This is a genomic window from Mergibacter septicus (genome assembly GCF_003265225.1).
In the GTDB taxonomy this organism is placed as follows: domain Bacteria; phylum Pseudomonadota; class Gammaproteobacteria; order Enterobacterales; family Pasteurellaceae; genus Mergibacter; species Mergibacter septicus.
Map to the genome: position 1 here is coordinate 1,788,501 of NZ_CP022013.1, position 57,671 is coordinate 1,846,171.

The 57,671-nt window shown below is 35.5% G+C and carries 55 protein-coding genes and 5 tRNA genes (2 of these 60 cut by a window edge); 42 read left to right on the forward strand and 18 right to left on the reverse strand.

Features of this window, described 5'->3' with window-relative positions; translation table 11 throughout:
* Both CEP47_RS08385 and suhB read right to left on the reverse strand, forming a co-directional pair.
* Window positions 1-88 carry the beginning of an alpha/beta fold hydrolase gene (locus CEP47_RS08385; RefSeq protein WP_261920072.1) on the reverse strand. 863 nt of this gene lie to the left of the window's left edge, so the window shows 88 of its 951 coding nt (coding positions 1-88); the start codon lies at window positions 86-88; its stop codon lies beyond the left edge, outside the window.
* An 82-nt stretch (window positions 89-170) separates the two neighbouring features.
* Window positions 171-971, reverse strand: a complete 801-nt coding sequence (suhB, locus tag CEP47_RS08390; RefSeq protein ID WP_261920071.1) for an inositol-1-monophosphatase — start codon at window positions 969-971, stop codon at window positions 171-173.
* Between the two features lie 143 nt (window positions 972-1,114).
* On the opposite strand from suhB, the gene trmJ reads away from it, so the two are divergent.
* The 9 genes from trmJ to iscX all read left to right on the forward strand — a co-directional run bounded on the left by trmJ (window position 1,115) and on the right by iscX (window position 7,501).
* The gene (trmJ, locus tag CEP47_RS08395) at window positions 1,115-1,858 is read left to right on the forward strand and encodes a tRNA (cytosine(32)/uridine(32)-2'-O)-methyltransferase TrmJ (protein WP_261920070.1); all 744 of its coding nucleotides are present in this window, start codon (window positions 1,115-1,117) and stop codon (window positions 1,856-1,858) included.
* A gap of 132 nt (window positions 1,859-1,990) precedes the next feature.
* Window positions 1,991-2,449: a Fe-S cluster assembly transcriptional regulator IscR gene (iscR, locus tag CEP47_RS08400; RefSeq protein WP_261920069.1), complete on the forward strand. Its 459-nt coding sequence runs from the start codon at window positions 1,991-1,993 to the stop codon at window positions 2,447-2,449.
* A 28-nt stretch (window positions 2,450-2,477) separates the two neighbouring features.
* The gene (locus tag CEP47_RS08405; protein WP_261920068.1) at window positions 2,478-3,692 is read left to right on the forward strand and encodes an IscS subfamily cysteine desulfurase; all 1,215 of its coding nucleotides are present in this window, start codon (window positions 2,478-2,480) and stop codon (window positions 3,690-3,692) included.
* Between the two features lie 21 nt (window positions 3,693-3,713).
* The gene (iscU, locus tag CEP47_RS08410) at window positions 3,714-4,097 is read left to right on the forward strand and encodes a Fe-S cluster assembly scaffold IscU (RefSeq protein ID WP_261920067.1); all 384 of its coding nucleotides are present in this window, start codon (window positions 3,714-3,716) and stop codon (window positions 4,095-4,097) included.
* A gap of 58 nt (window positions 4,098-4,155) precedes the next feature.
* A complete protein-coding gene (gene iscA / locus CEP47_RS08415; protein ID WP_261920066.1) occupies window positions 4,156-4,479 on the forward strand; it encodes an iron-sulfur cluster assembly protein IscA in 324 nt (107 codons plus the stop codon).
* 48 nt (window positions 4,480-4,527) lie between these two features.
* Window positions 4,528-5,058 (forward strand): Fe-S protein assembly co-chaperone HscB, encoded by a 531-nt coding sequence (hscB, locus tag CEP47_RS08420; protein WP_261920065.1) that lies wholly within the window; start codon window positions 4,528-4,530, stop codon window positions 5,056-5,058.
* 16 nt (window positions 5,059-5,074) lie between these two features.
* Window positions 5,075-6,937, forward strand: a complete 1,863-nt coding sequence (hscA, locus tag CEP47_RS08425; RefSeq protein ID WP_261920064.1) for a Fe-S protein assembly chaperone HscA — start codon at window positions 5,075-5,077, stop codon at window positions 6,935-6,937.
* 15 nt (window positions 6,938-6,952) lie between these two features.
* The gene (gene fdx, locus CEP47_RS08430; protein ID WP_261920063.1) at window positions 6,953-7,291 is read left to right on the forward strand and encodes an ISC system 2Fe-2S type ferredoxin; all 339 of its coding nucleotides are present in this window, start codon (window positions 6,953-6,955) and stop codon (window positions 7,289-7,291) included.
* 12 nt (window positions 7,292-7,303) lie between these two features.
* Window positions 7,304-7,501 carry a Fe-S cluster assembly protein IscX gene (iscX, locus tag CEP47_RS08435; RefSeq protein ID WP_261920062.1) on the forward strand — a complete coding sequence of 66 codons (198 nt, stop codon included), beginning with the start codon at window positions 7,304-7,306 and terminating at the stop codon, window positions 7,499-7,501.
* 151 nt (window positions 7,502-7,652) lie between these two features.
* Here iscX and CEP47_RS08440 read toward each other — a convergent pair whose 3' ends face one another.
* The 5 genes from CEP47_RS08440 to rapA all read right to left on the reverse strand — a co-directional run bounded on the left by CEP47_RS08440 (window position 7,653) and on the right by rapA (window position 14,249).
* Entirely contained in the window at window positions 7,653-8,357 is a 705-nt protein-coding gene (locus CEP47_RS08440; protein ID WP_261920061.1) for a DUF305 domain-containing protein, read from the reverse strand.
* Window positions 8,358-8,542: 185 nt separating this feature from the next.
* Window positions 8,543-9,910, reverse strand: coding sequence for an adenylosuccinate lyase (gene purB, locus CEP47_RS08445; protein ID WP_261920060.1), 1,368 nt, complete (start codon window positions 9,908-9,910; stop codon window positions 8,543-8,545).
* 20 nt (window positions 9,911-9,930) lie between these two features.
* Complete coding sequence (gene hflD, locus CEP47_RS08450) at window positions 9,931-10,563, reverse strand: high frequency lysogenization protein HflD (protein WP_261920059.1); 633 nt, start codon at window positions 10,561-10,563, stop codon at window positions 9,931-9,933.
* Between the two features lie 108 nt (window positions 10,564-10,671).
* Window positions 10,672-11,331 (reverse strand): bifunctional tRNA pseudouridine(32) synthase/23S rRNA pseudouridine(746) synthase RluA, encoded by a 660-nt coding sequence (gene rluA, locus CEP47_RS08455; RefSeq protein WP_261920058.1) that lies wholly within the window; start codon window positions 11,329-11,331, stop codon window positions 10,672-10,674.
* 2 nt (window positions 11,332-11,333) lie between these two features.
* Entirely contained in the window at window positions 11,334-14,249 is a 2,916-nt protein-coding gene (gene rapA / locus CEP47_RS08460) for an RNA polymerase-associated protein RapA (RefSeq protein WP_261920057.1), read from the reverse strand.
* A gap of 278 nt (window positions 14,250-14,527) precedes the next feature.
* On the opposite strand from rapA, the gene pnuC reads away from it, so the two are divergent.
* Window positions 14,528-15,214, forward strand: a complete 687-nt coding sequence (gene pnuC / locus CEP47_RS08465) for a nicotinamide riboside transporter PnuC (protein ID WP_261920056.1) — start codon at window positions 14,528-14,530, stop codon at window positions 15,212-15,214.
* A 109-nt stretch (window positions 15,215-15,323) separates the two neighbouring features.
* Here the strand turns inward: pnuC and dprA are convergent, their stop codons facing one another.
* Entirely contained in the window at window positions 15,324-16,508 is a 1,185-nt protein-coding gene (gene dprA / locus CEP47_RS08470; RefSeq protein ID WP_261920055.1) for a DNA-processing protein DprA, read from the reverse strand.
* A 239-nt stretch (window positions 16,509-16,747) separates the two neighbouring features.
* On the opposite strand from dprA, the gene def reads away from it, so the two are divergent.
* From def to mscL, 6 genes are all read left to right on the forward strand, one after another.
* Entirely contained in the window at window positions 16,748-17,263 is a 516-nt protein-coding gene (gene def / locus CEP47_RS08475) for a peptide deformylase (RefSeq protein ID WP_261920054.1), read from the forward strand.
* 35 nt (window positions 17,264-17,298) lie between these two features.
* Window positions 17,299-18,255, forward strand: coding sequence for a methionyl-tRNA formyltransferase (fmt, locus tag CEP47_RS08480; RefSeq protein WP_261920053.1), 957 nt, complete (start codon window positions 17,299-17,301; stop codon window positions 18,253-18,255).
* 11 nt (window positions 18,256-18,266) lie between these two features.
* Window positions 18,267-19,679, forward strand: a complete 1,413-nt coding sequence (gene rsmB, locus CEP47_RS08485; protein ID WP_373463107.1) for a 16S rRNA (cytosine(967)-C(5))-methyltransferase RsmB — start codon at window positions 18,267-18,269, stop codon at window positions 19,677-19,679.
* A 21-nt stretch (window positions 19,680-19,700) separates the two neighbouring features.
* Entirely contained in the window at window positions 19,701-21,077 is a 1,377-nt protein-coding gene (trkA, locus tag CEP47_RS08490; protein WP_261920052.1) for a Trk system potassium transporter TrkA, read from the forward strand.
* A gap of 12 nt (window positions 21,078-21,089) precedes the next feature.
* Window positions 21,090-22,532 carry a TrkH family potassium uptake protein gene (locus tag CEP47_RS08495; RefSeq protein WP_261920051.1) on the forward strand — a complete coding sequence of 481 codons (1,443 nt, stop codon included), beginning with the start codon at window positions 21,090-21,092 and terminating at the stop codon, window positions 22,530-22,532.
* 75 nt (window positions 22,533-22,607) lie between these two features.
* Window positions 22,608-23,012 (forward strand): large-conductance mechanosensitive channel protein MscL, encoded by a 405-nt coding sequence (gene mscL, locus CEP47_RS08500; protein ID WP_261920050.1) that lies wholly within the window; start codon window positions 22,608-22,610, stop codon window positions 23,010-23,012.
* Between the two features lie 53 nt (window positions 23,013-23,065).
* Here the strand turns inward: mscL and CEP47_RS08505 are convergent, their stop codons facing one another.
* Entirely contained in the window at window positions 23,066-23,893 is an 828-nt protein-coding gene (locus tag CEP47_RS08505; protein WP_261920049.1) for a Cof-type HAD-IIB family hydrolase, read from the reverse strand.
* A gap of 212 nt (window positions 23,894-24,105) precedes the next feature.
* Here CEP47_RS08505 and CEP47_RS08510 point away from each other — a divergent pair, with 212 nt between their 5' ends.
* The 12 genes from CEP47_RS08510 to CEP47_RS08565 all read left to right on the forward strand — a co-directional run bounded on the left by CEP47_RS08510 (window position 24,106) and on the right by CEP47_RS08565 (window position 32,960).
* Window positions 24,106-24,792 (forward strand): phosphoribosyltransferase family protein, encoded by a 687-nt coding sequence (locus tag CEP47_RS08510; RefSeq protein WP_261920048.1) that lies wholly within the window; start codon window positions 24,106-24,108, stop codon window positions 24,790-24,792.
* 124 nt (window positions 24,793-24,916) lie between these two features.
* Window positions 24,917-25,501, forward strand: coding sequence for a Fe-S biogenesis protein NfuA (nfuA, locus tag CEP47_RS08515; protein WP_261920047.1), 585 nt, complete (start codon window positions 24,917-24,919; stop codon window positions 25,499-25,501).
* Window positions 25,502-25,626: 125 nt separating this feature from the next.
* Complete coding sequence (gene sodA / locus CEP47_RS08520) at window positions 25,627-26,277, forward strand: superoxide dismutase [Mn] (protein ID WP_261920046.1); 651 nt, start codon at window positions 25,627-25,629, stop codon at window positions 26,275-26,277.
* Between the two features lie 252 nt (window positions 26,278-26,529).
* Window positions 26,530-27,681, forward strand: a complete 1,152-nt coding sequence (locus CEP47_RS08525) for a bifunctional tRNA (adenosine(37)-C2)-methyltransferase TrmG/ribosomal RNA large subunit methyltransferase RlmN (protein WP_261921035.1) — start codon at window positions 26,530-26,532, stop codon at window positions 27,679-27,681.
* Between the two features lie 47 nt (window positions 27,682-27,728).
* A complete protein-coding gene (gene pilW, locus CEP47_RS08530; protein WP_261920045.1) occupies window positions 27,729-28,271 on the forward strand; it encodes a type IV pilus biogenesis/stability protein PilW in 543 nt (180 codons plus the stop codon).
* Window positions 28,272-28,424: 153 nt separating this feature from the next.
* The gene (locus tag CEP47_RS08535; protein ID WP_261920044.1) at window positions 28,425-29,462 is read left to right on the forward strand and encodes a RodZ domain-containing protein; all 1,038 of its coding nucleotides are present in this window, start codon (window positions 28,425-28,427) and stop codon (window positions 29,460-29,462) included.
* A gap of 12 nt (window positions 29,463-29,474) precedes the next feature.
* Complete coding sequence (gene ispG, locus CEP47_RS08540) at window positions 29,475-30,590, forward strand: flavodoxin-dependent (E)-4-hydroxy-3-methylbut-2-enyl-diphosphate synthase (RefSeq protein ID WP_261920043.1); 1,116 nt, start codon at window positions 29,475-29,477, stop codon at window positions 30,588-30,590.
* An 18-nt stretch (window positions 30,591-30,608) separates the two neighbouring features.
* Window positions 30,609-31,883, forward strand: coding sequence for a histidine--tRNA ligase (hisS, locus tag CEP47_RS08545; RefSeq protein WP_261920042.1), 1,275 nt, complete (start codon window positions 30,609-30,611; stop codon window positions 31,881-31,883).
* A 10-nt stretch (window positions 31,884-31,893) separates the two neighbouring features.
* Window positions 31,894-32,508 (forward strand): YfgM family protein, encoded by a 615-nt coding sequence (locus tag CEP47_RS08550; protein WP_261920041.1) that lies wholly within the window; start codon window positions 31,894-31,896, stop codon window positions 32,506-32,508.
* Window positions 32,509-32,665: 157 nt separating this feature from the next.
* Window positions 32,666-32,741, forward strand: a tRNA-Lys gene (locus CEP47_RS08555).
* A gap of 33 nt (window positions 32,742-32,774) precedes the next feature.
* Window positions 32,775-32,850 (forward strand) — tRNA-Lys (locus CEP47_RS08560).
* A gap of 34 nt (window positions 32,851-32,884) precedes the next feature.
* Window positions 32,885-32,960, forward strand: a tRNA-Lys gene (locus CEP47_RS08565).
* A 132-nt stretch (window positions 32,961-33,092) separates the two neighbouring features.
* On the opposite strand, the gene CEP47_RS08570 is transcribed toward CEP47_RS08565, so the two are convergent.
* Window positions 33,093-33,482, reverse strand: a complete 390-nt coding sequence (locus CEP47_RS08570) for a RidA family protein (protein ID WP_261920040.1) — start codon at window positions 33,480-33,482, stop codon at window positions 33,093-33,095.
* A gap of 60 nt (window positions 33,483-33,542) precedes the next feature.
* Window positions 33,543-34,547, reverse strand: coding sequence for an ornithine carbamoyltransferase (argF, locus tag CEP47_RS08575; RefSeq protein ID WP_261920039.1), 1,005 nt, complete (start codon window positions 34,545-34,547; stop codon window positions 33,543-33,545).
* Window positions 34,548-34,802: 255 nt separating this feature from the next.
* Between argF and uvrD the strand changes: the two genes are divergently transcribed.
* The 3 genes from uvrD to uraH all read left to right on the forward strand — a co-directional run bounded on the left by uvrD (window position 34,803) and on the right by uraH (window position 38,432).
* A complete protein-coding gene (uvrD, locus tag CEP47_RS08580; RefSeq protein WP_265482652.1) occupies window positions 34,803-36,977 on the forward strand; it encodes a DNA helicase II in 2,175 nt (724 codons plus the stop codon).
* A gap of 182 nt (window positions 36,978-37,159) precedes the next feature.
* Entirely contained in the window at window positions 37,160-38,005 is an 846-nt protein-coding gene (rpoH, locus tag CEP47_RS08585) for an RNA polymerase sigma factor RpoH (RefSeq protein WP_261920038.1), read from the forward strand.
* 58 nt (window positions 38,006-38,063) lie between these two features.
* Window positions 38,064-38,432: a hydroxyisourate hydrolase gene (gene uraH / locus CEP47_RS08590; RefSeq protein ID WP_261920037.1), complete on the forward strand. Its 369-nt coding sequence runs from the start codon at window positions 38,064-38,066 to the stop codon at window positions 38,430-38,432.
* A 154-nt stretch (window positions 38,433-38,586) separates the two neighbouring features.
* Here the strand turns inward: uraH and CEP47_RS08595 are convergent, their stop codons facing one another.
* Both CEP47_RS08595 and trmB read right to left on the reverse strand, forming a co-directional pair.
* Window positions 38,587-38,931: a YggL family protein gene (locus tag CEP47_RS08595; RefSeq protein ID WP_261920036.1), complete on the reverse strand. Its 345-nt coding sequence runs from the start codon at window positions 38,929-38,931 to the stop codon at window positions 38,587-38,589.
* A 26-nt stretch (window positions 38,932-38,957) separates the two neighbouring features.
* Entirely contained in the window at window positions 38,958-39,710 is a 753-nt protein-coding gene (gene trmB / locus CEP47_RS08600; protein ID WP_261920035.1) for a tRNA (guanosine(46)-N7)-methyltransferase TrmB, read from the reverse strand.
* A 135-nt stretch (window positions 39,711-39,845) separates the two neighbouring features.
* Between trmB and mutY the strand changes: the two genes are divergently transcribed.
* The 5 genes from mutY (at window position 39,846) to CEP47_RS08625 (ending at window position 42,643) form a co-directional block, all read left to right on the forward strand.
* Complete coding sequence (gene mutY / locus CEP47_RS08605; protein ID WP_261920034.1) at window positions 39,846-40,964, forward strand: A/G-specific adenine glycosylase; 1,119 nt, start codon at window positions 39,846-39,848, stop codon at window positions 40,962-40,964.
* 30 nt (window positions 40,965-40,994) lie between these two features.
* Window positions 40,995-41,267 (forward strand): oxidative damage protection protein, encoded by a 273-nt coding sequence (locus CEP47_RS08610; RefSeq protein ID WP_261920033.1) that lies wholly within the window; start codon window positions 40,995-40,997, stop codon window positions 41,265-41,267.
* Window positions 41,268-41,275: 8 nt separating this feature from the next.
* A complete protein-coding gene (mltC, locus tag CEP47_RS08615) occupies window positions 41,276-42,349 on the forward strand; it encodes a membrane-bound lytic murein transglycosylase MltC (RefSeq protein ID WP_261920032.1) in 1,074 nt (357 codons plus the stop codon).
* 138 nt (window positions 42,350-42,487) lie between these two features.
* A tRNA-Phe gene (locus tag CEP47_RS08620) sits at window positions 42,488-42,563 on the forward strand.
* 4 nt (window positions 42,564-42,567) lie between these two features.
* Window positions 42,568-42,643, forward strand: a tRNA-Asn gene (locus tag CEP47_RS08625).
* Between the two features lie 148 nt (window positions 42,644-42,791).
* Here the strand turns inward: CEP47_RS08625 and CEP47_RS08630 are convergent.
* On the reverse strand, window positions 42,792-43,682 hold the full coding sequence (locus tag CEP47_RS08630; protein WP_275979773.1) for a Dyp-type peroxidase: 891 nt from the start codon (window positions 43,680-43,682) through the stop codon (window positions 42,792-42,794).
* A gap of 194 nt (window positions 43,683-43,876) precedes the next feature.
* On the opposite strand from CEP47_RS08630, the gene guaB reads away from it, so the two are divergent.
* From guaB to CEP47_RS08660, 6 genes are all read left to right on the forward strand, one after another.
* Window positions 43,877-45,340: an IMP dehydrogenase gene (gene guaB / locus CEP47_RS08635; protein WP_261920031.1), complete on the forward strand. Its 1,464-nt coding sequence runs from the start codon at window positions 43,877-43,879 to the stop codon at window positions 45,338-45,340.
* Window positions 45,341-45,426: 86 nt separating this feature from the next.
* Window positions 45,427-46,356 carry a DUF2806 domain-containing protein gene (locus tag CEP47_RS08640; RefSeq protein WP_261920030.1) on the forward strand — a complete coding sequence of 310 codons (930 nt, stop codon included), beginning with the start codon at window positions 45,427-45,429 and terminating at the stop codon, window positions 46,354-46,356.
* Window positions 46,357-46,368: 12 nt separating this feature from the next.
* On the forward strand, window positions 46,369-47,943 hold the full coding sequence (gene guaA, locus CEP47_RS08645) for a glutamine-hydrolyzing GMP synthase (RefSeq protein ID WP_261920029.1): 1,575 nt from the start codon (window positions 46,369-46,371) through the stop codon (window positions 47,941-47,943).
* Window positions 47,944-48,383: 440 nt separating this feature from the next.
* A complete protein-coding gene (locus CEP47_RS08650) occupies window positions 48,384-50,174 on the forward strand; it encodes a site-specific DNA-methyltransferase (protein WP_261920028.1) in 1,791 nt (596 codons plus the stop codon).
* Window positions 50,171-52,432 carry a DEAD/DEAH box helicase gene (locus CEP47_RS08655; protein ID WP_261920027.1) on the forward strand — a complete coding sequence of 754 codons (2,262 nt, stop codon included), beginning with the start codon at window positions 50,171-50,173 and terminating at the stop codon, window positions 52,430-52,432. The genes CEP47_RS08650 and CEP47_RS08655 overlap by 4 nt, the downstream gene beginning before the upstream one ends.
* A gap of 221 nt (window positions 52,433-52,653) precedes the next feature.
* On the forward strand, window positions 52,654-54,702 hold the full coding sequence (locus CEP47_RS08660; protein WP_261920026.1) for a DUF262 domain-containing protein: 2,049 nt from the start codon (window positions 52,654-52,656) through the stop codon (window positions 54,700-54,702).
* Between the two features lie 213 nt (window positions 54,703-54,915).
* Here CEP47_RS08660 and CEP47_RS08665 read toward each other — a convergent pair whose 3' ends face one another.
* The 4 genes in view from CEP47_RS08665 to tmk are tightly spaced (at most 59 nt apart) and all read right to left on the reverse strand, a layout consistent with a single transcriptional unit that may run on beyond the window.
* Entirely contained in the window at window positions 54,916-55,464 is a 549-nt protein-coding gene (locus tag CEP47_RS08665) for a DUF1523 family protein (protein ID WP_261920025.1), read from the reverse strand.
* A gap of 12 nt (window positions 55,465-55,476) precedes the next feature.
* Complete coding sequence (locus CEP47_RS08670; RefSeq protein WP_261920024.1) at window positions 55,477-56,268, reverse strand: TatD family hydrolase; 792 nt, start codon at window positions 56,266-56,268, stop codon at window positions 55,477-55,479.
* Complete coding sequence (holB, locus tag CEP47_RS08675; protein ID WP_261920023.1) at window positions 56,261-57,247, reverse strand: DNA polymerase III subunit delta'; 987 nt, start codon at window positions 57,245-57,247, stop codon at window positions 56,261-56,263. Before holB ends, CEP47_RS08670 begins: the two co-directional genes overlap by 8 nt.
* Window positions 57,248-57,306: 59 nt before the next feature.
* Window positions 57,307-57,671, reverse strand: partial view of a dTMP kinase gene (gene tmk, locus CEP47_RS08680; RefSeq protein WP_261920022.1) — the 3' portion only. Its footprint extends 283 nt past the window's final position; only the last 365 of its 648 coding nucleotides appear in the window; its start codon lies off the right edge, out of view — the gene reads right to left on this strand; it ends in the stop codon at window positions 57,307-57,309.

Here is a 57,671-nt window from a genome sequence, read left to right on the forward strand (position 1 = left end):
AATGTAATGGAAAGCGTTCAGCAAAAGGTAAGAGGACTTGGGTAGCGAATTGATTGAAGTGTAGTTCTCGTTCTAATAGTGGTTGCATTGCTTTCTCCATTATATTACTTAGTGGAAGATTCAGGCTGAGTGTAATAAAAAACCGAGTACGTTAGTACTCGGTTAATAAATTATTTTAGGTCATCAGATAGACAAGGTTGAATTGCCATTAAAATTTGTTTTGTTAATCTTGCTGGTGCTGCAACAATATTACCTGATTTTAGATAATTATGTCCGCCAACAAAATCACAGACCAAGCCACCTGCTTCACGCACGATCAGATCACCTGCGGCACAATCCCATGGCTTAGTGCCAATTTCAAAATAGCCATCAACACGTGATGCAGCGACATATGCAAGATCTAAAGCGGCTGAACCTGTACGGCGGAAATCCGCACAATCTTGGATAAGTGCTTCGACCATTTTCAAATGAGTAGGAATATGACGTTTAGTTTTGAATGGGAAACCGGTTGCAAGGATAGCACCTTGTAATTCTGTTTTGTTTTCGGTGCGTAAGCGATATTCATTTAATTTTGCACCTTTACCACGTACGGCTGTAAAAAGTTCATTCCGAATTGGATCATAAATAACGCCAACTTCAGTGATGCCTTTGATTCTAATTGCAATAGATACGGCAAAGTGAGGTAACCCTTTGATGAAGTTTGTTGTGCCATCTAGTGGATCGATGATCCATTGAATATTACCTTCTTTCCCTTCTAATGCTCCGCTTTCTTCACCGATAATTGTATGATCAGGGTAAGATTTACGGATAATTTCTATAATTGCTGTTTCAGCTGCTTTATCAATATTAGTAACAAAGTCATTGGTACTTTTTTCGATAGTTTTTATTTCATCACGGCGTTCATAACCTTTAGCAATAATATTGCCTGCTTTTCGTGCCGCACGAACTGCGATATTTAACATTGGATTCATAATGCCACCAGATTTTAAAGAACAGGAATAAAAAATTAGCTTAGTATTATAGGCAATTTTAAATTAAATAGCGAGGGCGTTTTATTCTCGTTAAGGGTAACTAATGTTAGAATGATCGCCTTTTTTTCTAAGTTAATGAGATTATGTTAGATAGAATTAAAATTGTATTAATTGAAACATCACATACAGGGAATATTGGTTCAGCCGCACGAGCGATGAAAACCATGGGGTTACACCATCTTTGTTTGGTTGCACCGAAAATACTACCAGATCAGCAAGCGATGGCATTATCAGCAGGTGCAACAGATGTTGTTGAGCAGGCTGAAATTGTCGGCAGTTTTGAAGAAGCAATAGCAGATTGTACTTTGGTTATTGGTACCAGTGCGAGAAGCCGTCATTTTCAAACTACGCAAATTGAACCAAGAAGCTGTGGTGAACGGGTGGTAGAACAAGCCAATATTGGTGGAAAAGTTGCGGTTGTATTTGGGCGAGAAAGAGTCGGCTTAACCAATGATGAATTATTAAAGTGCCATTACCATTTGAATATTCCTGCTAATCCAGAATATTCCTCACTCAATTTAGCGATGGCAGTACAATTAGTGAGTTATGAGATTAGAATGGCATGGTTATCGTGGCAAAGATCCTCTCAAAAAATGGCAACTATAACACCTGATCCGATTGTTTCGACCGAGCAACTTCCACCTAATCAGAAAGAATTAGAATACTTTTTTCATCAGACCGAGCAGCTTTATACCGAATTGGGATTTATCCAAAATCCAGTTGTTATGCAAAAGTTAAGACAGCTTTATTTACGTCAACATTTACGCAAAAATGAATTGAATATTTTGTTAGGTATGTTGACTGCAGTAAAACAGAAAATTCGTTAGTAAAACCTATCAGAAAGAGTGGTAAAGCTTAGGGATTACAAGGGGGAGAATACTTGACTAAAATAGTGGGTTATGTGAGAATTTATCGTATTGTTTTAGTCTTGGTTTAGCTATTTGTTCAGGAATTTTGGCATGAAATTGACTTCAAAAGGGCGTTATGCAGTTACAGCAATGTTAGATATTGCATTAAATTCAGCTCAAGGGCCAGTTACATTATCCGATATTTCTGAACGACAAAAGATCTCGCTTTCGTATTTAGAGCAACTATTTGCAAAATTACGCCGTAAAGGCTTGGTACGAAGTGTGAGAGGACCGGGTGGGGGATATCAGCTTGGCTATGATAGTGCTGACATTTCTATCGGTATGATAATTCTTGCTGTAAATGAAAATATTATGGCGACAAAATGCCGTGGACATGCCAATTGCCAAGGTGGTGTTCGGTGCTTAACGCACTCATTATGGGAGCAGTTAAGTGAACGAATTGAAGATTTTTTAAACGGTATTACCGTGGCTGAATTGGTTAATGCACAAAGAGTAAAACAGAGTTGTAAGCATAACCATAATAACGATTTTAAGGTGATTAATCGTTAAGATATCACCATCTTGCTAGGAGTATAAAATGAAACTACCAATTTATTTGGATTATTCTGCTACTTGCCCTGTTGATGAACGTGTAGCAAAAAAAATGATGGAATATATGACTTTTAATGGGAATTTTGGTAACCCAGCTTCTCGTTCGCATAAGTTTGGTTGGCAAGCAGAAGAAGCGGTGGATATTGCCCGTAACCATATTGCCGATTTAATTGGAGCGGATTCTCGTGAGATTGTTTTTACATCAGGGGCAACAGAATCTGATAATTTAGCCATTAAAGGTGTAGCTCATTTTTATCAAAATAAAGGCAAGCATATTATTACTTGTAAAACAGAGCATAAAGCAGTATTAGATACTTGCCGTCAATTAGAGCGAGAAGGTTTTGAAGTCACTTACCTTGCACCAGAATCTGACGGATTAATTGATTTAGAAAAATTAAAAGCAGCAATGCGTGAAGATACTATTTTAGTATCAATTATGCATGTTAATAATGAAATTGGTGTTATTCAAGATATTGAAAAGATTGGTGAAATTTGCCGTGAACGGAAAATTATTTTCCACGTTGATGCGACCCAATCAGTGGGTAAATTACCAATTAATTTAGCTGAATTAAAAGTTGATTTAATGTCAATGTCTGCTCATAAATTATACGGACCTAAAGGTATCGGGGCATTATATGTTCGCCGTAAACCAAGAGTACGTTTAGAAGCTTTAATTCACGGTGGCGGCCATGAAAGAGGTATGCGTTCTGGTACCTTGGCGGTGCATCAAATTGTAGGTATGGGTGAAGCATACCGTATTTGTAAAGAAGAAATGGCAACTGAAATGCCACGTTTAACTGCTTTACGTGATCGTTTATATAACGGATTAAAAGATATTGAAGAAGTTTATGTCAATGGTTCTTTAGAGCATCGTATTGGTAGTAACTTAAATATTAGCTTTAATTATGTAGAAGGCGAATCGTTAATGATGTCTTTACGTGATATTGCAGTATCATCAGGATCGGCTTGTACTTCTGCAAGTTTAGAACCTTCTTATGTTTTACGTGCTTTAGGATTAAATGATGAATTGGCACATAGTTCAATTCGTTTCAGCGTTGGACGTTATACCACCGAAGAAGAAATTGATTATACGATTGAATTAGTCAAAAAAGCGGTAAACAAATTACGTGATTTATCGCCACTTTGGGATATGTACAAAGAAGGGATTGATTTCAATACTGTTGAATGGACGGCTCATTAATAGGTAGCAAAGGAGTATATAATGGCTTATAGTGAAAAAGTGATTGATCATTATGAAAACCCACGTAATGTAGGATCATTTGATAAAAAAGATCCAACTGTTGGTAGTGGAATGGTGGGTGCCCCTGCTTGTGGTGATGTAATGCAACTACAAATTAAAGTTAATGATGACGGTATTATTGAAGATGCTAAATTTAAAACTTACGGTTGTGGTTCAGCAATTGCCTCAAGTTCGTTAATTACTGAATGGGTAAAAGGTAAATCGTTAGATGAAGCACAAGCAATCAAAAATAGTGATATTGCGGCAGAACTAGAATTACCACCAGTAAAAGTACACTGTTCAATTCTTGCGGAAGATGCGATTAAAGCAGCGATTGCAGATTATAAAGCAAAAAAACAGAAATAATTGAATCTCCCTTTCTAGCTTATAAGAGTTAGAAAGGGTTTCTATTATCGGGAGAATTATGGCGATTACATTAACTGAAAGTGCAGCAACACGGGTGCAACATTTTTTGCAAAATCGAGGCAAAGGTATTGGTTTACGTTTAGGCGTAAAAACATCAGGTTGTTCAGGTTTAGCTTATGTTCTTGAATTTGTTGATGAGTTGAATGAAGATGATCAAGTTTTTGAACAGTATGATGTTAAGATTATTGTTGATGCTAAAAGTTTAGTCTATTTAGATGGTACACAATTAGATTTTGTCAAAGAAGGTTTAAACGAAGGGTTTAAATTTACCAATCCAAATGTAAAAGAAGAATGCGGTTGTGGTGAAAGTTTCCACGTTTAATTTTAGCCTTTCGAATTAAATTTGCTTACCTAAGAGAATGTTTAAATTATGCAAACCCCCTTTGATATTTTTGAACTGGCTGTTGAGTTTGATCTGAATCTTGAACAACTATCACAACGTTACCTTGCTTTACAGAAAAATTTACATCCAGATAATTTTACGGCAACAGATGAACAACAACAACGTTTAGCATTACAACGTTCTTCACAAATTAATGATGCTTATCAAATCTTAAAAGATCCGATATCCCGAGCAGAAGCGATTTTAGCAATAGGTACGCAACAAGCGGTGGCTACTGAACAGACTAATCAGGATCTCACTTTTTTGATGCAACAAATGGCTTGGCGAGAGCAGTTAGAAGCGTTAGAACAGCAAGCACAATCAACGGATATATCAGCAGAGTTAAATAGTTTGCAACAAGACGTGGAAGAATTACAACAACAACAAACAGAACAATTACGTTTGCAATTAGCTCAGAAACAGTGGGAAACTGTTAAACAAATTATAGATAGATTAAAATTTATTAAAAAATTGCAACAAGAAATAGAACGCTTAGAAGAAAAATTGTTCGATTTCTAAATAAATGGAATAAATTATGGCATTACTACAAATAGCAGAACCGGGTAAGAGTGCTGCTCCTCATCAACATCGTTTAGCGGTAGGTATTGATTTAGGCACTACAAATTCGTTGGTTGCTAGTGTACAAAGTGGCAGTAGTCAAATTTTACTTGATGAACAAAATCAAGTATTAACGCCTTCAATAGTTCATTATGCTGAAAATCAGGTTTTAGTTGGTAAGCTCGCAGCAGAGAAAGCGGTCATCGATCCGCAAAATACTGTTATTTCCGTGAAACGTTTAATTGGACGTAGTTTAGCTGATATTACACAACGCTACCCTCATTTACCTTATCAACTCCAAGCTAGTGAAAATGGTTTACCGCTATTATCTACCCCTCAAGGCTTACGTAGTCCAATCGAAGTATCGGCAGATATTCTTAAACATCTAGCAAGTTTTGCTGAAAAACGTCTAGGAGGAGAATTAGTCGGTTGTGTGATTACTGTGCCTGCATATTTTGATGATGCTCAACGTCAAAGCACCAAAGATGCGGCTCGTTTAGCTGGATTAAATGTTTTACGCTTATTAAATGAACCAACCGCAGCAGCAATCGCTTATGGTTTAGATAGTGGGCAAGAAGGGGTAATCGCAGTTTATGACTTAGGTGGTGGTACTTTTGATATTTCCATTTTACGTTTAAACAAAGGCGTTTTTGAAGTTTTAGCGACTGGTGGTGATACTGCATTAGGTGGTGATGATTTTGATCATTTATTAGCTGATTATATTGTTGAACAAACGCAAAAAGCACCTCAAGATTCGCAACAAAAACGCCAGTTATTAGAGTTAGCGATTCAAACTAAAATTCAATTATCTCAACAAGCTTCTTGTGAGATTGAGTGGCAAGGATCTAAAGTTATTGTTACTCAAGAGCAATTTAATTTATTAATTCAGCCGTTGGTTAAACGTTCATTAATGGCATGTCGGCGAGCATTGAAAGATGCAGGGGTTAGTTTAGAAGAAGTGGTTGCAACTGTGATGGTCGGTGGTTCAACCCGTGTGCCTTTTGTACGTCAGCAAGTTGCTACTTTTTTTGGTAAAGCACCATTGACAAGTATTGATCCCGATAAAGTTGTAGCGTTAGGAGCAGCAATTCAAGCGGATATTCTAGTTGGTAATAAACCTGACAGTGATATGTTATTACTTGATGTTATTCCTCTTTCATTAGGGATTGAGACGATGGGAGGATTAGTTGAGAAAATTATTCCACGGAATACGACTATTCCAGTAGCCAGAGCACAGGAGTTTACCACCTTTAAAGATGGTCAAACTGCAATGTCTGTACATATCGTGCAAGGAGAGCGAGAACTGGTGGCAGATTGTCGTTCATTAGCTCGCTTTAGTTTACGTGGTATTCCACCAATGGTTGCGGGTGCGGCACATATCCGTGTTACATATCAAGTTGATGCTGATGGGCTATTGAGTGTAACTGCAATGGAAAAATCAACTGGCATACAATCTTCAATTCAAGTTAAACCTTCTTATGGTTTAACCGATGAAGAAATTAGCCAAATGATCCAATCCTCATTGCAGAATGCAAAAACAGACATGCAAGCAAGAGAGTTAGCCGAGCAACGAGTTGAAGCAGATCGGGTATTGGAAAGCGTAAGATCAGCGTTAGCGGCTGACCAACAATTATTAACAGAGCAGGAACGGCAAGTTGTTGATCGTGCGTTAAACCATTTAGAACAGACTAAACAGCAAGGAACAAGCAGCCAAATTATGCTTGCGATTAAAGAGGTAGATCTTGCGACAAGAGAGTTTGCAGCTCGGCGAATGGATCAATCTATTAAGAAAGCCTTATCCGGGCAATCGCTAGAACAATTAGAAACAACGTCTAAATAGAGTAAGGAAAGAATTATGCCTAAAATTGTATTTTTACCAAATACTGAACTTTGTCCAGAAGGAATGGTTGTTGAAGCTGAAACTGGAGAAAGTATTCTTGATGCAGCATTACGCTCAGGAATAGAAATTGAACATGCTTGTGAAAAATCTTGTGCTTGTACCACTTGCCATGTTGTTGTACGGGAAGGATTTGATTCTTTGAATGATAGCACAGATTTAGAAGATGATATGTTAGATAAAGCTTGGGGATTAGAAGTGGATAGCCGCTTAAGCTGTCAAGCAATAGTAGGTGATGAAGACCTAGTTGTTGATATTCCTCGTTATACAGTGAATCATGCTCGAGAAGAACATTAAAAGGAAACAAAAATGAAATGGCAAGATAGTCAGCAAATTGCGGAAGAACTTTATGATAAGTTTCCTGATTTAGATCCAAAAACGGTGAGGTTTACTGATCTACATCGTTGGATTTGTGAATTAGAAGGGTTTGATGATGACCCAGAAAAATCAAATGAAAAAATCTTAGAAGCAATTTTGTTGTGTTGGTTAGATGAATTTGATGATTAATCTAAACTAATATTTCAACTAAAAAGACTGAATATTATTATTCAGTCTTTTTAGTTTGATGGAAAAATAAATAAAGAATTTAAAATATTTATTAGATAAAAGAAAACCTATATCCTAAAATAATATTAAGATATAGGCATATAAATTTAAATTATAGTGTATTGATTAGATCTGAAAATTCTTTAATTTCTAGTTGTTGTTCTTTGATAATTTGTTCTGCAATTTCTTTTACTTTTTTATCTTTGGTTAAAGCAAGTATTTGATATGATGCTTGAATAGCACCTTGATGATGTGGAATCATACTAATTAAGAAATCTTTATCAATATTTCCACTGGATTTAACCATCATCGCAACCATCATTTCATTCATAGAATTTTTACTTTGATTAACAAAATTTTGATATTCTTGTTTTGAAATTTTGGTCGTTGTATAGTCTTTCTTAGCTAATATTTGTTTAAATAAAGCAACTTCTGCTTCTTGGGTTTTAATAATATTTTTTGCAATCTTAATTAATTTCGGATTTTTCGTATATTTTAATAAAATTTTTGATGAATCAATCGCACCTTGATGGTGTGGGATCATATTTGCCAGATAATCTTTTTCAATATCGCCACTTTCTGAATAAGGGGTTTTCATCATCTCTGCGTGCATACTATTAGCAATTTGAGCGGAAATATCATCTGAATTAAGCGTATGTACTGAATGGCTATTATGTGCGGTATGGTTAGTATTACTAGTATGATTATAGTTTGCCTGATGCCCAGAGTTATGTGAGTTGTGATTTTCAGCATATCCATTAATATAGATAGAACAGCCTAATATCGAGAGAAAAAGGGAAGTAAGTTTTAATTTCATTTCTGAATCCTCATATATTTTGAAGGGAAATGAATTCTAGCATAGCGTATTATGAAATAAAGTATCTATAATCTTATTTTATCTTTTTTACAAATAGATAAAAAAATAAAATTCTGATACTTTATAACATAATATTCAAAATAGCCGTATTTTATATAAATTAAATCGAATGATTATATTTAATTCTATAATAAATTAACTAATTCTTCGGCTAGTCCGAGATAATTAGCTGGGGTAAGTTGTTTTAAACGTTCTTTTTCAGCGAATGGTAATTCTAATTGATCAATAAACTGTTGTATGGCTTGTTGATCAACTTTTTTTCCTCGGGTGAGTTCTTTTAATTTTTCGTACGGTTTTTCGATGCCATAACGTCGCATCACCGTTTGAATTGGTTCTGCTAATACTTCCCAATTTTGATCGAGTTCAGCGAGTAAATGAGGTTGGTTTACTTCTAATTTGCTAATTCCTTTGCAGGTTGAGGTATATGCGATTAAACAGTAACCCAATCCAACACCTAAATTACGTAACACAGTTGAATCAGTTAAATCACGTTGCCAACGAGAAATAGGTAATTTTTGCCCTAAGTGTTGCATAATTGCATTGGCTAAACCTAAGTTGCCTTCTGAATTTTCAAAATCAATCGGGTTAACTTTATGTGGCATTGTTGATGAACCAATTTCACCCGCAACCGTTTTTTGTTTGAAATGTCCAACAGAAATATAGCCCCATATATCTCGATTAAAATCAATGAGGATCGTATTAAAACGGCTAATGCAATCAAATAACTCAGCAATGTAGTCATGCGGTTCAATTTGGGTGGTATATGGATTCCATTTAATTCCTAAACTTTCAACAAATTCTTGGCTAAATTGATGCCAATTAATTTCTGGGTAGGCTGAAATATGAGCATTATAATTTCCTACTGCACCATTTATTTTCCCGAGGATCTCAATTTGTTCTAATTGTTTTAATTGGCGTTGTAAACGATAAACCGTATTTGCCATTTCCTTGCCTAAGGTTGTTGGAGTCGCAGGTTGCCCGTGAGTGCGAGATAAAAGTGGAACCGCTTTATATTTACTGGCAAGTTGTGTAATTTGAGTAATGAGTTGTTGCCATTCAGGAAAAAGAATGTGTTGGCAAGCAGTTTTTAACATCAAAGCGTGAGAAAGATTATTAATATCTTCTGATGTACAAGCAAAATGAATAAATTCGCTGACTTGTGCTAACTCTGGGAGTTGCTGACATTTTTCTTTTAAAAAGTACTCAACCGCTTTAACATCGTGATTAGTAGTTTTTTCGATTTCTTTAATTCTTTCTGCATCACTTAAATTGAAATGGGTGATAAGGTGTTCTAAATAGCGATTTGCGTCATCAGAAAGGGGAGCAACTTCTTTTATTTCACTGGTATGAGCTAATTTTTGTAGCCAACGGATTTCAACGATAACTCGATATTTTAATAAACCAAATTCACTAAAAATATCACCTAACTTTGTGGTTTTGTTTTGGTAGCGTCCATCTATTGGTGAAACAGCGGTTAAAGGGGTTAATTGCATAGGTTCTCCATAATTATTTTTTAAGATAATGATTCGGTATAAAGTTTTTTTGCAGCATCAATCAGTTTGCGACGAGAAAATAACAGTTTCCATTTTGAACCACCGCTTTGTCGCCATAAAACAGCAGAACGAATACCAGCTAACAATACTGCCCGAATACTGTCTTGAATATAAGGGGTTTTTAATTTTTCTATTGAGCCTTTAACTTGGATTTTAGTTCCTAAAGGACTAATAATATCGCTATATATACCAGCTAATATTTTTAATGCTTGTTCGTGGGTAATATTATTATCAAATAAAGGAATTTGGTTTGGTAAAAATTGAATGCGTTTTGCAAGTTCTGTTTTAGCGTTTATATTGCGTTCTAATTTACTTTCTAAAGCAAGTAATCCAATCCAATATCGGCTAATTTCGTTATTAAAACTACTTTGATTGCCAGTCAGTTGTTCAAGTAATATGGTCAGACCTAAGTTTAAGTTTGCTACATCAGTATAAACAGAAAGTGTTGTATCTGGTGTCAAGATTAATAGGCTGTTTAAACTGGTTGTTAGTGCAGTTTGATCGGCAGTGCCTTGATATGCAAATTGTTGGACTAATTTAGCGACTTGGCATACTCCTGCAAGTGCTAAAGCCATATCACGATAATTACTCATACCTCCAAAATCCTCTCTAATTCTTTAAAAACGGTCAATTTAAAAATAAAAGTTATTGCTAATCATTATAAACATTAAATTGATTTGATTATCAATTTTTCAGTCAGATTAAAACTGAGCAGGTAGATTAAATGTCATTAATTCTCCAGTGATCGGGTGGGTGATCGTCAACTGTTCTGCGTGTAGGCATAAACGAGAAGATAACTTTCTGGCAAAAGGTGGGGCATAAAATTTATCGCCTAGAATAGGATGCCCTAATGCTAACATATGCACTCTTAACTGGTGAGATCGTCCTGTTATCGGAGTTAATTTAACTCGAGTGGTATTATTAGGATACCGCTCTAGCACTTGGTATTGAGTGATCGCTTTTTTACCGAGCGTGAAATCAATGCGTTGTCTTGGACGATTTTCCCAATCACAAATTAGAGGGAAATTTATTTCCCCCTGATCTTGTGTTAAATGCCCCCATACTAAGGCTTGATAATGTTTTTTCGGTTCTCTTTCACGAAATTGGCGTTTAAGTTCTTTTTCTGCTGCCTTGGATAAAGCAAACAGTAGAATACCACTGGTTGCCATATCTAAACGGTGGGCAGGTTCAGTAAAACCGAATTTTTGTGCTACTCGACTCATTGCACTGTCGTGATATTCAGGGCGATTGCCGGGAACGGAAAGTAAACCACTTGGTTTGTTGATCACTGCAATATGGTTATCTTGGTAAACTATCTCTAGCCAAGGTTCCATTGGTGGGTGATATGCAAGCAATGCCATTCTTATTCCTTATTACTAATGATGACTCGAAGACTATCTAAATACCAGTTGGCTTGTGCTAAATGGGATAGTGAGAGTGCTTGTGCTTCTTCTAAAGCGGTAATTTCATCTGCTCGAATATTTTTGTTCACTGCTTGTAAAGCAGTTAAACGTTGTAATTCTGCTGATAAGGTTTCATTTGCTTGTTGTGTGGCTTGAGTAATAATTCTCTCTGCAAGTGGCGTTATTAACTCATTCCCTGTTTTTAATAAACGTTCAATATCATCTTTCGCCATTTTAACCACTTTATTTGCCATTTTTTTATTCAGTGGTTTAAGTTGTTTCTCTAATCCGTTAAAAGAGACTTGTTCACCCAAATTATTCCCTTTCAGGTCGAGTAATAATCGCACTGGTGTTGGTGGTAAGAAACGTGTCAGTTGTAACCCTTTTGGAGCTTGTGCTTCAATAATATAGATTAATTCAAGTAACAGTGTTCCTGCTGGTAAGCCTTTGTGAGGTAATAAACATACAGCTGTTTTACCAATATCGCCACTGGTAATTAGATCGATACCATTGCGAATCATTGGATGATCCCAAGTAAGAAACTCTAAATCTTCTCGAGCTAATGCTAATGAACGATTGAAGGTTACCGTACTCCCTTCTTCTTTTAAGCCCGGAAAGTCAGGGATTAACATATTGCCACTAGGGCTAATTACGATGCTATCTTCCCCTAAATCTTCTTGTTCTAAGCCAATAATATCAAAGAGGTTGAGTGTAAAATTAATTAATTCAGGGGTATTATCTTGTTGAGCAATCTGACTTGCTAATAATTGTGCATCGTCTCCACCATTAGAATTTAACTCTAATAAACGATCTCGCCCCTGTTCTAATTCGGCTTTTAGTTTTTGTTGTGTTTTATAGGTTTCTGCTACAAAGGCTGAAAATTCATCTGTTTCAGGTAAATTTTGTAAGTATTCGGCGAGTTTTGTTTGATATTTGGCAAAAATTGCTGAACCCATTGGACAGGTTTCTTCAAATGCGTTTAGCCCTTGGTGGTACCATTCGCATAAGATCATTTGTGAAGTTTGATCAAAATAAGGAACATGAATTTGAATATCACGTGTTTGTCCAATTCGATCTAAACGTCCAATACATTGCTCTAGTAAATCAGGGTTGTTTGGTAAATTAAATAGCACTAAATGGCAAGCAAACTGGAAATTACGCCCTTCCGAACCAATATTAGAACTTAATAAAACCTGTGCCCCTTCTTCCTGTTGAGCAAAATAGGCAGCGGCACGATCTCGTTCTACAATTGACATTTTTTCGTGGAATACGGCTGAACGAATCGCTTCTTTTTCTCGTAGAATTTGTTCTAATTGGATTGCTGTTGTTGCGTGTTGGCAAATAACCAGTACTTTCTCATCTCGGTGATTTTTTAAAAAGGTGATTAACCATTCGATCCGAGGATCAAATTCCCACCAAGTAGCATCAGGATTAAGTTTTTGGAAAACTTGTTCGGGATAAAGTGTCCCATTCTCAATTTTTTCACCTAAAAGAGTCAGTACTTTTAACGCATTTTGATACTGTTTTGGTAATGCTAATTTAATTTGGTGTAATTGACGTTGTGGAAACCCTTTGACACCTTGGCGAGTGTTACGGAAAAGTAAACGGCTAGTACCATGGCGATCGATCAGGTTGCGAATTAACTCTTGTCGAGCATTGAAACGCTCTTCTGAAGAGAGTGTTTGTGCATTAATGATTTTTAGTAATGGTTCAATATCTTGCTCTGATAACAGTTCACAGAGATTATTTTGTTCTGTGGTAGTTAAGGGAGTATCGCTGAGTAAAGTATTTACTGCCATTGCAACTGGTTGATAATGTTTCTGTTCTTCTACAAACGCCGTGTAATCATAAAAGCGATTTTTATCAAGTAAACGTAACCGTGCAAAATGGCTTTCTTGTCCCAATTGTTCTGGGGTTGCGGTAAGTAATAAGATAGCAGGAATTGTATTGGCTAGTTGTTCCACCAGTTGATATGCCATACTTGGTGAGTGTTGATCCCATTCTAGGTGGTGAGCTTCATCGACAATTAACATATCCCAATCGGCATCGGTGAGTTCTGCCATACGATTAGGCTGTGATATTAGCCAATCAATCGAGCAAATCACGAATGATTCACTATTAAATGGATTAACCTTGATACTTCTGCCGTTTTCTTCTTTACGATCTAATTCTTGGCAACGTTCTTCATCAAAGAGGGAGAAATGCAAATTAAAGCGACGTAGCATTTCAACTAACCATTGATGTTGCAAACTATCTGGCACTAAGATTAATACTCTTTCTACTCTGCCAAGAAATAATTGTTGTTGTAAAATCATACCCGCTTCAAGGGTTTTACCTAATCCCACTTCATCAGCAAGTAATACTCTTGGTGCGATGCGTTGACCAACTTCTTTGGCAATATGTAATTGATGTGGAATAAGGCTAGCACGTGTACCACGTAAACCACGTAATGGCGATTGAAATTGGGCTTGTTGATGTTGTAATGCCCGATAACGTAGTGCAAAGCGATCACTACGATCAATTTGAGCCGAATAGAGACGATCTTGGGGTTTACTGAAAGTTAATTGATGTGCTAGATCCATCTCTTTCATTACGGCTTCTTCATCGGTATCTAAACGTTTAACAAGATATAATGCACAGTCATTATTTTGCATAACATCAATGACTTTTGCCTGCCAACCTTCGTGATGAGTGATAATATCGTTTTCTTGAAACAACACTCGAGTCATTGGTGCTGCTGCTAACGCATATACCCTTTGCTCATCGGCAGCAGGAAATAAAAAAGTTACAGTACGAGCATCAACTCCAATAACTAAACCAAGTCCTAAATTATTTTCACTTTCGCTAATCCAGCGTTGTCCCACTACAAACGACATAATTTCAATTTCTCTTGTTTCTTTTTCTATGTATTGAATAACTATTTGAATAAAAATGACATAACCTAACTTAATCTTAGGTTAAACAAAAAATAAGTCGGCTATTGTAACGAGATCTCCAACAAAAGAAAAACAGAACCTGTTTATTCTTGATGAATAATAAAAGAAAAATGTGTGATCTCTTTCTAAAAAGCGAGTGAAATAATTTACATTTAAGCTTTTTAATATCAAAATAGTTTCTGAAGGATATTTTATTTTTAGAGGTTACTATAAACATTATGACAGCATTGAAACATGAATTATTCAGTGGTTGGACAAAATTTGAGGCTTGTTGGTTATTACTCTTTTTAGCGTTACAAATTGGAGTATATATTTATCAGCCAGATTCAGTATTAGCTATGATAGCAGGGATTGCAGGTATTATTAATGTGGTCTTTGTGAGTAAAGGTAAAATTAGTAACTATATATTTGGTTTGATTTTTGCCTATTCCTATTTTTATGTTTCTTGGGATAATAAATTTTATGGTGAATTAACCACGACGCTTTATGTTTATATTCCAGCACAATTTATAGGGTATTTTCTATGGAAAGAACATATGCGAAGAGGTAAAGAGGGGCTTGATGAAAATGTTCAAGCAAAAGTATTAACGACTAAATCTTGGATTTTGACTATTTTAGCGATCATTGTAAGTTCAATCGTTTTTATTTCTATTTTAAAAACAACAGATGCTCAATCTGCCAGCCTTGATGGGGTTACAACTGTTTTAGTTGTGGCAGCACAAATATTAATGTTGCTTCGTTATCGAGAACAATGGATTTTATGGATTATTATTAATATTTTATCAATTATTTTATGGGCTGATACGGCAGCAATTTATATTATGTACACTGCTTATTTGTTAAATGCTTTATATGGCTATTACAACTGGACGAAATTATCAAAACAAAACACAGTGGAAGAATAAAATTTAATTAGGAATTATTAGATAATTCCTAATTTTTTATTTAGTGTGGTGTTTTTACTAATAAAGGTAAATATCAGTCGAAGATAAAAATAATGGCAAAATATATCATTTAAAATAGTTTCACATACCCTCCCTCGACTTGTTTAATGACCCCTTGTAACTCAAGTTCTAGCAGTGCGGGTAATAACTCTGGGATTGTAATTTTAAGATTTGTAGCAAGGTCATCTGGCGGTATTGGCGTGGTGCTAAGATGTTGATAAAGCGTGAGATATTCGGGTGGTATTTGTGGTTCTATGGGTGGTGATGAGGGAGCTTTTGGGCTATTAAGATTGGAAATAGGGGCTGTTTTTAGGTCTTCCAGAGATGATGGACGGAGAGTATCAGTAAAATTTTGTTCAAGTAGCGATTGATGAAGATAATCGTGTAAAAATTGGGAAGAAAGAATATCTAAAATATCTTTCACATTTTCGACTAACCAAGCTCCTTGTTTAATTAATTGATGGCACCCTTGACTGTGACCATTATATAAAGCCCCGGGAATGGCAAATACCTCTCTATTTTGTTCTAACGCATAACGAGCAGTGATAAGAGAACCACTTTTTTCTGTCGCTTCAACTACTAATGTACCGAGTGTAAGGCCACTGATAATCCGATTACGGCGAGGAAAATTTTCGGCAATAGGTGGTATGTTTGGGAGTAATTCTGAGACTAATGCTCCTCCTTGTTCAATAATTTGTTGGGCTAGTTTTTGATGCCGATATGGGTAGATTCGGTTTAATCCATTGCCTAATACAGCAATGGTAACGCCCTGAGCTTGTAAAGTGGCTTGATGACTAAGGCTATCAATACCAATGGCTAAACCACTGGTAATGGTTAAGTTATGCTGAGTTAGTTCCGTGGCAAATTGAATGGCAAGTTGTTCACCATAACGAGAACAGTGGCGACTGCCCACCATTGCAATCTGGGCGGTATTCAGACTCTCAAGATTTCCTTTGATATAAAGAAGGGGCGGTGGTGCTGGAATTTGTTTTAATAAAGGGGGATAAATAGGATCAAAAATCGTCAGAATATGTTGTTGCGGTTGTTGTTGCCATTCTAATGTTTTGTCAATGATCGCTTGCTTAGGCTTCAGCCAAGCGTGAATTTGATTTTCTTTCCAACCTATTTGTTGTAATTCTTTGGCTGAATAGCAAGATAATTCTGATAATGAGATTTGTGCTAAAAGTTGTTGGATTTTTACCACGCCTATTTGTGGTACTAGACTAAGGCGTAACAGTTCCGCTAAATCGTACATATTGTATTCTCTGGTTTTGTGTGTGAACAGATAAATTAATCTGCTTTGTTTGATCTGACGAGATAATGAAATCTATTTTGGAAGGAAGATCGCAAAAGCTATTTATTACTATCTAGATGATCACCATTTTAGGATAGTCCACGAAAAAGAAATTTTCCGACAAATTTTGGCTAATGCTTAAAAAGTGCTGGAAAAACCAGTAGAATGTTGCAACAACTCTTTACTAATGGAAAAAAATTATGGCGTTATTAGAAGTCTTATGTTATCCCGATGAACGTTTACGAACAGTTGCACAGCCAGTCGAAGTGGTTGATGATGAAGTCAGATCTTTTATTGATGATATGTTTGAAACTATGTACCAAGAGCAAGGTATTGGCTTAGCTGCCACCCAAGTTGATCGTCATCAACGGATTATTACGATTGATCTTGCTGGTGATAAACAAGAACAATTGGTATTGATTAACCCTGAAATTTTAGAAAGCTGTGGTGAAACAGGTATTGAAGAAGGTTGCCTTTCAGTACCGGGATACCGTGCTTTAGTACCTCGAAAAGAAAAGATTAAAATCAAAGCGTTAGATCGTCATGGTAAGCCTTTTACTTTAGAAGCAGACGACCTTTTGGCGATTTGTATTCAACATGAAATTGATCATTTAAACGGAGTGATGTTTATTGATTATCTCTCACCATTGAAACAGAATCGGGTTAAAGAAAAACTATTGAAATATAAAAAACAGTTAGCTCGAAACAAGAAATAATTTTACTCACCACCATTTACATAACGTAGAACATTATGAAACCACTTAATATTATCTTTGCTGGCACGCCAGATTTTGCGGCTCAGCATTTACAAGCTTTGTTGAATTCTCATCACAATGTTGTTGCAGTCTATACTCAACCTGATAAACCTGCAGGGCGAGGTAAAAAATTGCAACAAAGTGCAGTTAAGCAGTTAGCTTTACAACATAATTTACCTGTTTATCAACCTAAATCGTTACGCAAAGTGGAAGCACAACAAGAGCTGGCTACACTTAATGCTGATGTTATGGTGGTGGTTGCTTATGGTTTAATTTTACCTAAAGCAGTGCTTGATCTACCTCGTTTGGGCTGCTTAAACGTTCACGGTTCACTACTACCTCGTTGGCGAGGTGCAGCACCGATTCAACGTTCGCTTTGGGCAGGTGATCAAGAAACAGGTATAACCATTATGCAAATGGATGAAGGGTTAGATACGGGGGCGATGCTCTATAAGGTGAAGTGTCAGATTGAGATGAATGATACATCGACAACGCTATATCAAAAATTAGCTAGATTAGCACCACAAGCTTTAATTGATGTTTTAGATGGCTTAGAACAAGGGCAATTTCCAGCTGAGCCACAAGATGAGAATTTGGCTACTTATGCAGATAAATTAAGTAAAGAAGAAGCTCGGTTAGATTGGACGCTTTCTGCCGTAGCATTAGAACGCTGTATTCGTGCTTTTAATCCTTGGCCAATCAGTTGGTTTACATTAATCGATGAAACAGGAAAAGAGCAAACGTTAAAGGTGTATCAAGCGAGTGTTTTACCAGCGGTTAATCAGCTTCCTGGTACAATTTTAAAAGCAGATAAGAATGGTATTCAAGTTGCCACTGCGAATGGGGTGTTGAATTTATTACAATTACAGCCAGCAGGGAAAAAACCAATGTCTGCACAAGATATTTTAAATGGTCGTGCTAGCTGGTTTGAAATTGGTAAAGTCTTAGAGTAAGGTGAAATATTATGTATTCTCGTAAAGCTCAGCGTTGTAGATCATCACAATCTAAAACTTCATCAAAAATGGCTAAACCATTATCTACTCGTGCATTAGCAGCACAAGTTATAGTACAGGTATTAGATCAAGGGAAATCTTTATCTACATTGTTACCTACTTTACAAGGAAAAGTACAAGCACAAGATGCGGCATTATTGCAGGAAATTTGTTTTGGTGTTTGTCGAGTATTACCACGTTTAGAAAAAATTTTAGCACTGTTATTGGATAAGCCATTAAAAGGAAAAACAAGGATTGTTCATTGTTTGTTATTGGTTGGCTTATATCAGCTTCTTTATACACGTATCCCTGCTCATGCGGCAGTAGATGAAGTTGTAAATGCAGCGAAGGGATTAAAAGTTGACAATTTTCGTGCATTGCTAAATGGTGTATTACGCCGTTTTTTACGTCAACAAGAAGAGATTTTGCCTAAGGTCGATCAACATTGGCAAACATTACACCCTGATTGGTTGATTAATCTTCTCAAGCCTTATTATCCAAATTGGCGAGAGATCATTAGTGCAAATAATCAGAAACCTCCAATGTGGTTGCGTGTTAATCAACAACATACCAGTGCGAGAGATTATCAAGCCCTATTAGCCCAACAAAATATTAAGGCGATTCAAGTGCCACAATCACCAGACTGTGCTTTATTACTTGAAAAAGCGGTGGGGGTAACTCAGTTGCCTGCTTTTCAGGAAGGACAGGTTAGTGTTCAAGATTGTAATGCTCAATGGGCAGCAATGTTATTAGAACCACAGGCAAATGAGTTAATTTTAGATGCTTGTGCTGCACCGGGTGGAAAAACATCACATTTATTAGAATTAGCTCCGACAGCTAAAGTGATTGCATTAGATATTGATCAACAACGTTTAAAGCGAGTGCAAGAAAATTTACACCGTATGCAGTTGTCAGCAACGGTCGTTTGTGGTGATGCAACTCAACCAGAACAATGGTTGAACCCACTAGTGCAACAAGGACTAATAGCTGAAAAGCGTGGTTTTGATAAAATTTTACTTGATGCTCCTTGTTCTGCAACTGGAGTTATTCGTCGCCATCCTGATATTAAATGGTTACGCCAAGCGGAAGATATTTCTCAATTAGTCAACTTACAAGCACAGATCTTAGACGCATTATGGGAAAAATTAAAGCCGAATGGAACATTGTTATATGCGACTTGTTCCGTGTTACCTCAAGAAAATTGCGAACAGATTAAAGCTTTTTTACAACGCCAATCTAATGCAGAATTAATCCCTTTAACGGCAAAATTACCAGCAAGTACGCTTTCTAACTCAGAATATGGTTGTCAATTTTTACCAACCGAGTTGGGTGGTGATGGTTTCTTTTATGCCAAATTACGCAAATTACCTATGGCAGCAACCTAAACTGCAGATCAAGGAATAACGATGAAGATTATTATTTTAGGGGCAGGGCAAGTAGGTGGTACGCTTGCTGAAAATTTAGTGAATGAAGACAATGATATTACAGTGATTGATAAGAATGCGGATCGCTTACATCAATTACAAGATAAGTATGATTTACGGGTTGTACAAGGAAATGCGTCTTCTCCTAGAACTTTAAGAGAAGCGGGAGCTGCAGACGCTGATTTGTTAGTGGCAGTAACCAGTTCCGATGAAACCAATATGATTGCCTGCCAAGTCGCTTATACCTTGTTCAAAATTCCGACTAAAATTGCACGTATCCGCAATGTAGATTACCTTCGAGAGCGAGAAAAATTATTCAAAAATGATGTGATCCCGATTGATCATATTATTTCACCAGAAAAATTGGTTACCGAAGATATTGCACGTTTAATTGATTATCCCGGTGCATTACAAATCGCCCTTTTTGCTGAAGATAATATTAGTTTAGTTACGGTTAAAGCCTACTATGGTGGACCATTGGTAGGTTATCCAATTGTAAATTTAAAAGAACATCTCCCGCATATTCCAGCACGTATTGTTTCAATTTGGCGGCAAGATAAATTGATTCGTCCCCAAGGTTCAACCATTATTGAAGCGGGAGATGAAGTGATCTTTCTATGTGCTACCCCGCATATTCGAGCGATTATGGCAGAATTACAACGGCTAGAAAAGCCAAGTAAACGGATTATGATCGCTGGTGGTGGTAATATTGGTGCTGGCTTAGCTAAATATCTTGAAAATGATCATAATGTGAAGTTGATAGAACGTAACCCACAGCGTGCAGAGTTGTTAGGAGAGCAGTTATCTAAAACATTAGTATTATGCGGTAATGCCTCAGATCAAACATTACTTTTTGAAGAGCATATCGAAGATATTGATGCTTTTATTGCTTTAACCAGTGCAGATGACGCCAATATTATGTCATCACTGCTTGCAAAGCGTTTAGGTACCAAAAAAGCGATTGCATTAATTCAGCAAATTCCATATTTGAATTTAATCCAAGGTGGTACGATTGATATTGCAGTTTCTCCTCAACAGGCAACAATCTCGGCATTATTAGGGCATGTACGTAAAGGCGATGTTATTAATGTTGCGGTATTACGGCGAGGTCTTGCTGAGGCAATAGAAGCTGTGGCGCATGGTAATCAAGAAACTTCCCAAGTGATAGGAAGAAAAATATCAGAATTGAAATTACCATCAGGTGCAATCATTGGTGCAGTATGGCGACAAAATGAAGTGATTATTGCGAATAAAAATCTGATTATTGAGGAAAATGACCATGTCATTATTTTCTTAAATGATAAGAAGCATATTACTGAGATAGAAAAACTCTTTCAACCCAGCCCATTTTTTATTTAAGGATTGAGAATAATGTTTAATCATCGTTTTATTCGCTATGTATTAGGATCAGTCCTTGCCAAAATAGCTTGGTTAATGTTGATCCCTTTGTGTGTAGCCATTTTTACTAATGGTAACGGGTTGGCAGAATTTTTTACGAGCATTGTGATTACCTATATCGTGTCTTTTTTCTTAACACGGCGAAAGCCAAGTGATATCCGCTTACGTGGAAAAGATATGTTATTACTAACCACATTAATTTGGTTAGTTTCTTGTGCTTTTGGGGCATTACCTTTCATATTATTGGAACATTTTAGTTTTACCGATGCCTATTTTGAAACGATGTCTGGATTAACAACTACTGGGGTGAGTGTCCTGACTAATATTACAGAGGCAGCACCAAGTTTATTGATGTGGCGTTCGACTTTGCAATGGTTAGGAGGATTGGGCTTTATCGTTATGGCAGTTGCGATCTTGCCATTTTTAAATGTTGGGGGAATGAAATTATTCCGTACTGAGTCATCAGATAAGTCAGATAAATTACTTCCACAAGCGAAAGATGTTGCAAAAAGTATTATTAAAACCTATGTCATTCTCACTGCTGTGTGTTGTATTGCTTACTACTGGGCAGGAATGACTTTTTTTGATGCGATTAATCATGCCTTTACAACTCTCTCAACGGGTGGATTTTCTACCCGTGATGGTTCAATGAATGATTTTAGTGCATTAATTCAATGGATTTGTTTACTGTTTATGTTTTTAGGTTCTTTACCATTTTTATTAATGGTGCAGTCTGTCCAACGAAGAAATATTTGGGTGTTATTTTTTGATCAACAAGTACGAGGTTTTATTCTTTTTACTTTAATTGTTGGTGCTGGATTAGCTTTATGGTTACATCACAATCAAATTTTTGACTGGCACGACAGTTTTCGGATTGCGTATTTTAATTTAGTGAATTTAATGTCAACAACTGGCTTTGGTTTAGGGAATTTTGATGCTTGGACTAACACTACCACTTTTATTTTTGCGATTGCTTTTTTCATTGGTGGCTGTTCAGGCTCAACTGCTGGAGGAATAAAAATATTTCGCTTTCAGATTATTTTTGCGGTGGTAAAACATCAAATTCTTAAATTGATGCACCCACAAAGTGTTGTATCAGTACAATATAACCGACAAGCTGTTGCAATTGACTCAATTTTTGCCATAGCGGGATTTTTATTGTGTTATTTTATTATTCTCATTTTGGGGACGGTTTTAGTAACGTTACAAGGATTGGATTTAGAAACCTCGCTGAGTATTGCGGCAACGTCAATTGGTAATGTTGGACAAGGTTTAGGACCGATTGTTGGGCCAAATGGTTCTTTTGCTAACTTATCCGAATCAATTAAATGGTTAATGGTTACAATGATGCTAGTTGGGCGTTTAGAAATTATGACGGTCTTGGTTTTATTTTTTCCGGGGTTTTGGAAAAAATAAAAGAAGAACTTTTCAAAGGTGATGTATAATAAAATTACATTAATTTTATAAAATTTGCATGATATTGAGGAAATTATGTCGCTTTTAAAAGAGTTTCGTGATTTTGCTGTACGTGGTAATGTCGTTGATATGGCTATTGGGGTCGTGATTGGTGCAGCTTTTGGGAAGATTGTCAGTTCTTTAGTATCTGATATTATCACACCACTCATTAGTTTATTTGCTGGGAGTGTTGATTTTAAAAATTTAAGTTTTGTTTTGCGCGCCGCAACAGAAAATACTCCAGCATTAACGCTTAAATATGGCTTATTTATTCAAACTGTCTTTGATTTCGCTATCATTGCATTTGCAATTTTTATTGCGATTAAAGTAATGAATAAGTTAAAGAAAAAACAACCTGAACCTGCCCCGAAAGTGAAAGAAACAACAGCAGAAGAAAAATTACTCTCTGAAATTCGTGATCTATTAAAGGATAAAAAATAATTTAATCATTAAGGTAAAATCCATATATTAATCAAAATATATGGATTTTTTTATTATTCTAGTAATTGTAGTTGTTGGAATGCGGTTAAAATTCCGTCTTGTTCAATATTAGTGGTAACATAGTTAGCAACAGCTTTTAATTCAGGGCAAGCATTCCCCATAGCGACACCATACCCAACACTGGTTAGCATTTCAATATCATTTAAGCCATCGCCAAAAGCAATAACATTTTTCATACTCAAACCTAAATGTGTCACGATATTTTGAATACCACGTGCTTTTGAACCGTTTTGAGCTAATAGATCAACGGCATAAGGATGCCAGCGTACAGTTTTTAAATCTTGCCCTAAAATAGTAGAAGTGGTAATTAACCCCTCTTTTTCTGTCGGGTAAAAGAGTAGCATTTGGTAAATAGGTGCTTTTAAGTAGTAATCGGGATCAACAATATAATTGCTTGTAATCGGAGTTAAAGCTGTTTGTACTGAAGGGGATATAGCCGAGACTGCAATATGATCATTACCCACAAAACCATATTCAAACTTATGTTGTTGCATAAAGTCGATGATTCTTTTGATTTCAAGGGTTGTGAGAGGATATTGAGTAATAATTTGTTGCTGGTAACTATTATGTTGACCATTAATTGTGACGAAGATATCCACATCTTCATCTTCAATTAATTGATTAATCACCTGAGGAAACGCACAACGAGGTCGCCCAGTTGCAATTGCAGGTCTAATGCCTTGCTGTTTTAAACGGCGGAAAACTTCAGGGATTGTTTTAGGAATAATCGCATTTTGTTTAATATAAAGGGTTTCATCAATATCAAAAAAGACAAGTTTGATTTGTTCTTTAAGTGCTGTTAATGACTCTGGTGATAACATTTTTTGCTCAAATTTGTTGTAAAAATTAACAGGTTTATCAATTCTAAAAGCTAATACTCAGAAATGCAAATCAAACCAAGGTGATGCAATTCTGATATTTGGCTAATAGTTATTGGAAAGTATAAGCGTAATTTCACAGTGATTTTGCGATCTTTTTCGCAGAAAAATTATCTATTTTTCAGTTAAAAATTGGATTTTGTTATGTTATCTCGATGAAATTGACAAATCCTTTTGCTTTTCGCTGTTTTTATTGTCAACAGCCTCTAGCCTTGCCTTGGCAAGGACTTTGTTGTCGTTGCCTGCGTCAGATTATTCAGATTCCTTATTGTGGAAAATGCGGTTCACCATTGCCAGAATATCATCTTGGTTGTGGGTATTGTTCTTGTCAGCAGTTATTGTGGGATAGAATGATCTATGTTTCACCTTATCAAGCTCCTTTAAGCGAATTAATCCATCGTTTCAAGTTTCAACAGCAGTATTATTTAGATCGAACCTTGGCTCGGCTGTTATTATTAGCAGTTTTAAAGGCAAAACGTGAACAAGGATTATCTTTACCTGAACTATTATTACCTGTTCCATTGCATCATCACCGACAATGGCAGCGAGGCTATAATCAAGCTGGTTTGTTAGCGGATTATTTAGGGTATTACTTAACATTACCAGTCAATCATCACTGGTTAAAACGACAACGTGCAACGCTTTCACAACGAGGTTTAGTGGCGAGAGAACGCCAAAAGAATTTAGTCGGTGCTTTTAGTTTAAAAGGTAAGGTTAAAGTGCAGTCTGTTGCAATTATTGATGATGTCATTACCACAGGGGCAACTATGCACGAATTATGTGTTTTATTACGTCAACAAGGTGTAAGTGAAATTCAAGTTTGGGCATTATGTCGTACGTAAACCTAAAATTAGGGATTTTCTAATCATTTAAATTAGGTTAAAAGTGGAAAAATATTTTATTTAGGCGTATTATTTCCGACTATATCAGTCGGGTATTATTTTTTTATGCGAGAAAGGAAGTTTTATGCAACATGTTAAAATTTCTGCTGCCGCACAGACGCATTTTCGTAAATTATTAGAGCAGCAGGAAGAGGGAACAAATATTCGAATTTTTGTGGTTAATCCGGGTACATTACATGCGGAATGTGGGGTCTCTTATTGCCCTCCTTCAGCGGTAGAAGCAGATGATCAGGAAATGAAATATGACGGATTTTCAGCCTTTGTTGATGAGATTAGTTTACCTTTTTTAGAAGATGCAGAAATTGATTTTGTTACCGAGGAAATGGGATCACAATTAACATTAAAAGCCCCAAACGCTAAAATGAAAAAGGTTGCTGATGATGCACCTTTAATTGAGCGAGTAGAATATGTTATTCAAACTCAAATTAATCCACAGCTTGCAGGGCATGGTGGTTTGATTACATTAATTGATATTACAGAAGAGGGTATTGCTGTATTACAATTTGGTGGTGGTTGCAATGGATGTTCGATGGTCGATGTTACTTTGAAAGAAGGGATTGAGAAACAGTTGTTAACCCAATTTGATGGGGAATTAAAAGGCGTGAAAGATGCAACTGAGCATCAGCGTGGCGAACATTCATATTTTTAGTAATGGTATTAAAGATAATACCTGTTTTCCGATTGAAATTATTCTAATTTCAATCGGGTATTTCTCAGTGGGAGTAGTAAGAAAGCGAAACTCAATTTATTCTTGGTTTATTTTAGGAGACGATTATGGCTTACACTTTACCTGAAATAGGTTATGCCTATGATGCTTTAGAACCTCATTTTGATGCAATGACAATGGAAATTCATCATAGTAAGCACCATCAGGCTTATGTAAATAACGCAAATGCAGCGTTAGAAGGTTTATCTGAAGAATTAAATGCAATGTGTGCAGGTGAGTTAATTTCTAACTTAGCTAAAGTACCAGCAGAAAAACGTACAGCGTTACGTAATAATGCAGGTGGACACGCAAATCATTCTCTATTTTGGAAAATGTTGAAAAAAGGAACAACCTTACAAGGTGAATTAAAAACAGCAATTGAACGTGATTTTGGTTCAGTTGAAGCTTTTCAAGCGGAATTTGAAAAAGCGGCAGCAACACGTTTTGGTTCGGGTTGGGCGTGGCTAGTTTTAACGGCTGACAACAAGTTAGCAGTTGTTTCAACAGCAAATCAAGATAACCCTTTAATGGGTAAAGAGATTGCGGGTTGTGAAGGATTCCCATTACTTGGTCTTGATGTTTGGGAACACGCTTATTACTTAAAATTCCAAAACCGCCGTCCAGATTATATCAAAGAATTTTGGAATGTGGTTAACTGGGATTTTGTGGCACAACGCTATACAAATAAATTAGCTAATAATAGTTGTAATTGTAAATAATTTTCGATTTATGCTGAAAGCCGAAACAATCTGTTTCGGCTTTTTTTATCTCTAACTGGGCAGTTTTGCGATTTTTCTCGCAGATATTGTGATTCTTTTTGGTAAAAATCACTGAAGTTGCTAGATTAGTCCAGATGAAATGATTAAAATCGCCAATTTATTTATTCCTGTAAAATTGAAGCAGGAAAATTTATTTAACTAAGCAGATTAATGACAAGGATATTCGCCGTAATGTGTAACAACGAGGCAACAATGATGGATTCATCAGCAAAACAAAGTTTAAACAAAACAAAATTAGAAAAAATTAATTTAATGAATTTAACTCGCCCTCAAATGCGAGAATTTTTTGCTTCATTAGGCGAAAAACCATTCCGTGCAGATCAACTGATGAAATGGATCTATCAGTTTGGTGAAGATAACTTTGATAATATGACTAATATTAATAAAAAGTTACGTGAAAAACTTAAACTTGTTGCTGAAATTACAGCACCAGAGATTGCGGTTGAACAACGTTCTAGTGATGGCACAATAAAATGGGCAATGCAAGTGGGAGAACAACAGGTTGAAACTGTGTATATTCCAGAAGCTGATCGGGCGACATTATGTGTATCATCACAAGTTGGGTGTGCTTTAGCCTGTACTTTTTGTTCTACTGCTCAGCAAGGTTTTAATCGCAATTTGACGGTATCTGAGATTATTGGTCAGGTATGGCGAGCGTCAAAAACGATAGGTAGTTTTGGGGTAACAGGGGTTCGTCCAATTACTAATGTTGTGATGATGGGAATGGGAGAACCACTATTAAATTTAAATAATGTAGTGCCTGCAATGGAAATTATGCTAGATGATTTTGCTTTTGGGTTATCTAAGCGTCGAGTTACTTTATCGACCTCAGGAGTGGTACCAGCGTTGGATCGTTTAGGGGATATGATTGACGTTGCTTTAGCCATTTCGTTGCACGCACCGAATGATGAATTACGTAATGAAATTGTGCCGATTAATAAAAAATATAATATCGCAACCCTAATTCAGTCGGTAAATAATTATTTGACTAAGTCGAATGCGAATCACGGCAAAGTCACTATTGAATATGTAATGTTGGATCGTGTGAATGATAGTGTTGAACACGCTCATCAATTAGCCCAAGTATTGCGTAACACACCAAGTAAAATCAATTTAATTCCATGGAATCCGTTTCCACAAGCGCCGTATAATAAAAGCTCTAATACTCGCATTGATCGTTTTCAAAAAACATTGATGGAATATGGTTTTACCGTGATTATTCGCAAAACTCGTGGCGATGATATTGATGCGGCTTGTGGTCAATTAGCTGGTGATGTGATTGATCGAACTAAGCGTACTGCACATAAAAAATTTGGACAGCAAATTGCGGTGAAAGTTGATTAATTTTAGTTAAGTCAATGTAAGGAGTAATGATGTTAAGGATAAGCCGATTGATAATCTTACTTTTTACATTGATGATCACAGGTTGTGTTACATCAAGAGATACACAATCAGGAAATAAAATTGATCAAATTAAATTAGCGAAAATAAGGGTTGAGTTGGGATTAGGCTATTTAGCACAAAATAATTTACCACAAGCAAAAGTTAATTTTGATAAAGCGTTACAGCAAGCACCACAGCATTATTTACCGCATTTAGGCTTAGCTTATTTTTATCAACAAAGTGGTGAAGTTGAAAAAGCAGAGATTGAATATCAACAAGCCTTAATGTTCGCACCTATGCAAGGTGATGTGTTAAATAATTATGCAACATTTTTATGTGCGAGAACGAAGTATCAATCTGCTTTTCAACTTTTTGAACGTGCTTTAGAGGGTAAAGGATACTATCGTTTTGCAGATACTTATCAAAATATCGCATTATGTGCATTTTTGGCGAAAGATCGTCCTCGAGCGGTATGGGCGATTAAACAGTTGGCTACCTTTGATCCTGAAAAAGCGAAAAAAACAGCACAATTGTCCCCTTTTAAACTTTAATGATAAGTTACTCGAAGTGGTTCATTTCAGTCGGTCTTTGCAAGATTTTTTATTGCAAAACCTGAATATCCCCCTTAAACTTGCCTGATGTTTTTTGCTGTTGAGTCGTTTTAATCGCAATTTATCAGCGATATTCAATTAGAAGTATTAATAATGGATAATCAAGCAGATATTATTGAGCCTCAAGAATTAAGTATAGGTCAACGTTTGCGTCAAGCACGAGAAAAAGTTGGTTTAGACTTAATAGAGGTGGCAGAAAAAATACATTTAAAAGTTGCAATATTAAATCATCTTGAACAAGATCGTTTTAGTTTACCTAATTTACCGCCTGCTTTTATGAAAGGCTATCTGAAGAATTATGCAAAATTCTTAAATATTGTCATTTCATCTGAAGAATTTGCCCAGTTGCAATTTGGTGATAACGTATATAAGAAGCCTCGGATTCGGACGGTAATTAATGATGATGTTGCTCATAGTCGATGGGCAGCACATTTAACTTGGTTGGTGGTTTTCTTTTTAATTAGTATGACAGTCTTGTGGTGGTGGCAAGATCATCAGCGTTCACAAACTGAACGACAAGATTTTGTAGAAAGTCATTTATCACCGAAAACAACTTCTAATGTTATTCCTACAAATCTTACCAAGAATGAGAAAGTGGAGAGTGATGTAACTGATAATACGGCAATTGAAAGCTCTTCCAGTGCTGAGAGTATTAAGCGTAATTCACAACAGCCTGTATCTGATGAAAGAATAGAGGGAATACCATCACCACAAATTACCACTCCAGCTTTAACATTAGTTGCAACATCTTCTAATGCAACGACCTCAAGTAAAATTGAATTGCCGAATACATCAACTGAGGCTTTAGAAAAAGCGATGCAGCGTATTGATCATTCAAAGCAAGTGATGAAACAAGAAAAAAAGGGTGAAAAAGGCATTGTTCCATTATCAGAGGGGTTGCAGTTAGATGTTATAGCAAATAGCTGTTGGATTACCATTAAAGATGGCAATAACGATATTTTAGCTCAAAAAATCTATTTTGCTGGAGATAAGTTACATTTTAATACCAAGCCACCTTATGATTTGGTTATTGGTGCACCTTCTAATGTCAAAATTAGTTATTTAGGGAAAGAAATACCCATTAAATTAGATGGGAAAGTGGCAAGACTTAGATTACCTCAGAAAGGATAAATAAAAGTTGATATGTTAGAGAAACCTTTAATTACACGGCGTCAAACTAAGCAGATTTTTGTAGGAAATGTACCTATTGGTGGTGATGCTCCGATAGCAGTGCAGTCAATGACAAATACCAGAACAACAGACATTACGGCAACAGTTGCACAAATTAAAGCACTTGAAAAAGTAGGTGCGGATATTGTCCGAGTTTCAGTGCCAACAATGGAAGCTGCTGAGGCGTTTAAATTGATTAAACAACAAGTTTCGGTTCCATTAGTTGCAGATATTCATTTTGATTATCGTATTGCATTAAAAGTGGCAGAATATGGTGTGGATTGTTTGAGAATTAATCCGGGTAATATTGGCCGTGAAGATCGGATTCGTGCGGTAGTTGATTGTGCGAGAGATAAAAATATTCCAATTAGAATTGGAGTGAATGCTGGTTCATTGGAGAGAGATCTACAGGAAAAATATGGTGAACCAACGCCAGAGGCTTTATTAGAATCTGCATTGCGTCATGTTGAGATTTTGGATCGTTTGAATTTTGAACAGTTTAAAGTGAGTGTTAAAGCATCAGATGTTTTTTTAGCGGTTGAAGCTTACCGTTTATTAGCTAAAGCTATTTCTCAACCTTTGCACTTAGGGATCACTGAAGCCGGTGGTGCGAGAGCAGGTGCTGTAAAAAGTGCGATTGGCTTAGGTATGCTTTTAGCCGAAGGGATTGGCGATACTTTGCGTGTCTCTTTAGCTGCTGATCCAGTCGAAGAAATTAAAGTTGGTTTTGATATTCTTAAATCTTTACGTATCCGTTCCCGTGGTATTAATTTTATTGCTTGCCCAACTTGTTCTCGTCAGGAATTTGATGTAATAGGCACAGTGAATGCTTTAGAACAACGCTTAGAAGATATTACAACACCACTTGATGTCTCGATTATCGGTTGTGTGGTAAATGGTCCCGGTGAAGCGTTAGTTTCAGATCTAGGTGTCACTGGTGGGCATAAAAAAAGTGGGTTTTATTTAGACGGAGAACGTCAGAAAGAACGGTTTGATAACGAACAATTAATCGATCAGCTAGAGGCAAAAATTCGAGCGAAAGTTGCTATGCAGGATCAGAAAAATCGGATAGAAATTACACAAATTTAAGAAATAGGAATAAAAATTATGGCGAAGACCATTCAAGCAATTCGTGGTATGAATGATTGTTTACCAAGTGATACACCTTTATGGCAGTGGGTTGAAGGGCAAGTGAGAGATGTCTTAGCAAGTTATGGGTATGCTGAGATTCGAATGCCAATAGTGGAGTCAACTCCTCTTTTTGCACGAGCCATTGGTGAAGTAACAGATGTTGTTGAAAAAGAAATGTTTACCTTCGATGATCGAGATAATGAAAGTTTGACTTTACGTCCAGAAGGTACTGCAGGGTGTGTGCGAGCAGGGATTGAACATGGTTTACTGTATAACCAAGAACAACGGCTGTGGTATATGGGACCAATGTTTCGTTATGAACGTCCTCAAAAAGGGCGTTACCGTCAATTCCATCAAGTTGGGGTAGAAATATTTGGTATTGCTAATCCTGAAATTGATGCGGAACTCATCCTACTTACTGCTCGTTTATGGAAAGCGTTAGGTATTTTGGATCACGTTACTTTGCAACTCAATTCAATTGGTTCGCTTGAGGCGAGAAAGAATTATCGAGAAGCTTTGGTTGCATTCCTACAAAATCATCTTGATATATTAGATGAGGATTGTAAACGCCGTTTAACGACTAATCCACTACGGATCTTGGATAGTAAAAATGAACGAGTTCAAGAGGTATTGAATCAAGCGCCTAAGTTACATGATTATTTAGATCAAGATTCAAAAGAACATTTTACCCAATTATGTCATTTACTCGATCAATTAGGCATTCAGTATGAAATTAATCAAAAACTAGTACGAGGTTTAGATTATTACAATAAAACTGTATTTGAATGGGTTACCACCGCATTAGGGGCTCAAGGTACGGTATGTGGTGGCGGTCGTTATGATGGTTTGGTCGCACAGTTAGGGGGGCATGCAACCTGTGGGGTTGGTTTTGCAATGGGATTAGAGCGTTTAGTCTTGCTTGTTCAAGAAGTTTCCCCTCGTATAGAGTTGGCAAAACCTGTTGATATTTATGTGGTTTATAACGGTACTGGTACAACTGTTGCTGCATTTGAAATCGCAGAAAAATTACGTAGTGAACTTAAAAATTGTCGAGTAATGTTACATTGCAGTGGTGGTAACTTTAAGAAACAATTTAAACGTGCAGATAAAAGTGGGGCAAAATTTGCCATTGTATTAGGTGAAAGTGAAGTGCTAAATGGAGAAGTAATAGTTAAAGATCTTTTAAATGGTGAAGAGCAACAAAAGATGGCAATCACCACTTTAACTGACTATTTGGCAAAAGTGTTATAAGGAGAAAATCGTGGCTTATACGACTGATGAACAACTTCAAGTTGATGAAATTAAAAATTGGTGGAAAGAGAATGGTAAGGTAATTATTTTTGCGGTTATTCTTGCGATTTTAGGCGTATTAGGTTGGCGATATTGGCAACAAAGCCAAACTGAAAAAATTTATCAAACCTCAACTAACTTTGATCAAGTAGTGGCTTTATATCAACAAGATCCACAAACAAATGTTGAACAGCTTGAACAATTTAGTAAAAATTATCCTGATACGAGTTATGCGGTGTTTGCTTTATTAATTGAAGCCCAAAATGCTGTTACTAGTGGTAACTTTACTCAAGCTGAGGCGGCTTTAACGCAGGCATTAAGCAATACTCGCTATCCTACATTAGTGTCAATTATTGCGTTGCGTTTAGCAGCAGTACAAATACAGTTAAATCAATTTGATGCTGCAACAGCAAGTTTAGCATTAGTTAAGGAGAGTAGTTGGCAGGGACGTAAAGCAATTTTAAGCGGAGATATTGCGATGGCTAAAGGCGATCTTGTTGCTGCTAAACAAGCGTATCAAACAGCTTTAGAAACAGCCAATCCATTTGAAATGCAATGGTTAAAAATTCGTTTAAATAATTTATAAGCCAGAATAAACCTCTATAATAAGTTTATTATAGAGGTTTTGCAGAATATTTATCCGTTTTGTTGTCTATTCGCTCAAATAATTAAAATTTTTAAAATTTTTGTTGATTAGTTCGTAGAAATCAGTATTATTAGCCGGCGTTAAGAAATAAAACGATGGGTCGTTAGCTCAGTCGGTAGAGCAGCGGACTTTTAATCCGTTGGTCGAAAGTTCGAATCTTTCACGACCCACCATTTACTTTATTAGTATATTAATAATACCTGTATGGGTCGTTAGCTCAGTCGGTAGAGCAGCGGACTTTTAATCCGTTGGTCGAAAGTTCGAATCTTTCACGACCCACCATTTACTTTATTAGTATATTAATAATACCCCGTATGGGTCGTTAGCTCAGTCGGTAGAGCAGCGGACTTTTAATCCGTTGGTCGAAAGTTCGAATCTTTCACGACCCACCATCTTATTCAAATCTTACAACCTTTATAATCATTTTATTTGTCAACTGTATTCTTTTTAGTTTTGTGGCTAAAAAATAACTACACCCTATTTCAGCTAATAAAGTGTAGTTAATGTAGTGTTATTACCAATATTTAACTTCTAACAGCAATAGCTTCAATTTCAATACCAACATCTTTCGGTAAACGAGCCACCTCAACGCAAGAACGTGCTGGAAAATTCGGGTGGTTGTTTTCTTCAAAGAAACGTTGATATTCTGCATTGATTGCCGCAAATTGATTCAGATCTTTAACAAAAACTGTTGTTTTCACAATATCTTTGACTTGTAAACCTGCTTGTTCAATTATGGCTTTTACATTTTCCAATGATTGACGGGCTTGTGCTACGATGTCTTGTGCCACTTCACCAGTGGCTGGGTTTACTGGGATTTGCCCTGAAGTTAAAACCATATTTCCTAAATCGACTGCTTGCACATAAGGTCCGATTGCTGCAGGTGCTTTTTCTGTATGAATAATTTTTGTCATAAAATAATCCTCTTGTCTTAAGTAAAAAATTTTTAAAAGTTCACAAGTGTGAGTGTTCGTTTAATATCCAAGTGTGGCAACCATAACCGCTTTAATTGTATGCATTCGATTTTCAGCTTGATCAAAGACAATGGACGCATCGGATTCAAAAACGTCATCGGTAACTTCTAAACCACTCATACCATATTTTTCTGCCATTTTTTTTCCTATGCTGGTATTTTCATCATGGAATGATGGCAGGCAATGCATAAATTTTACCTCAGGATTGTTAGTTTTCGCTAATAGTGCTGAATTTACTTGATATGGTCGCATTAAAGCAATTCGCTTTTCCCATTCACTTTCAGCTTCTCCCATTGATACCCAAATATCTGTATAGATAAAATCGACTCCTTCGATACCAGCTGTAATATCTTCGGTACAAGTAATTTTAGCCCCTGTTTTCTTTGCCATTTCGGCTACTTCATCAAGTAACTGTTGTTCTGGAAAGAATTGCTGTGGGGCGACTAAACGTAAATCTAAGCCTGTTAATGCCGCTCCTTCAACGAAAGAATTGCCCATATTATTACGTGCATCGCCAAGGTAGGCGAGTTTCATTTGATCTAAGCGTTTACCTTTACCGTGTTCAAGCATCGTTAGGAAATCGGCTAAAATTTGGGTTGGGTGAAATTCATCTGTTAAGCCATTCCAAACAGGTACGCCAGCGTATTGAGCTAATGTTTCAACTAAATGTTGTCCATAACCTCGATATTGAATGCCATCATACATTCGCCCTAATACTCTTGCGGTATCTTTCATACTTTCTTTATGACCTATTTGTGAACCGCTTGGTCCGATATAGGAAACATTTGCACCTTGATCAAAGGCTGCAACTTCAAAGGCACAACGAGTGCGAGTCGAGGTTTTTTCAAAAATTAATGCAATATTTTTTCCTTTCAAGCGAGGTTGCTCGGTACCGCTATATTTCGCCCGTTTTAAATCAGCTGAAAGTTGAAGGAGGTGATGAATTTCTTTTGGGGTAAAATCCATTAAACGTAGAAAATGACGATGACGCAAATTAAAAGGCATAGAATTTCTCCTAGTTGAGGTTGAGTAACCGCACAAAAATACCACCCTTTCCTTTTGAGGGTCAAGTTTGTTGAGTAAAGCAAAGTTATTTTGTTTTGGAGCAAAGAAAAAGATGAAAAATCTTTATAATTAATCAGTTACACAATAGTGTTATAGAATATCGAGAAAATATGTTCGTACAAATCAGGAGTATATCTAGTTGGGAATCCTTGCTATAATACCTGTATAAAAAAACAGTGAGAAAGGTAGAGAGTGATGGATTTTTCAGAATTACTTGATGGTTTAAATGACAGACAACGACAAGCAGTCGCTGCTCCTTTGGGGAATTATTTAGTTTTAGCAGGTGCTGGAAGTGGAAAAACACGAGTCCTGACACATCGAATTGCTTGGTTAATTGGTGTTGAAGGTATTTCTGAAAGTAATATTTTAGCCGTCACTTTTACCAATAAAGCAGCGGCAGAAATGCGACAAAGAATAGAATATGCACTTAATGGAACTTCTCATCGTTTATTTGGTATGTGGGTTGGCACTTTTCATAGTATTGCGCATCGGTTATTACGTTCTCACGCATTAGATGCTGGCTTACCACAGGATTTTCAAATTTTAGACAGTGAAGATCAGTTACGTTTGATTAAACGCTTAATCAAACTACATGAATTAGATGATAAAGCCTTTCCTGCTAAACAAGCGTGCTGGTATATCAATCAGAAAAAAGACGAAGGATTGCGTCCAGATCGGATTGATACTCACGGTAATCGTAATGAAAAAGAATGGGTAAAAATTTATCAAATTTATCAAGATGCTTGTGATCGAGCGGGTTTAATTGATTTTGCTGAATTATTGTTAAGAGCATATGAATTATGGCAAAAAAAACCGTTGATCCTGCAACGTTATCAGCAACGTTTTCAACATATCTTGATTGATGAGTTTCAAGATACTAATAAAATTCAGTATCAGTTCGTAAAGCTTCTGGCAGGTGAGCAAGGAAAAGTGATGATTGTTGGAGACGATGATCAATCCATTTATGGCTGGCGTGGTGCTGAAATTGAGAATATTCAGCGCTTTTTACAAGATTATCATCAGGTACAAACAATCCGCTTAGAACAAAATTATCGCTCAACGGGAAATATCTTAAAGTCTGCAAATCATTTAATTAAACATAATAGTGATCGTTTAGGTAAGAATTTATGGACAGAAGATGGTGATGGTGAAGCAATAGGTATCTATGAAGCGTTCAATGAGTTAGATGAAGCCCGTTTTGTTGCTAGCCAAATTACAAAATGGGTTGAAGAAGGGGGGCAATATCATGATTGTGCCGTCTTATATCGGAGTAATAGCCAATCTCGTGTTTTAGAGGAGGCGTTATTACAAGCCAATATTCCTTATCGAATTTATGGTGGAGTCCGCTTTTTTGAACGCCAAGAGATTAAAGATGCGTTAGCTTATTTGCGTTTAATTGCAAATCGTCAAGATGATGCAGCATTTGAACGGGTGGTAAATACCCCAACACGTGGAATTGGCGAACGGACAATGGATTTATTACGTCAACTTACAAGAGAACGTCAGATAACTTTATGGCAGGCAGCACATTTAATTCTAGATGAAAAGAAATTAACGACTCGAGCTGCAACGGCGTTATTACGTTTTCTTGAATTAATTAATTCTCTTGAATTAGAAACGCAACAGTTGCCTTTATTTGAACGTACTGATTTTGTGATAAAACATTCTGGGTTGTACCAAATGTATCAACAAGAAAAGGGTGAAAAAGGTGAAGTAAGAATTGAAAACTTAGAGGAATTAGTTTCAGCAACGAGAGAATTTAAACCTGATGATGGTCAGGAATTTAATGATTTAACAGCATTTTTAACACACGCTTCTTTAGAAGCGGGAGAGGGACAGGCTTCTTCACATCAATCTTGTGTCGATATGATGACTTTACATTCAGCAAAAGGTTTAGAATTTCCTTGTGTATTTATTGTTGGTATGGAAGAAGGCATTTTTCCAAGTGGTCTGCTTTACCAAGAAATTGGGCGTTTAGAAGAAGAAAGACGTTTAGCTTATGTAGGTATCACTCGAGCAAAACAGAAATTAACTTTAACTTATGCTGAAACTAGACGAGTTTATGGGAAAGACGAAAAGCATTTACCATCGAGATTTATTAAAGAATTACCTGAAGAATGTATCCAAGAGATTCGTTTACGAGGTAAGGTTACCAGACCTTTTAATCAGAATACAGGCGGTGTGGCGAGTACTCCTATTGTTAAGACAAGTGAATGGACATTAGGGAAGAAAGTAAAACACGATAAATTTGGCGTTGGGACAATTATTAATATTGAAGGGGCGGACAATAATACTCGATTACAAATAGCTTTTCAAAATCAAGGGATCAAATGGCTAATTGCACATTTAGCTAAGTTAGAGAAGCTATAAAAAGATCAATTTATATAAAACTTTTTTTATATAATTGAGTCTAACTATAAAGAATAAAAGAGCAAGTAAGTTTTTGATTAGACTTTTAACTGTTACTCTTTTGTGTTATAACTGCCAACTTGTTAAAATTAAGACACCGCAGTTATAACGAATCTAAGCATCAAAGAGAAGAAGGAATAACAATGACTAAAGAAATCAACGCAATGTTAATTCCGCAAGGAAATTTAGAAAGTTATATTCGTGCTGCTAATGAATATCCAATGTTAACGGCAGAAGAAGAAAAAGAGTTAGCAGAGCGTTTGTATTATCACGAAGATGTTGAGGCGGCAAAAAAATTAATTTTATCTCACCTACGTTTTGTCATTCATATTGCACGTGGTTATTCTGGCTATGGTTTACCGCAAGCAGATCTAATTCAAGAAGGCAATATCGGTTTAATGAAAGCGGTGAAACGATTTAATCCCGAAGTTGGGGTGCGTTTAGTCTCTTTTGCCGTACATTGGGTAAAAGCAGAAATTCACGAATATGTTTTACGCAACTGGCGTATTGTAAAAGTTGCTACCACTAAAGCCCAACGTAAATTATTTTTTAATTTACGCAAAACAAAACAACGTTTAGGTTGGTTTAAGCAGAATGAAGTGAATATGGTAGCAGATGAATTAGGCGTATCTGTTGATGATGTCAAAGAGATGGAATCACGTATGAGTGGTTTGGATATGGCATTTGAATTACCAACAGAAGATCATGAAGAGAGTTATGCACCAGCACTCTATTTAGAAGATAAAAGTTCAAATTTTGCGGCAGAATTGGAACAAGAAAATTTTGAGACACAAGCTGTTGATCAATTAAATCAAGCGTTAAATTGTCTCGATCAACGTAGTCGCCATATTATCCAGACTCGCTGGCTTGATGAAAATAAAGCAACATTACAAGAGCTAGCGGATCAATATGGTGTGTCTGCAGAGCGGATTCGACAACTTGAAAATAATGCCTTGAAAAAACTTAAAAATGCAGTGAGTTTTGCATAAACCGTAAAAGACTAGCTTTTTAGCTAGTTTTTTTACTCTTTATTCTATCCTGATAAAAATGATGCACTCTGATTTTATTCCTCATTTAAGTACACATATCTTGGATCTTAACTTAGGTAAACCCGCAGTTAATGTTAAGGTGGAGCTTTATCAACAGCAACACGATCAAGGTTGGTTGCAATTAGATCAACAATTAACAAACGGTGAAGGACGAATTAATCGTTTTAATTTGAGTGTGCCTGCGAGTTTAAAATCAACACTAACTCATTGTTATAAATTAAGATTTTACAGTGGAGAGTATTATTCCCCTCAATTCTCTTTTTATCCTTATATTGATATTCTGTTTCAATTAGACCCAACACAATCGGATTATCATATTCCACTGACTTTATCGCCTTTCGGTTATTCGACTTATCGTGGTTGTTGAGTGTTAATTAGATAGTTTGAGTGAAATAAAAGGCTTAGGTTGGTTAAATCTTATTTGAGATAAAATTAAAAATAGATAACCGTACCTAAATACTAAGCTATTATTTTGGTATTTAAGTACGGAATAATCCTAATGTTTGTTGAATAAAAAATGATTATTTTGTATTAACAGGGTAATCCCACCAAATATCAAATAATTGGCTTATTTCTATTTGTTGGATACCATTGTTTTCTAACCAGTTTTTGACTAATTCACGATGGCTTTCATCACATTTACCTGCTTTTTCAAGGCAAACTAGTCCTTCCCAGTGTAGATAACCACTACCTTCATAGGCAAGACCATTTGGTTTAATCACTTCCCCAATAAAGCGATCTACCACTTGATCGATAGTATTAACATCAGTACCTTCAGCAAATTGCCAATTAACTAAAAAGCCTAACTCTTGAAATTCACCTAAGTGCATTTTTTTGCGTTGTCTTCTATTATGTTGATATGCCATAGTTTTTTCCTTAATTTAAATGATAGTTATTTTTTAATGAAGTAGAGATCCCAAACGCCATGTCCTAGTCGATGCCCTCGTTCTTCAAATTTGGTTAAAGGGCGGAAGATAGGGCGAGGAATAAAATCATTGGTCTTAGAAGTATTTTCTAATCCAGACGTTTGGCTTAGCACTTCTAACATTTGTTCTGCATAATTTTCCCAATCAGTTGCCATATGGACAAACCCACCACTTTGTAGTTTTTGCATAATTAATTGCATAAAAGCAGGTTGAACAATACGGCGTTTATGATGCTTAGCTTTATGCCAAGGATCTGGAAAGAACAGTTGTAATCCACCAAGACTACTATCTGCAATACTTTCATTGAGAATTTCGATTGCATCGTGGCAGATGATCCGCAAATTTTTAATCTCTTTTTGCTTAGCATAAGCGATGCAAGCACCTACGCCGGGGGTATGAACTTCAATGCCTAAATAATTATATTGTGGGTTTTGTTCCGCCATTTCGACTAATGAGCGTCCCATACCAAAACCAATCTCAAGAATCACAGGATGATTATTTTGAAAAATTTCAGCAAAATTAAAAGGCGTTTTTTGATGTTCCAAACCATAGAAATACCAGTTTTCATTCATTGCGCTACGTTGTGCTGCGCTTAACCGACCTGTACGCAGAACAAAACTGCGGATTTTACGCATATAGCGACCATCAGTGGTAAATTCTTCAGTGGTAACTGTTTTACGTTTTTGATCAGCAAAAGTTGTTTTTGGCGTTGTTGACATAAATTTTAATCAATGGTTTTAGTTTTTTATGAATTGGGGCTATTGTACCTGAGAATTGATTTTTTTTCTTGTATTTTAATTGGTTAATTATGCTACACTTCTTCAATTCATAAATTTTTAGTCTTGAAGTATTTTATGCTAGCAAAATCTACCCCTCACGCCCCTTTTGCTCGGGCAGTATTAGCGTGGTATGACAAATATGGCCGCAAGAATTTACCGTGGCAGCAAAATAAAACTTTATATGGTGTCTGGTTATCTGAGGTAATGTTGCAACAAACTCAGGTGGTTACTGTTATTCCTTATTTTCAACGTTTTATCCAAACTTTTCCAACACCAACAGCATTAGCGAATGCAGAGATTGATCAGGTCTTACATCTTTGGACAGGGTTAGGCTATTATGCTCGAGCAAGGAATTTACATAAAGCTGCACAGCAAATTCGTGATCAATTTCAGGGCGAATTTCCAACCTGCTTTGAACAAGTCTTAAGCCTACCGGGGATAGGACGAAGTACGGCAGGGGCAATTCTTTCTTCTTGCTTAAATGCACCTTACCCAATTTTAGATGGGAATGTAAAGCGAGTGTTATCACGCTATTTTGCTATAACTGGTTGGAGTGGTGAGAAAAGCATTGAAAATCGGTTATGGCAATTGAGTGCACAAGTAACACCAAGTACACAAGTGGCTAATTTTAATCAAGCGATGATGGATATTGGGGCGATAGTGTGTACTCGAACCAAGCCAAAATGTAGTTTATGCCCGCTAGAAAAAGAGTGTGTTGCTAATCAAACAGGACAACAAGCTCAATTTCCAACTAAAAAGCCGAAAAAAACGCTCCCTGTTCGTCAAAGTTATTTCTTGTTGTTACGGAATGGGCAAAAAGTATTATTAGAACAGCGTGAGCTAAGTGGATTATGGGGAGGACTATATTGTTTTCCACAATTTGATAGTCAAGATCAACTTGAACAGGCATTACAGCAGCAAGGAATTAAGCATTATCAGCACTTGCCTACATTTCGGCATACTTTCAGCCATTTTCATCTCGATATTTATCCAATTGTTGCTGATTATATACCGCAAGAGAGGGAAGCAATGGAGAATGATGATTGCTATAAGGTCAAAGAGCGTGAGGGTGAGTATTTAACTAGCATACAAAACCTTCCCAAATATTGGTATGATCTAACACAAACTGAGGTACACCAAATTGGTCTTGCGACCCCAGTAAAAAATTTATTATTACAGTTACAAGCAATGTAACAATCTGTGTTTAATTGATAGGAGTTTATTATGTCAAGAACGGTATTTTGTCATTATTTAAAACAAGAAGCAGAAGGCTTAGATTTTCAACTCTACCCTGGTGATTTAGGCAAACGGATCTTTGATTCGATTAGTAAACAAGCTTGGAGTGAATGGTTAAAAAAGCAAACAATGCTAGTGAATGAAAAAAAATTAAATATGATGAACGTTGAACATCGTAAGCTATTAGAACAAGAAATGATAAGTTTCTTATTTGAAGGAAAAGAAATCCATATTGAAGGTTATGTACCACCAACAAAATAGGAAACCCGATGAAAAAACGTTTTGCCTTTTTAACTGCTTTTGTGTTTCTTTATGGTTGTAGTAGTCAGGTGCAAAAAGACATCACTTATGATGATGTTTTTAGTAAAGATACGAAAGGGCTGGATATTCTTACCAGCCAGTTTTCTCACAATATAGATCAGATCTGGGGCGTAAATGAACTCTTAGTTGCTAGCCGTAAAGATTATGTGAAGTACACTGATAATTATTTAACACGCAGCCATATTAGTTTTGATAATGGATTAATTACAGTGGGTACGTTAGGAGATAAAAATCAATTAAAAAGTGCAATTATTCATATTTTATTAATGGGAGATGATCCTTCTGGGATTGATTTACTGACTTCAGGGGATACGCCGATTAGTAATAATCCTTTTTTATTTGGGCAAGTCTTAGATCAGCGTAGTAAGCCAATTAAAAGCCGTAAAGAAGCCACATTATTTGCTGAATACTTGCTGAAAAATAAATTACAACAGCGTTATCTGCAAAATGGACGCAAAGTAGAATATGTTGTTATTCCAATGGTAGCGAATCATATTGCGGTACGTGCAAGGAAATACCTACCTTTTGTCAGAAAAGCTGCTCGCCATTATGGTGTTGATGAAAGCTTGATTTTAGGCATTATGGAAGTGGAATCAAGTTTTAACCCTTATTCAGTTAGTTATGCCAATGCAATCGGCTTAATGCAAGTTGTACCAGATACTGCAGGGCGTGATGTATTTAAGTTAAAAGGCAAGAGTGGTAAACCTTCTCGCCGTTATTTATTTGAACCTCATCGGAATATTGATACAGGAACAGCCTATCTGTGGATTTTACAGAATAAATATTTTCAAAATATCACAGATCCAACCTCAAGACGTTATGCTGTGATTGCTGCATATAATAGCGGTGGTGGTGCAGTGTTACGTATTTTTGATAATGATCGGGAAAAAGCGATTAAGAAAATGGATAAATTATTACCAGAGCAGTTGTATCAGATTTTAGTTACTAAGCATCCTTCTGCACAGGCAAGAAATTATTTGAAAAAAGTTACAGCGGCACAAAAAGGATATAGAAAACGTTAAATAAATGAAAAAGTGTGGTCTTTTTATTCGTTTTGAGTATAAAACAAGCTAACAAGCAAAAAAAGATGATTTTTTTTAAATTAGTGATTGACTTGGAACGTAAAAAAACGTTTAATACGCACCACACAGAGACGAGCTGCCCGGATAGCTCAGTCGGTAGAGCAGGGGATTGAAAATCCCCGTGTCGGTGGTTCGATTCCGCCTCCGGGCACCACTTTTCCTCCTTAGTTCAGTCGGTAGAACGGCGGACTGTTAATCCGTATGTCGCTGGTTCAAGTCCAGCAGGAGGAGCCAAATTCTAGAAAAAAGCCTACTTTTTTAAGTAGGCTTTTTTCATATCATCAAACATATTTTTAATTTTAACATTGATCGTGTATTTGTTTCGTTTAGATAAATAAAAAGCCCAAGTGGTATAACTTAGGCTTTTGAAGAGGGAAATAAATTACGATAAGTTTAATAACATATCTAATGGTGGAGCAAAATAGTAGCTACCACTGACAGCTTGAGTAAATTCTAATAAGCGATCCGTTTTTCCATCAAGATAGCCATACATACTTAATAATTGCTGTTCAATATTATGTAATCTTGCACAATATGCGATGAAATAAAGCCCATGTTCTCCACTAGCTTTTCCATAAGGTAAACTTTGACGTAAAATTTTTAAGCCTTGACCGTTTTCTTTTAAATCCACTCGCCCAACGTGTGAATTTTCTGGCACATCATCAAGTTCAACACTATCAGGTTTGGTTCTGCCAATCACTTGTTCTTGTTCAGTTTGGCTCATTGTATGCCATTGTGCTAAATGATGTACCCAACGTTGGGTTAAGACATAACTACCACCAGCATCAATACCTTGATTAATCGTTGCAACCTGTGGACGATCCTCTCCTTGAGGATTCTCAGTACCATCAACAAAGCCAGTAAAGTCTCGTTCTTCGATCCAACGAAATCCGTGAGTTTCTTCATCAATACTAATGCTGGTATTAAATAAACGCATAACTTCTAAGGCTAATGAGAAATTAACATCAGGGTGTAATGAAATAATATGGATTAGTAAATCTCTCTGTGTTGCTGGTGCAACAAAATCCCCTTTACCTAAAGGCTGAAATGTTTTAAGTTCAGATGCAGTGGTTGATGAATAATGCCGCCAAGCGGAATGCCCAAATGCAATGACTAAACCTAATTTTGCATCGGGGTGTTGGTGTTGTAAATGGGTTAGTGAAGTATGTATTTCTTTACAAGCTGTTGCGACCTTAGCATAATCATTAATCTTCGCTTCAATAAAAATTGCGGCTTTAGAATGTTCTAATAAAATTCCACTTTGTATTTTCATTATTATTCCTCTATGTTTAATTAATAAAATGTCATTATCATATAATATAACTTATTTGACTAAATTAGATTGATTAATATCAGACCAAAGGATCTTTTATTTTTAACCAGTAGCCATTTTCAAATAAGATCAAACTCTGTATAATGCGACCGCAATATTTTTCCTGAACTTAACTTTCTAAAAGAGATATTGCAATGCTTAGAGTAATTAAAGAAGCTTTAACTTTTGATGATGTATTATTAGTCCCAGCTCATTCAACAGTATTACCTAATACTGCCAATCTTTCCACTCAATTAACCAAAACTATCCGTCTTAATATTCCTGTTTTGTCGGCTGCAATGGATACCGTGACAGAAGCTAAATTAGCGATTGCTTTAGCACAAGAAGGTGGTATCGGTTTTATTCATAAAAATATGAGTATCGAACGCCAAGCGGATCGTGTACGTAAGGTGAAAAAATTTGAAAGTGGCATTGTCAATGATCCAATTACCGTACGTCCAGAGACGACCTTAGCTGAAGTAGCAGCATTAACCCAAAAGAATAAATTTGCAGGTTATCCCGTAACGACAGAAACAAACGAATTAGTCGGAATTGTAACTGGACGAGATACACGTTTCGTGTCTGATCTAAGCCAACCTGTTACTGCAGTGATGACTCCTAAAGAACGTCTTGTTACTGTTACAGAAGGGGCATCAAGAGAACAAATTTTTGCATTAATGCACAAACACCGTGTTGAAAAAGTGTTAGTTGTCGATGAAGGATTCAAACTAAAAGGTATGATTACCTTAAAAGATTACCAAAAATCGGAACAAAAACCGAATGCGTGTAAAGATGAATTTGGGCGTTTACGTGTCGGTGCAGCGGTTGGAGCAGGTGCAGGTAATGAGGAGCGAATTGATGCCTTAGTCAAAGCTGGAGTAGATGTATTATTGATTGATTCTTCACACGGTCATTCTGAAGGTGTCTTACAGCGTGTCCGTGAAACCCGAGCAAAATACCCAGACTTACAAATTATTGCTGGTAACGTAGCAACTGCAGAAGGTGCAATTGCCTTAGCTGATGCGGGTGCAAGTGCTGTTAAAATTGGTATTGGACCGGGATCAATCTGTACCACCCGCATTGTAACTGGTGTAGGTGTACCACAAATTACAGCCATTGCAGATGCGGCTGAAGCCTTAAAAGAAAGAGGCATACCAGTGATTGCAGACGGTGGTATCCGTTATTCAGGAGATATTGCAAAAGCAATCGCAGCAGGGGCATCTTGTGTGATGGTAGGCTCAATGTTAGCAGGTACAGAAGAAGCACCGGGTGAAATTGAACTGTATCAAGGACGTGCCTTTAAATCTTACCGTGGTATGGGATCGCTAGGTGCAATGTCAAAAGGATCGTCAGACCGCTACTTCCAATCAGACAATGCTGCAGACAAATTGGTACCAGAAGGGATTGAAGGGCGTATTGCTTATAAAGGGCATTTAAAAGAAATTATCCACCAACAAATGGGCGGATTACGTTCTTGTATGGGCTTAACTGGCTGTGCAACGATTGAAGAACTCCGCACCAAAGCTCAGTTTGTACGTATCAGTGGTGCGGGCATTAAAGAAAGCCACGTCCACGATGTAACCATCACCAAAGAAGCACCGAATTATCGAATGGGGTAACTTATGGGAAATATTTGCTCTATATAATCTAAAAAAACATTTAGATTTAAATACTTTTAAAAATTAACCTAATTATCGAGGATAACATGAATCTTTCTCCTATTACATGTGATTTAACACCTTTAGTTGAGAGTATCCCCAAAGGAGTTAGCAAAATTTTTGATTTATTTTTTGGAAAAAAAATAGAAAAGCGCAAGGCTCTTTATAGGCTAATGGAGGCACAAGCTGAAAGGCAAGCACGATTAATTAGTGAAGGTAAAGCTAACTTAGATAAAAATGGTAATTTTATTGATTTTGAAAGACAACAATCTGATAACATTAATCAATGTATAGAATATGCTGTCTCTAGCGCTGTATTTAAATCAAAAGATTGTGAGCCATCAAATGATGAAGTATCTCAGACTTTTTTTAATCAGTGGAGAGAGTACGCTAAAAATATAGGAGAAGATGATCTAAAAATTTTTTGGGGAAAAATTTTAGCTGAAGAAGTATATACTCCCAATAGTATTAGTTTAAGAGTTTTGAATACATTATCCATGATTTCTCTAAAAGAGGCTGAATTTTTTTCCTCTACATTAAAATATATTATATTCGATAGATATTTAGCTCTTGATTTTATTCCTGACAATTTAAAACATGGTATTCTTGACTCATTATATAATATGGGAGCAATAGCACATATTCCTATATCGGGTATAAAATCTTTCTCATCTATCCAAGAATATAATAAAGATCATCTACATTATTATTACTTTTATCATCAACAAAACAATTATTGCTTTGCATTTCATGTTGATAAGGAAGATTCCAATGCAGAATTAAACTTTGAGTTAATTGAATTGACATCCGTTGGAGAAACTCTATATAAATTAGCTCACTCTGTAAATGAAGAGCTATCTATTAATCTATTTACTACAATTTGTAATGATTTAGAATTACCTAATACTAAGTCATTATCATTATATAAACTGGAAAATCGTTCTATTACTAAAGAAATTTTATCTAAAACCTTATAACTGAGAAATAAAATGAACAATATTCATCAACATAAAATTTTAATTCTAGATTTTGGATCACAATATACCCAATTAATTGCTCGCCGTATTCGTGAGATTGGCGTTTATTGTGAATTATGGGCGTGGGACGTTTCAGAACAAGATATTCGTAACTTTGCACCAACAGGAATCATTTTATCTGGTGGTCCTGAAAGCACCACAGAACAAGGTTGCCCAAAAGCACCAGAATATGTCTTTAATGCTGGGGTACCAGTGCTTGGAATTTGTTACGGTATGCAAACCATGGCAATGCAGTTAGGTGGCTTGGTTGAAGCATCAACTCAACGTGAGTTTGGCTATGCAGCAGTTGAAGTGCTTGCAAACGACAGCCTACTTAACGGCTTACAAGACGGGCAATCCCCACAAGGCAATGCGTTATTAGATGTTTGGATGAGCCACGGTGATAAAGTAACTCGCATTCCACCAAGTTTTACCATTTCATCAGCAACAAGTACCTGCCCCATCGCCTCAATGAGTGATGAAAACCGCCGTTTCTATGGCGTGCAATTCCACCCAGAAGTTACCCATTCAAAACAAGGTTTAGCACTATTAGAAAATTTTGTTATCGGGATTTGTGGTTGCGAAAAGCGTTGGACGGCAGAAAATATTATTGAAGATGCGGTTGCTCGGATTAAACAGCAAGTCGGCGATGAAGAAGTAATTTTAGCCCTATCTGGTGGGGTGGATTCTTCCGTAACAGCATTGTTATTGCAACGAGCAATCGGTGATAACTTGCATTGTGTTTTCGTTGATAACGGTTTATTACGTTTAAACGAAGGCGATCAAGTGATGGAAATGTTTGGCAATAAGTTTGGTTTAAATATCACCCGAGTAGATGCGGAAGAACGTTTTCTTAATGCGTTGGCAGGTGTACAAGATCCAGAAGCAAAACGCAAAATTATTGGTAACGTCTTTATTGATGTATTTGATGAAGAATCACATAAACACCAAAATGTAAAATGGTTGGCACAAGGTACAATCTACCCAGATGTCATTGAATCTGCAGCTTCAAAAACAGGTAAAGCACACGTTATCAAATCGCATCATAATGTAGGTGGTTTACCCGACTATATGAAATTAGGTTTGGTTGAACCACTAAAAGAATTATTTAAAGATGAAGTCCGTAAAATCGGCTTAGCATTAGGCTTACCATACGATATGCTTTACCGCCACCCATTCCCGGGACCGGGTTTAGGCGTGCGAGTGCTTGGGGAAGTGAAAAAAGAGTATTGCGATCTTCTTCGCCGAGCAGATGCTATCTTTATTGAAGAATTACGCAATTCAGGCTGGTATGACAAAGTCAGTCAAGCATTTACCGTATTTTTACCTGTCAAATCAGTTGGCGTGATGGGCGATGGACGTAAATACGACTGGGTTGTTTCGTTACGAGCCGTTGAAACCATCGACTTTATGACCGCTCACTGGGCACACCTACCATACGATCTGCTAGGTAAAGTCTCAAATCGCATTATCAATGAAGTAAACGGCATCTCCCGTGTAACCTACGACATCTCAGGCAAACCACCTGCTACGATTGAGTGGGAGTAGTATATTTCAAGTTGAAAACCCTTTACTTTCAATGCTTTTAGGATTTAAAAAGATATGATTAGTACTAAAATGGTATAAAGTTATAAAAAGAATAGTTGCTAGAGTAAAGAAAGGTTTTAAAAATATATAGAGTTGAAACTGTTTCTAAATGTGGCAAGAGTAACAATAAATTCATTTTGAAATATGAATCAGAGGCTGTAATTTATTAATTACCGTACAGACCGTACGACATAATACATCGTGCGGTCTGTACGGTATTTTTTATAAGCGAGAAAATTTTTTCTGTGCTAGTTAAAAAATCTAAAATTATGTTTGGATGTATAGCAAACATAGTAAGTGTGAACCAGTTTATAAAAATCAATGAAATATTAAGTAAGATTTTATTAAGGTGGTATTTTTATAATTTAAGTAATGAATAGAACTATATTTAGGAGGGTAAGGTGGCTAATTTATCAAAGATAAAAAGGGATGAACTTTTAGCTTTTATCAATAAGTTAAAAGAGCAAAATAAGGACGATGAGATCATCCGCTCCTTAAATGAAATTGCTAATGCTTTGAACGAGAAAAAATACGGTCTTGTTTGGGAAAAGCATACTGAAAGGGTTGATGAAATGCTTGAGTATAATATACCTGTATTTGAGGAAGTAGAAGAACGAAAAATAAAGGCTGATGATAGCAACGACTATAATTTCTTACTTGAGGGGGACAACCTACATTCTCTTAAACTGCTGGAGAAAACGCACAAAGGAAAGATTGATGTAATCTATATCGATCCGCCTTATAACACAGGAAACAAGGACTTTGTTTACAATGACAGCTATGTAGATAAAACTGACGGATATTCCCATAGTAAGTGGCTATCCTTTATGAGTGAAAGGCTTGAGATTGCAAAGAGTTTACTAAGTGATGAGGGTGTTATTTTTATTAGTATTGATGACAATGAACAAGCTCAGCTGAAATTGCTTTGTGATGAAGTGTTTGGAGAGGAAAACTTTTTAAATATTATTAGTGTTAATATGAAAAATATTGCTGGTGCATCAGGTGGTGGAGAGGATAAAAAATTCAAAAAGAATTGCGAGTATATTCTTATTTATGCTAAAAATTATGATGTGTTGCCAGTATTTAATGGAGTATTTGATTATGAAGATATTAGTGATTTAGTTCAACGTTATCGAGATGAAAATATCAGTTGGAAATATACGACTGCTCTCGTTGATCCTGGTGAAAAAATATATATTGGCTCTACGGTTGATGGAGAAGGTAATGAAATAAAAATATATAAAAGGATTGATTATGATATAAAGTCAATTAGTAAATTAATTAAAGAAGATAATTTGTCAGAAAAAGATATATATTCAAAGTATTCACATTGTATTTTTCAAACAGCGATGCCACAAAGTTCTATACGACCAAGAGTAATAGAAAAGGTGAAAGAATTGGGAGTAGAAAGCGAGTTATTTTCTATAGAATATGTTCCTCAGTCTGGAAAAAATAAAGGAAAACTTTATGAACAGTTTTATAAAGGAAAGAATTTTAGGTTATTTGCTTGGTTAAAGGATGTAAGTGAAGAGATCGATGGCAAACTTTATAAAAAAACCTTGCAAGGTACATATTGGAATTATATTGCAGGTACAAAAAATCTTACAAAAGAAGGAAATATAGAGTTCCCTAACGGTAAAAAGCCTTTAGATTTAATAAAAAGAATTGTTTATCTATATCCAAATAAGAATTTAACTGTACTAGATTTCTTTGCTGGATCAGGAACAACAGGTCATGCAGTTATGCAATTAAATAAAGAAGACGGTGGTAATCGTAAATATATTCTTTGTACGAATAATGAGAATAATATTTGTGAAGAAGTGACATACAGAAGGCTTAAAAATATTCAAGATGATTTACCACAAAATTTAAAATATTTTAAAACGAACTTTATTCCTAAAATAGAAAATGAAGAAGACATGATAACTGCAAAATTAATAGATCATATTATCCCTTTAATAGAACTGGAATATATGTGTGAAATTGATAACAAGAATAAGCTTATTCTTTTAGATGAACATAACATTGCAGAAGTTATCCAGAAAGCGAAAGACGAAGCTACAATTTTTATTTCGAATGATGTGTTTATTGATGGCGAGTATATGAAAGCTATCGAAGCTAAAAATATTTCTTTGGTAACCATACCAGACTACTATTTTAAAAATGAACTTATGGAGGTTGGTGAACTATGATAGGAATTAAGCTAAAAAACTTTCAAGAAAAAGCCGTAGATTGGCTATATCAAAATACAGAATTAGAAAATAAAGAAGCTATCATATTACAAGCCCCGACTGGTTCAGGTAAGACTATTATTCTAGTTGCCTACATTGAAAAATATTTGGACTATCACAGAGAAAATACCGTTTTTTGTTGGTTCTCACCAGGTAAGGGAAATTTAGAAACACAATCTAAAGAAAAAATGGAAAAATTCTGTCCTCAACTACAAACAGGAACGATTGATGATGTGTTACTTGGAGGATTTAGACCAGGGAGTACTTATTTCATTAACTGGGAGAAGATTACTAAAAAGGGAAATATAGCAATTAGTGATACTGAAAGAACTAATTTATATGAGCATATTGCTAGGGCTCATAATAAAGGTCTGCAATTTGTTTGTATCATTGATGAGGAGCATTTAAACGATACCTCTAAGGCAAATGATGTCATTAAAGCTTTGGCAAGTAGGCATGAAATTCGTGTATCAGCAACACCAGTAGCAAAAGCGTTGGGTGAATTTTATTCAATTAATGAAGTTGATGTAATTAATGAGGGACTTATTACAAGAGCGATGTATGTCAACTTTGATTTGAAGGCTGGAACTATTGAAAGCATTGATACTGAAACAGATTTATTAATAGAAAAAGCTGTATCTTTACGAGAACAGATTGCTAAAGAATATATAAGTATTGGTGCAGATATAAGACCTCTTGTACTGGTTCAGTTTCCAAACCTTAACGATACGCTGATTGAACGAGTGGAAGAAAAACTTAACGCTTTAGGATATAGCTATGAAAACGGACTTGTAGCAAGTTGGTTCAGTGTTGAAACGAAAGAAGATAAAAACTATAATTCAAAGAAACTAGGAAAGATAAACCTTGGAGATGAAGGTAAGGAAAATTATATAACCAGACCTAATGCAACACCTGTATTTTTACTATTTAAACAAGCGTTGGCTACTGGTTGGGATTGCCCTAGAGCAAAGATACTCGTTAAGCTTAGAGAAAATATGAGTGAAAAGTTTGAGATACAAACTCTAGGACGGTTAAGACGTATGCCAATGGCAAAGCATTATGATAATGATCTTTTAGATAATTCATATTTATATACTTTTGATGAGAAATATAAACTTGAAGCTTTAAAAATTGGAGCGTATGAAACGCAAAGATTATTTTTAAAAGAAAAACCTAGGGAAGTAGAGCTTGTAAAAGAAATTAGAAATGCTGATTTACCAACGACTGGAGAGGTAGAAATTATCAAGTATTTATATGAGTTTTTAAAAACTAAATACTCATTAGTAAATAACTTTAATGAAAATGCAAAGAAATTAGAAAATAATGGTTATATCTTTGGTAAGAATATTCTTTCTAGTTATTTAAAAGGTAAGGCTACAACTCTAAAAGATCTTGAAATACAAGAAAATATGTCTCATGAAAGTATAAATTATGAGGTGGATACTCATAAGCATGGTATGGATTTAAGGCATGAAATTGATGCCTTGAAAAAATATACTGGGCTTGATTATTCTTCGACTAGAAAGATATTATCTCGTCTATTTCTTAAAAACACGAGTAGAAAATATAAATTACTAAGCCTAACTTTGAAAGAATTTTATGCTTTTATAATCAACAATAAGGACAAAATAAAAGATGTATTTATTGAATTTAGTGGGCAGCATATTAAAAATAAGCAGATAACCTTGTCAATAGTTAAAACAGAGATATTTAAAATACCTCTTGAGGAAAATTATAAGTACAGGAGCGATGCAAAATCAAATAAGGTTTTAGAGTCGAATGCTTATGAAAAGTATACTGTTCAGATGATAGATAGTGCTTTTAGATCTACAAGTGAACGCTTATTTGAACGTTATTGTGATGCTAGTGATAATGTGGATTTTCTTTATAAAAATGGAGATAGTGGAAGTCAGTATCTTTCTATTATGTATAGTGATGGTTTTGGAAGAACAAAGCTATTTTATCCAGATTATATCATTAGATTACAAAGTGGTGAAATATGGTTAATAGAAACAAAAGGTGGCGAGAGTAATGGCCAGGATAAAAATATTGATGTTCAGGTAGAGAATAAATTCAAAGAGTTTAAAAGGTTTGCTAACGAATATGGTTATAATTTTGCTTTTGTTCGTGATAGGGATGAGGAGTTGTATTATAACAATATTGAATATAAACATTCGCTTTCGGAAGATGAATGGAAACCACTAGATGAAATTATATAGTTTATTGGTGAATAATATAATTAAAATAAAATCTTTTTATAGCTTATCTTTATAAAATTATTTTGAAATAAACCATTTAGAGATTATTTCTTTCAATGGTTTATTTTTTTATGTTTAGATTTTAATTTTTTATTAAATGACCTTTAAATTTGTGTTTTTTTATAGTAGATTATTAAAAATAGAAAGAAAATGTTTAAATAAAATAGATAAGTTTAATTAATATGGATACTAATAAGGTAAAAGTTATTTCAGATTTAATTGAGAAAAATCAACGGATATTCAAGATTCCTGTATATCAGAGAAATTATGATTGGAGAGAAGAGCAATGCCGGAAACTTTTTAATGATATTATTCAAGCTTATAAAAATGATAGAAAGCATTTTTTAGGAATATTGGTATATATTAAAGGGAGTGTGGATACTTCAACTTTATCAGAAGTTTTAGTTGTAGATGGTCAACAACGATTAACAACTTTATATATTTTATTAAAAGTTTTATTAGATTGTGCTGAAAATAATAAGAATGAGAGTGTTTATAATGAAGTAAAAGAATATATCTATAATAGGAGATGTTCAGAAGAATTTAAAATTAAATTAAAACCAATTCAAGCAGATAATATCCAGTTGAAAAAGTTAATGGAAAATAAATTTGATGAAATGTTATCAACTTCTAATATAACAAGAAATTATAAATTTTTTAATGAGATAATAAAAGAATCAGATGACTTAGAGTTAAGAGATATCTTAGATGGAATGAAAAAATTAGAGATGGTTGAAATTATTCTGGATAAGTCTAGTGGAGATGATGCTCAAATAATTTTTGAGAGTATTAATTCTACAGGATTAGAGTTGACATTAGCTGACTTAATTAGGAATTTCTTATTAATGGATGATTGTAATCAAGATCGTTTATATCAAGAGTATTGGTTATTTATAGAAGATAAAATTGGACATGATGAGGTTGAAGAGTTTTTAATCCAATATTTAAATTCTAGAAGTACAAATAAGATAACTAGAAAAAATGCCTATGAAAAATTTAAGATTTATTATAATAATAATTTTGATAAGCATGAAGCTATATTAGAAGAATTAAAGAAATATTCTAAGTATTATGCAGCATTTATTGGTAAAAAATCAGCTTATTCTGATGAGATTAATTATTTATTAAATAGTTTTCAAGTTTTAGAACAAACAACAATTTATTCTTTTTTGTTTAGAGTATTTGAAGACCATGAAAATAGGAATTTATCTGATTATGATTTAATACGAATCCTTACTTTTTTAAGAAGTTATAGTATAAGGCGAATTGTGTGTGAAATTCCATCTAATAGTCTTAGAGGATTTTATAATGGGTTATATGATAGAATTATTAAGAATATTGAAGGATCATTTTATGTAAAGTTAGTACAACTAATTTCAGAATTAAATACAAAAGATAGAATACTTGATGATGAAGAATTTAAAAGCTCTTTAATATATAAAGACTTATATAAAAAGGTAGCTTGTAAGTATCTTCTTTCGGAGATTGAAAACCACACTAAAGAAAAAATCGATCTATCTAATCTAAATATAGAGCATATCTTACCACAAAAAGAGAATTCAATTATATGGAAAAAAGAAATAGGTGGTAATTATAATGAGGTATATGAAAAATATCTTCATACTTTAGGAAATCTTACTATTACTGGGCACAATAGTGAATTAGGGACAAAGAAATTTTCTGAAAAGAAAAGGATAATAAAAGATAATTCTAAAGCAAATATCCTAAATAAGGATATTATTTCCGCTGATTGTTGGAATGAAAAAGTAATATTAGATAGGGCAAATAGATTATCTGATATTATTATTGAGCTATTTAATTATGAAAAAGTAGATCTAAATTATAAATCTGAAAAAAATGATGAGTTAGTCAAGATAAATGATAATTTGTCTTTAAGAAAGACAAAACCATATAAATTTGTTTTCTTAGGAGAAGAAATTTCAGTTAAGACTTATGTGGAGTTGTTAGATAAGTTTATTAATTTATTATATGAAATTAAACCAGATTTATTAAGAAAATTAGCTAAACAAGAATATATGATGACTAATTCGAATAGTATCTATATTGGATATGAACCATCTAAAATTAGAAAAGCGAGAGAAATTAGTAATTCGGGAATTTTCTATGAGTCAAATCTTAGTTCTGAATATATAATGATGTTTGTAAAAAAATTAATAGTAATTAGTGGATTTGATATTGAAGATTTTGAATTTGGGATAAAGATAAATTAGTAAATATATTCTTAGTAGTAAGTAAAATAACAACCCAATTTTATTAATTAAAATTTGGTTGTTATTTTAGGTTATTTCCTATTGATTTCTACTAGGAGCTTTAAATCTTTTCTTCTGGATTAATCATATTATGTATACTGAATTAATACTTTTAGAATTTTAAATGAGAAAAAACCAGCATAATTACTGGTTTTATTCAAAGTTATTTTATCCTTACTGCTTTTCACTATCATACCACCCACGGATAAATTGGACGGTGAAGAAGAATAAAATTAATAAGATGATATAGAGTATATAGCTAACGATTGGGTGTGATGGGGTGGTATCAGAATTAACCGCTTTTAGCGTTGTAATATTTGGAAATTCATCGATTAATGTTAAACGCCAACCGTAATATTTGACTTGTACCCATTGTTTTTCGTTAGCAAATCCTTGGGCTTGAGCCTGTAAATTAGCGGAATCAAATTTGAAGTAGAATGGAAAGCCCCAGCGAGTATCTTCGTTGCGATAGACCACAACATCGTTTGTATTTGGGTTTTGGGTATAGATGTAATAGACATCACGAGTTGGACCATCTGCAGGGTTAGCTTTACTAATGGGACCGTCTTTATCAACTCGTTTTACTTCTACGCCTGTAATTTGGGTGATGTTATAGCTTGGAAAAATATAGTTAATTCCAAACCCAAGGGTTATATAGAAACAAAGGGCAAAAAGTAGGAAAAAACGTTTTAGATATAAGCGAAATGTTGATGGTTGTTGCATAATTTTCCCTTATTAAGCTAATGGTAATTTAAATAATTTCACTGCATTTTCGGTGGTAATTTTAGCCATTTCTTCCAATGTAATGCCTTTTAGACTAGCGACATATTCGCAAACTTCCCGTACATAAGCAGGCTGATTTTGCTTACCACGATATGGAACAGGGGCAAGATAAGGAGAATCAGTTTCGACTAATAGACGATCTAGTGGGACATTGCGAATAACTTGGCGAATTTCTTCTGCATTTTTAAAAGTAATAATCCCTGAAACAGAGATATAAAAACCGAGATCAAGGGCTTGTTCGGCAAACCATTGATTTTCTGTAAAGCAGTGAATTACACCACCGCAACGTTCGGCGTGGTTATCTTTTAAGATTTGAATGGTGTCTTCTCGGGCTGAACGTGTGTGAATAATCACTGGTTTATGCAGTCGGTTGGCGATTTCAATTTGTTGTGCGAAAGCGTCTTGCTGTTGTGTTTTATTTTCTTGGCTGTAATAGTAATCTAAACCAATTTCTCCAATCGCAACCACTTTCGGATCTTGTGCCAGTTGTTCTAATGAAATAGGATCAAACGGTTCATCATCTAAGTCTAAAGGGTGAACACCACAGGAAAGAGAGACTTCAGGGTGGTTATTCAGTTGTTGTCGTAATTGACGAAAACGGCTTAAGGTAACTCCAATACTGAGAAGGTGTTGTACCCCACGTTGTTTGGCTTTTTCGATAACATCATCAAGATTTTGATGTAAATTTTCATAATCTAACGCATCAAGATGACAGTGAGAATCAACAAGAAAGAATTTATTCATTAAATATTTCCATAAGTAGTTTAGTGAGGCCGTCAATTAAAATGAGTTCTTGATTAACGGCATTGATATTGACGAGCTCGGTACGCATTTGTTGGGCGATCTCGACTGCTCGTAATAATTTTTGTTGGTGGTAACCTTGACTTAATTTTACTACACCTGATGCCAAATCGGCACAAATCCACCCTTGATTGATACCTAATCTTGCTTTTAAAGCATCACTTAAAAAGGCAATGATCCAATCTAATTGAGTGAGGATCAGCTCTATTTCAAAATGAGGAAGCAGTAGATTAAGGTTTTTCTTCTGTGTAAATAACCAAAATTGGCGTAAAAAATGAAGTCGTTTTTCTAACTGGTTTTGTTGTATAAAGTGTAAAGTAGTTAATGGACGAAATTGGTTGATCCGCAATGCTGTGTTAAGTTGTGCTGGCGTTTGGGATAAACCTTGTTGTTGTAACCATTCCATCGAGGTTTGCGGATTTGGGGTTGATAGAGTGTAACTTTGGCAACGACTATAGATGGTTGGTAGGATAGGATAAGCAAGATCTGCTTGTAATAAGAAATAACAACCAGAAACGGGTTCTTCAAGGGTTTTCAAGAGGGCATTAGCACCAGCTTCACTGAGCTTTTCTAAGCCTTGCAACCAAACAACTTTATTTCCGCCTAGATGTGAATGTTGGTAAAGTTTCTCATTAATTTCTCGAACCTGTTCTACTCCAATGGTTTTCGTTTCCAATGGTTGTAAAAGATAAAAATCAGGGTGGTGGTGTTGAAGAAATAAATGGCAACTTTGGCACTGATGGCAGATGGTATTTGCTTGTGGCTTTTGACAGAGCAACCAAGCTGCAAGCTGTTGAAGTAAGGCTTCTGCTCCTATACCTGTTTCGGTTTTAAATAATAAGGCATGATGTCCTCGCCCTTGGAGAAAGGTATCTAGGATTTTTTGATATAGCGTCTGTTGCCAAGGATAGAGATCAATCATACTGCATTGCCTTTCTGTTACGATTAAGGATCTTTGGTGAAATTTAGTCTATTTTCTGCTTATTTTGCGACTTTTCCTACTTTTTTTAACCATTTAGTGAGTGCATCTTCAATTTGGTTGCTGACTTGTTCTAATGGTTTTTCAGCTTGAATAGTAACACATTTAGGGTTATTGCTAACTAATTCTAAGTAACGTTGGCGAGTACGTTGAAAAAAGGTTAATTGTTGTTGTTCAATACGATCAAGTTCACCACGGTTTTTTGCACGTGTTAAACCAATTTGTGGATCGAGATCGAGGTAAAGTGTCAGATCAGGTTCAAAATCACCAAGAACCGTTTGTTTGAGGGTGGTTAGAAGTTGTTGATCTATCTGGCGACCACCACCTTGATAGGCTTGAGAAGAAAGATCGTGGCGATCGCCTATTA

What these genes read in the sequence shown, in the direction of transcription:
- iscA (WP_261920066.1), top strand. Translation starts at nt 4,156, where the DNA reads ATGGCGATTACATTAACTGAAAGTGCAGCAACACGGGTGCAACATTTT.
- dprA (WP_261920055.1), bottom strand. Translation starts at nt 16,508, where the DNA reads ATGTACGATTTAGCGGAACTGTTACGCCTTAGTCTAGTACCACAAATA.
- trmB (WP_261920035.1), bottom strand. Translation starts at nt 39,710, where the DNA reads ATGTCAACAACGCCAAAAACAACTTTTGCTGATCAAAAACGTAAAACA.
- def (WP_261920054.1), top strand. Translation starts at nt 16,748, where the DNA reads ATGGCGTTATTAGAAGTCTTATGTTATCCCGATGAACGTTTACGAACA.
- CEP47_RS08655 (WP_261920027.1), top strand. Translation starts at nt 50,171, where the DNA reads ATGATAGGAATTAAGCTAAAAAACTTTCAAGAAAAAGCCGTAGATTGG.
- CEP47_RS08640 (WP_261920030.1), top strand. Translation starts at nt 45,427, where the DNA reads ATGAATCTTTCTCCTATTACATGTGATTTAACACCTTTAGTTGAGAGT.
- mutY (WP_261920034.1), top strand. Translation starts at nt 39,846, where the DNA reads ATGCTAGCAAAATCTACCCCTCACGCCCCTTTTGCTCGGGCAGTATTA.
- fdx (WP_261920063.1), top strand. Translation starts at nt 6,953, where the DNA reads ATGCCTAAAATTGTATTTTTACCAAATACTGAACTTTGTCCAGAAGGA.
- iscU (WP_261920067.1), top strand. Translation starts at nt 3,714, where the DNA reads ATGGCTTATAGTGAAAAAGTGATTGATCATTATGAAAACCCACGTAAT.
- purB (WP_261920060.1), bottom strand. Translation starts at nt 9,910, where the DNA reads ATGCAATTAACCCCTTTAACCGCTGTTTCACCAATAGATGGACGCTAC.
- pnuC (WP_261920056.1), top strand. Translation starts at nt 14,528, where the DNA reads ATGACAGCATTGAAACATGAATTATTCAGTGGTTGGACAAAATTTGAG.
- CEP47_RS08405 (WP_261920068.1), top strand. Translation starts at nt 2,478, where the DNA reads ATGAAACTACCAATTTATTTGGATTATTCTGCTACTTGCCCTGTTGAT.
- trmJ (WP_261920070.1), top strand. Translation starts at nt 1,115, where the DNA reads ATGTTAGATAGAATTAAAATTGTATTAATTGAAACATCACATACAGGG.
- CEP47_RS08535 (WP_261920044.1), top strand. Translation starts at nt 28,425, where the DNA reads ATGGATAATCAAGCAGATATTATTGAGCCTCAAGAATTAAGTATAGGT.
- guaB (WP_261920031.1), top strand. Translation starts at nt 43,877, where the DNA reads ATGCTTAGAGTAATTAAAGAAGCTTTAACTTTTGATGATGTATTATTA.
- guaA (WP_261920029.1), top strand. Translation starts at nt 46,369, where the DNA reads ATGAACAATATTCATCAACATAAAATTTTAATTCTAGATTTTGGATCA.
- uvrD (WP_265482652.1), top strand. Translation starts at nt 34,803, where the DNA reads ATGGATTTTTCAGAATTACTTGATGGTTTAAATGACAGACAACGACAA.
- hscA (WP_261920064.1), top strand. Translation starts at nt 5,075, where the DNA reads ATGGCATTACTACAAATAGCAGAACCGGGTAAGAGTGCTGCTCCTCAT.
- CEP47_RS08510 (WP_261920048.1), top strand. Translation starts at nt 24,106, where the DNA reads ATGAAATTGACAAATCCTTTTGCTTTTCGCTGTTTTTATTGTCAACAG.
- hisS (WP_261920042.1), top strand. Translation starts at nt 30,609, where the DNA reads ATGGCGAAGACCATTCAAGCAATTCGTGGTATGAATGATTGTTTACCA.
- hscB (WP_261920065.1), top strand. Translation starts at nt 4,528, where the DNA reads ATGCAAACCCCCTTTGATATTTTTGAACTGGCTGTTGAGTTTGATCTG.
- rpoH (WP_261920038.1), top strand. Translation starts at nt 37,160, where the DNA reads ATGACTAAAGAAATCAACGCAATGTTAATTCCGCAAGGAAATTTAGAA.
- rsmB (WP_373463107.1), top strand. Translation starts at nt 18,267, where the DNA reads ATGTATTCTCGTAAAGCTCAGCGTTGTAGATCATCACAATCTAAAACT.
- CEP47_RS08495 (WP_261920051.1), top strand. Translation starts at nt 21,090, where the DNA reads ATGTTTAATCATCGTTTTATTCGCTATGTATTAGGATCAGTCCTTGCC.
- CEP47_RS08670 (WP_261920024.1), bottom strand. Translation starts at nt 56,268, where the DNA reads ATGAATAAATTCTTTCTTGTTGATTCTCACTGTCATCTTGATGCGTTA.
- mscL (WP_261920050.1), top strand. Translation starts at nt 22,608, where the DNA reads ATGTCGCTTTTAAAAGAGTTTCGTGATTTTGCTGTACGTGGTAATGTC.
- fmt (WP_261920053.1), top strand. Translation starts at nt 17,299, where the DNA reads ATGAAACCACTTAATATTATCTTTGCTGGCACGCCAGATTTTGCGGCT.
- iscR (WP_261920069.1), top strand. Translation starts at nt 1,991, where the DNA reads ATGAAATTGACTTCAAAAGGGCGTTATGCAGTTACAGCAATGTTAGAT.
- CEP47_RS08595 (WP_261920036.1), bottom strand. Translation starts at nt 38,931, where the DNA reads ATGGCATATCAACATAATAGAAGACAACGCAAAAAAATGCACTTAGGT.
- sodA (WP_261920046.1), top strand. Translation starts at nt 25,627, where the DNA reads ATGGCTTACACTTTACCTGAAATAGGTTATGCCTATGATGCTTTAGAA.
- nfuA (WP_261920047.1), top strand. Translation starts at nt 24,917, where the DNA reads ATGCAACATGTTAAAATTTCTGCTGCCGCACAGACGCATTTTCGTAAA.
- hflD (WP_261920059.1), bottom strand. Translation starts at nt 10,563, where the DNA reads ATGAGTAATTATCGTGATATGGCTTTAGCACTTGCAGGAGTATGCCAA.
- CEP47_RS08610 (WP_261920033.1), top strand. Translation starts at nt 40,995, where the DNA reads ATGTCAAGAACGGTATTTTGTCATTATTTAAAACAAGAAGCAGAAGGC.
- CEP47_RS08570 (WP_261920040.1), bottom strand. Translation starts at nt 33,482, where the DNA reads ATGACAAAAATTATTCATACAGAAAAAGCACCTGCAGCAATCGGACCT.
- holB (WP_261920023.1), bottom strand. Translation starts at nt 57,247, where the DNA reads ATGATTGATCTCTATCCTTGGCAACAGACGCTATATCAAAAAATCCTA.
- suhB (WP_261920071.1), bottom strand. Translation starts at nt 971, where the DNA reads ATGAATCCAATGTTAAATATCGCAGTTCGTGCGGCACGAAAAGCAGGC.
- argF (WP_261920039.1), bottom strand. Translation starts at nt 34,547, where the DNA reads ATGCCTTTTAATTTGCGTCATCGTCATTTTCTACGTTTAATGGATTTT.
- ispG (WP_261920043.1), top strand. Translation starts at nt 29,475, where the DNA reads ATGTTAGAGAAACCTTTAATTACACGGCGTCAAACTAAGCAGATTTTT.
- CEP47_RS08665 (WP_261920025.1), bottom strand. Translation starts at nt 55,464, where the DNA reads ATGCAACAACCATCAACATTTCGCTTATATCTAAAACGTTTTTTCCTA.
- iscX (WP_261920062.1), top strand. Translation starts at nt 7,304, where the DNA reads ATGAAATGGCAAGATAGTCAGCAAATTGCGGAAGAACTTTATGATAAG.
- CEP47_RS08440 (WP_261920061.1), bottom strand. Translation starts at nt 8,357, where the DNA reads ATGAAATTAAAACTTACTTCCCTTTTTCTCTCGATATTAGGCTGTTCT.
- CEP47_RS08505 (WP_261920049.1), bottom strand. Translation starts at nt 23,893, where the DNA reads ATGTTATCACCAGAGTCATTAACAGCACTTAAAGAACAAATCAAACTT.
- trkA (WP_261920052.1), top strand. Translation starts at nt 19,701, where the DNA reads ATGAAGATTATTATTTTAGGGGCAGGGCAAGTAGGTGGTACGCTTGCT.
- CEP47_RS08630 (WP_275979773.1), bottom strand. Translation starts at nt 43,682, where the DNA reads ATGAAAATACAAAGTGGAATTTTATTAGAACATTCTAAAGCCGCAATT.
- rapA (WP_261920057.1), bottom strand. Translation starts at nt 14,249, where the DNA reads ATGTCGTTTGTAGTGGGACAACGCTGGATTAGCGAAAGTGAAAATAAT.
- mltC (WP_261920032.1), top strand. Translation starts at nt 41,276, where the DNA reads ATGAAAAAACGTTTTGCCTTTTTAACTGCTTTTGTGTTTCTTTATGGT.
- rluA (WP_261920058.1), bottom strand. Translation starts at nt 11,331, where the DNA reads ATGGCATTGCTTGCATATCACCCACCAATGGAACCTTGGCTAGAGATA.
- CEP47_RS08660 (WP_261920026.1), top strand. Translation starts at nt 52,654, where the DNA reads ATGGATACTAATAAGGTAAAAGTTATTTCAGATTTAATTGAGAAAAAT.
- CEP47_RS08525 (WP_261921035.1), top strand. Translation starts at nt 26,530, where the DNA reads ATGATGGATTCATCAGCAAAACAAAGTTTAAACAAAACAAAATTAGAA.
- uraH (WP_261920037.1), top strand. Translation starts at nt 38,064, where the DNA reads ATGATGCACTCTGATTTTATTCCTCATTTAAGTACACATATCTTGGAT.